This window comes from Amycolatopsis sp. NPDC004625 (assembly GCF_040609695.1).
Lineage (GTDB): Bacteria > Actinomycetota > Actinomycetes > Mycobacteriales > Pseudonocardiaceae > Amycolatopsis.
The window spans coordinates 1-54,396 of sequence record NZ_JBEXKX010000053.1; the positions used below are offsets into that span (position 1 = coordinate 1).

Genomic DNA, 54,396 nt, shown 5'->3' on the forward strand with positions numbered 1-54,396 from the left:
TCGGGGGGGATGACGCGGACGTGGGTGCCGGTGGTGGTGAAGGTGACGCGGCCGTCGCCGACGGCGTAGGAGAGGCGGCGGTTGACGCGGTAGGCCCCGCCGGAGACTTCGACCCAGGGGAGGAGTTTGAGGAGCCAGCGGGTGGAGATGCCCTGCATTTGGGGGAGGGATTTGGTGGTGGTGGCCAGGGTCCGGGCGGCGGCCCGGCTGAGGCTGGAGGGGGTCTGTTCGTCGGTGTCGACGGCGTCCACCGGGTCGGTGACAGTCACAGCGAAACCTCACTCACTGATAGCGCGGATTGGTGGCGTGCCAGGTGAACCCGCCGCCCATCCAGGACCGGACGCCCACCAGGAACCGCTGCAGCTCCGGCGACGGCACCGCCATGAGGTCCCGGTGGCCGTCCTCGAACTCGTGGACGATCTTGTTGTGCAGCTCGACGGTGGCCTCGACCGCCTCCTCGACCGGGCAGCCGCGGTCGGCGGCGATCTGCAGGACCATGTTGCAGACCGGTTTTTCGTCGGCCGCGTCCTTGGCCACCGAATGGAGGTCGTTGACCAGCACCGAGGCCGTCCCGGCCCGCATCATCGCCTCGCGCACGCGGGGGTCGTAGTAGAACGGCGCGGCCAGTTCGTAGCCGCCGACGGCGTCGACCAGGGTCATCGACGTGTAGAAGCTGTCGTGCTGGCGGGCCGCCAGGTACTCCCACGCCGGCGGGTACCGGCCGGTGTGGCGCCACGCCGCGTAGGCGTCCCAGCTGACGAACATCGAGAACGTCGCGTAGCAGACTCGCTGCACGAGCACCGGTGAGCCGTGCCGGCCCAGGTGGTCGATCGCCGAGTGCAGCCCGACGAGGATCGGGTCGGACCGCAGGGCCTCGTCGAGGGGCGCCGAGAACTCCCCGGCCGGCGCGACCGGGTCCATGGCCGCCATGACGAGCGCCAGGCGCGGCGGCAGTTCGGTCGGCGCCGCGCCCAGCGTGCTGTCGTCGGCGTAGTAGTCGTCGGCCGCCCACCAGACCGCGTTGAGCTGGGCCGCGACGAGCAGCCGGTCCGGGTCGTCGCAGTCGGCGTGGGCGAGCATCGCCAGCCGGCCGAAGCCGGCCCCGGCGATCTGCTCCAGGCCCTTGCCGGTGAACCCGCAGCCGGCCGCCCACGCGACCAGCCGCCGGTCCACCTCCGCGGCCAGGCCGTCGTCGACGCGGCCCACGACCGGGCAGTAGAGCGGCGGCGCGCTGCCGTCACCCCACGGCAGGAAGGCGTACGCCGGGTCCGCTCCGGGCGACGGCGCGAACTGCGTCGCGATCCGCGCCGCCGATGTCCCGAGGCCGAACGGCCCGGCCGGCAGGCCGGTGTCACCCGTCCACTGTGGACACGCGGTCATGGTGGTCTCCTCCGGCACTCCGCGCCGCCCTCAGATGCGGTCGGCGGCGATGAGCAGGTAGTGGAAGCTGCCTTCGCGGTAGGCGGTCAGGAACGGGTCCTCGATCCCGGTGGCCACCGACGACCGAGCCCGCAGCTCCCAGTACGGGATGGTCGCCGCGGTCAGGTCGACGACGTTGATCGGCACGAACCCGTTGGCGGACAACGCCTTGAAGTAGTCGCCGCGGGCGTGGATGTTGCAGATGTAGTGCTGGTCGATCTGGCTCACCGCCCGCGACCGGCCGCCGGTGACGTCGTTGTAGCAGCCGGTGATCGTCACGTACCGGCCGCCCGGCTTGAGCTGCCGCGCGTGCTCGGCGAACAGGTCGTGCAGGTCGACGTACATCGTGCTCTCGTTGTTCCAGATGCCCTGGAACGTCCCGGACTCGAAGCCGGTGTCGAGCATGTTGCGCAGGTGGTAGCGCACCGAGCCGTCGATCCCGCGCTGCCGCACGTGCTCGTTGGCGAACCCGACCTGCTGCTCCGAAATGGAGATGCCGTCGACCTGGCAGCCGAACCGCAGGTGGGCCATGACGCTCGTGCCGCCGCGGCCGCAGCCGGCGTCCAGCAGCCGGTCCGACGCCGTGATCGGGCCCAGGTGGTCGAGCAGGACCTCCGCCTGCGCGGTCTCGAGCCGGTGCATCTCCGCGATGATCGCCTCGTCGCGGGTGGCCGCCGGGGTTTCGAGCACCGCCGGGTCGTAGTCGCCGAGGCCGTAGTGGTGGTGGTACAGACCGTCGACGTCACCCAGCCGGAGGTTCACCGGATCCTTTTCGGCGTTCCAGTAGGCGGCCACCGACTGCTGGTACGCGGTGCGGGCCACGGGCTGGCCGAGAGCGGTCATCAAGCAACTCCTCGCTGACGTTTTCCTTGTCAGGCAACGAAAGCCGGCCACCGGTCAGGGCGGTCCGGCTTTCGTCCCCTCCCCGTCGACGCTAGTGCCGGGAGTTTCGCGGGGACAAGGAGCTTCACTCGCACTGCCCGAGCGTGGCCCGTCCGGCCCAGCGGGCCCCGCCCCGTGGTGGGCAACGGGGTGGGCGCAAGGTCCCCGTTCGGGACCGGGGACACCTCGTCCGGCTGACGGTTCGCCACCGTCCGTGTCAGGTGCGCCGGCGGCACGGTCGTGATGACGCTGCCGGCCGGCACGATCTCCCGCCGCTGCTCGGCAGCGTGTACACCCGTGCGGCGCGCGGTCCGAACCACCGGTTCAGTGCGGGTCGGTGACCCAGGGGTTGGGGCGGCAGACCGCACCGTCGGGCCGGACGTTCGTGGCGGCCCCGGGGTCGGCGCGGTTGAGGTTGGCGAGGTAGCTGTTGGAGAGCCCGAAGGTCTGCTGCATCATCACCGGCGCGGGCGCACCGGGGGCGGGACAGCCGACGTGGCCGAGGCCGAGGGCGTGGCCCATCTCGTGGTTGACGGCGTAGGCGCGGTAGCCCGCGAGGTCGCCGTCGTAGGAGTGGGCGCCGCGGAGCCAGCGGGCGAGGTTGAGGACGATCCGGTGGTCGCGGGTGAGCCGGCACGAGGAGTCGAAGGGGATGGTGAAGCCGCAGAGATCGGGCCGCCGGGCGGTGCCGGGACTGGTGAGGCTGATCCGGACGGCGGGCTCGGCCCCGGGATCCCCGAGCCGCCGGAAGGTGACTTCGCCGAGCCCGGTCCAGCCGCGGGGATCGGCGAGGATCGCGTCGACGTCGTGGCCGAAGCCGGGGACGTCGACGCCGTCTTCGACTTCGACGGTGTAGGTGAGGACGCGGTCACCGTCGCCGATGTCGCGGCCCGGCCCGGGAACGACGTGCCAGGTACCGGCCCCGGATTCGGTGACGGGAACACCGTCCGGCAGCGCGGCCGGCTCGGGTGCGGGAGCGGGGCGGGTTCCGGGGACCGGGGTGACGGTCCGGGCGGAGGCGACCCCGGACACCCGCCGCGGTTCGGCGGCCCGGGGGGTGAGGAGCAGGGCGAGGGCGAGGGCCACGGCGAACACGAGAACGGCGGGCGGCCACCAGGGGGACGGCGGCGGAGCGGGCGGGGGAGGGGGTGTGCGGACGACGAGGGGCGCGGGGGCGGCGGGCCGCGGCACGCGCGGAGCGGGCGGCCCGACGGAGAGGGCGGGGGCGAGGAGCGCGGTTTGTGGTGCGGTACGGGCGGTTTCCGGGGCTTCGGGCGCGGCGAGGTCGGGTGAGATGCGCGGGGCGGCCGCGGATGCCGGGGTAGGCGGTGCTGCGGCGAGATCCGCGGGGCCGGGCCAAGCCGGGGTGGCCGGCTCCGGAGCGGTGGGTGCGGGCGTCGCCGTGACCTCTTGCACCGGAGCCGGTGAAGCGGATGTTTCGGGATCGGCCGCAGTGGTTCCGGCCGGAGCGGCCGCCTGAGGCGCGGAGGTCGGGGCTGTTGGTGCTGGGGCAGTCGTGCGCACGATCGGTGCTTCGGCAGCTGCTTGTGCCGGGGCAGTTGTGTGCGCGACCGGGGTTTCGGTGGTGGCGGGAGCTGCTTGTGCCGGAGCGGCCGTGTGCGCCGCCGGTGCCTTGGCAGCGAGAGTCCCTTGCGCCGCACCCGAACCACCCTGCCGCGTGGCCGGGATCCGCGGTGACCGTGGTGCCGCCGTCGTCCCACCGGCGCCCTCGCTGCGGCGGCGGGGCTGCGGCAGCCAGTCCACCCGCGCGGCCGGGATCGGGTCAGTAGGCAAGGCCCACGCTCGCACACGCCGGCGCCACCGCGCCCTCGGACCGGGGGTACGACACCGTCGACGGGTCTCCGTCCGAGGTGTACCGGTGGCCGCCCGGGGTGGCCAGCTCGTCGAGCCAGTGCGTCGAGCCGTACTCCGCTTCGCGGCCTTCGGACTGGGATCGGATCCGGGGAATCGAGCTCGCGTCGAACGACGCGGAACACGGTGACGGGGCCGGCCCGGCACCCACCAGCAGCACTCCGGCGTACGAATAGCCGGGCCCGCGCTGCGCCAGCTCTTCGTGGCGCGGGTGGATCCCGAACGGCAGCGCCAGCGTCGTCGGCCGGTAGCCCGGGATCGCCTGGCGGATCAGCGCGTCGCCCTCGGTGATGGCCGCGGTCGCTTCGGCCTCCGTCGCCTTGCGCAGGTTCGTGTGCTTGCGCGTGTGGTTGCCGATCTCGAACCCGTGCTCCGCCAGCCACCTCAGCGTCCGGCCGTCGCCCGGGTCGGCGAACGGGTGCTCGTTGACGTACAGGCTCGCCACCGGGCGGAACCGCGGGTGCGCCGCCGCGACGTCCAGCAGGATGCGGATCGCCGTGCCCGGGGCCGGCTGACCCTGCGGGGTCAGGCCGAACACGCTCGGGTCGCCGTCGTCGAAGGTCAGGACCACCGGGTGCGCGCCGGCCGGGAGGTCCAGCCGGCGGGCGGTCAGGTCGGCCGTCGTGACCGGCACGTAGTCCTCGGCCGCGAGCCGCTCGAGCTCCGCCGTGAAGCCGGCGGGCGTGCGGTCGTACACCGAACGCGGCTGCGCGGCGAGGCGGTGGTACATCAGGACCGGCACCCGGCCGAGCTCGTCGGCCCCGACCTGCCGGGCCACCGCCGGCGTGACACGGACCGCGGCCGGCGCCGGCCGCGGCGGGGCGGGCGCCGGGGCCACGGGCGCCGGACCGCCACAGGCCGCCAACGCGAGGAGTGCGGTGAACCCGGTACCGAACCGGAAAAGGCAACGCATGCCGGAAGTGTGCGGCCGGCCCCGGACGGGTGCGGGCCGGGCCACCGGGTCGGGTGAGCGCGGAATGGCCCGGCACAGCCCCGAAATCCACGTTTCCGCAGGCCGGGACGCCGGGTGCGGAACCGGCGCGGGCACGATGCGGTGATCGGCGCGAACCGGGTTTGGCCAAGATCGTGATCGGGTATTTCCCCGCGATGGTCCCGAAAAAGGCGGTCGCCGCCGAACGAACCTTCGATCGACGTCTGGTCCTCACCGCCGCCCTCGCGGGCTTGGCCACGAGCGCGTGCGGCGCGCTGGCGCGGGGACACTCGCTCGCCGTGCCGGCGCCCGCGGCCGCCGCGGCCGCCGCGGAACCACCGCCACCACCGCCGAACCCGCTCGAAACCAGCCTCCTCGTCGGTTTCTGCGGAGCACCGGGCGCCAAGGCCCTCGGCCGCATGACCGGCGACCTCGCGGAAGCGAGCCGCGCGCTGCGCCGGCAGATCGAGGCGTTCCCCGCGGGCCGCCCGATCACCCCGGTCGTCGAGCTGATCGCGACCACCGTGCACCGCTCGCCCGGCGCGGACGGCCTGTACCGCAGCCGTTGCGACGACGGGACGGTGCGCGACTACCTCGACGCCGCGCGGGCGGTGAAAGGCTTGCTGCTGCTGAACATCCAGCCCGGCCGCGCCGACTTCCTGCCGGAGGTCCAGGCCTACGAGCGCTGGCTGACCGAGCCCGACGTCGGGGTCGCGCTCGACCCCGAGTGGGCCGTGGAGCCGGGGGTGGTACCGGGGAAGAAGTTCGGCCGCACGACCGGCGACGAGCTCGACGGCGTCGCCCGCTACCTCGGGACCCTGGCCGACGCGCACCGGCTGCCCGCCAAGGTGATGGTCTACCACCAGGTGGCGGCGTCCGTGGTGCGCGACGAGCAGCTGCTGCACGCCCACCACGGGGTTTCGGTGGTCAAGGTGGTCGACGGCATCGGGTCGGCCGCCGCCAAGAAGGCGACGTGGAAGACGCTGATGACGACCATGCCGGACCACGTGCGGCCGGGCTTCAAGCTGTTCTTCGACGAAGACACCCGCCACGGCGCGGCCCTGATGAGCCCGGCCGAGGTCATGGCGCTGAACCCGGCTCCTGCCTACGTCGTCTACGAATAGCCCCGGCACATCGAAGCCCGGTGCGGTCCGCCGCACCGGGCTTTCTGGTGTTCCGCCGGGGTTTCGCCGGGTTTCGCCGGCCGGCGACGACGAAAGCCCGGCGCGGGAGGGGAACCGCGCCGGGCCGTCGCCGGTTTGTCCGTCCGGGGGGCCGGCCGGCTCAGCCGACCGGGACGGGCAGCCCGCCGAGAAGGTCGTTCACCAGCGCGGAAAGGCTGATCAGCACCCGCTGCAACAGCGCGTTGAGCAGAGCCGACACCGGCGGCAGCGACTGGCGGGACTGCAGCTGGGCGGCGAGGTCGTCGACGCCCTTGCGTGCCTTGGTGGTTTCCTGCTGCGCCGTGGCCGCGCTGTCCTTGGCCGCGGCCTGGACGGTGTACCGCTTGCCCTGGGCCAGATCGGACAGCAGCGGATCCAGCCGGGCGAGGGTCGCCTGCGTGCCGGGCACGTCCCCGCGGTCCGCCCGTGCGGCGAGCTGGTCGCGCAGGCCCTGGACCTCGGCCGCCGCGCTCGTGGTGCTCGACGACCCGCTGCCGCCGGGCCCGCCCGCGGTCGCCACGCCCACCCCCGCCAGGGTCACCGCGGCCGCGGTGACGAACACCGTGAGCGCTCGGGTCAGTGCACTTTTCATGTCGTACTCCTCCGGATTGTGCGATGCCGACTGCGCTCATCGTGAGCGCCGATCCGCGATAGCGCGAGCGGATGTCGGGGGGCCGTTGATGGTGCTCGATTTCGCACGGTGTACGGCCACGAGCCGGCACCGGAACAAACATCAAGTTCGCGTGAAGCGCATCGGAAGTGTTTTTGCGGTTCGGCTACGGTGCGTAATACCATCACTCGTGCGTGGCGGCCGATTGCGATATACGGCTGAATCGAGCCGCTTTTCTTCACCTCGGGTGCGCCTGGTGTCAGATCGGGTGACGTCGCACCCTTACTCGATCGTGAGGTTTAGGGAACGAAGGAATGGGTAATCATGCGGTTTTTCCCCGAGCTCGGAATGCCACCCTTAAGAAGGGTACGACGAAAAAACACTTCTTGCCCGCCGAGTAACTCGCTAATCTGGGCGGCGGTCGCGCGGCCGGTTTTCCGGTCGTCTTCGCGGCCTCCTCGGTGCCGAGACCTGACAACTGGGCGCCAATCGGAGAAGCAGGAAACGCAGAACGTCCCGACGCCGCCGGCGCCGGGACGTTCTGCGCGAAGAGAAGAGGGAAGGGGATCCGCGGTGCGGGGCACCAGAGTCACTCGGGCGGCCGGGGAAGGCCGGGCGCGGGGTACTGGTGGCGCTCAGGCGCTTGGTGGATACGGTGGGGGATCGCGGGCCGGTGCTCAAGTACCCGACAAGTTCCGCCGCAGCCCCGCGGGCGGCTGCCGGGCACAGGCTACAGCGCCCGGCCAACCCTCCCGCGCTCCCGCTCAAACACCCGGCGGGTTCCGCCGCGGGGCCGCCGGCGGGTACGTGTTCGCCGGGGGTTCCGCTTCGGCCACCGGGTATCCCGCCATCGCTCCCGGTTTGGGGCCGCGCCGGACCAGGCCCGCCAAGCCCAGCAGGCCGGCCAGACCCAGCAAGCCCCACAGCCCGTTGTCGTCGTTGTCGTCCGGTGCGGTGTCGCGGGCGTTGCCGTCGCCGGTCTGGGCGTGCCGGGCCGGGATGGCGGATTCCGGGGCCGCCGAGGCCGGCAGTGCGCCGGTCAGGGCGATGGCCGCGGCCGTGGCCGTTCCGCAGAGCAGTTTCCGTGCGGTGTAAGTCATCTCGGTTCTTCCTTCCGGTCGGAGGGCCTTTCCCCGGCCGCTTACCCCCGCGGCTCCCGTTCACTCCCGCAGTCACGGGAACGGGCGAAGAACCCCGCCTCCGGCGCCTTTCCCGGCGTTTGTAAGATGGCTCCCGGTTCAAGACAGAGCCGTGGAGGGATGCGTTGTGCGCGTACGTCCGCCGCCGGCCGTCCTTCCCCTTCTCAAGCGCAGCAGCGCATCCGAGCCGGGCCATTCCGTCCACTGCCGTGGACCGGGGGAGAAATGAACACTGATCTCGTCGTCGCGCCGCTCGGCGCGACGTTCACGCCACGCCTCATCTGCACCACCGGCGACCGCCTGATCCACCCGGCGGACGGCCGCAACGACCTCGCCAGGATCGTCGTACGCTGGGCCCGCGCCTGGGTTCCCGAAACCTGGCCCGCCCGCCAGTACTTCGCCGCGCTGGGGATCGGTGACGAGGAAAACCCTTGCTACGGCGACGAAGCCGTCGTCGGCTGGCATCTGCTGCGGCCGCAGCGGGACTCGCTCGCGTGGCGGGTGCGGTCGGGCGAAATCGACGTGACCACGGCGCTCACGGCCGAAGCCGAGGCCTGGCCCGGATAGTCCCGGCTTCGCCGAAGAGCCCGCGCCCCCACCGGAAGGGGCGCGGGCTCTTCGTCTTGCCCGTGATGGTGCTTGCCCGAAACGCGCTCCGGGGCGCATGATGGACCGGAAAGCGTGATCGGGTGAATTTCGGCGTAACCCGATCGGGCCACGCCAAGCGCGGTCAGAGGCTCGCGGTACGTACACGATGGTGTCACGAAGTGGCAACAGTCCGCGAAGGCCAGTAAGTTTTCCGGCATGCAGGACGGAGAACACACCTTCATTGCCGTCCTGATTCTCCGAAATCGTTCATCGAGGAGTAATCACATGCTGAAGAAGATTGGCTTCGTCGCGGTCGCCGCGGCGGCCGGTGCCTTCCTGGCCGGCGGCGTCGCCGCGGCCGGCACCCCGGACGGCCACGAGCACCACGGCCACCACTGGGGCGGCTACGACCAGATCGGTCAGGTCGGCCTGGTCAACCTGAACAACACCGACGTGCTGCACAACGTCAACGGCACGCTCGGCCTGTGCGGCAACGACGTCAACGTGCTCGGCGTCCAGGTGCCGATCCACGACTCGCTCAACGGCATCGGCGTGCCGATCCTGTCGCCGGGCTCGCACGACGCCGAGGGCGAATCGCCGTACAACTGCGCGTCGGGTGGCCTCGTCGACGGCGGCACGAGCCAGGGTCACTGACAGCTCTCCGTGCCGGGGCCGCCCGCTGTGTGTGCGGACGCCGGCTCCGGCACGGAGCCGGCGTCCGCGCCACTGTCGCGTCGCGGTCCCGGAATCCGGAACGAGCTGCACACTCCGGTTCCGCGTCCCAGGCTCGTCGCGACGCCGGACGGCGCCGGCCCGGGTGGGACCGGCCGCGACGCTGGAGAAGTGCGCCGGTCCCATCCGGCGCGTCCGCACCCCTACCGACTTCCCGGGCCCGGCTGACCGAAGCCGGGCCCGTTCCCTTCCCCGATCCCCTGCCGGACCGTCCGGTGGGTTTTCAGAAGGAGTTCCACCCCGTGATCAAGCAGTTCGGCTTCGTCGCCACCGCCCTCGCCGCCGGGATGGCGGTGCTCGGCGGATCCGCGTCCGCGACCAACGTCACCGTCGCGGGCCACCCGGTCGACTCCACCGACCAGTTCGGCCTCATCGGCAACGTGCAGAACCTCGACGCGGTGCACAACCTGAACGTCGTCGGCGGCGTCTGCAACAACGACATCAACGTGCTCGGCGTCCAGGTCCCGGTGCACGACTCGGCCGACGGCATCGGCGTCCCGGTGCTCTCCCCGGGCGAGCACTCGGCCGAGGGCGACAACCCGCAGAACTGCGCGGCCGGTGAGATCGCCGACGGCGGAACCGCCCAGGGCAACTGACCGATCCCGGTCCGGACCGCCGCGTGGGAACTCCCGCGCGGCGGTTTTTCGTCACGCCCGGTCAAGCCGGTGCACGGCGACTTTGCGCACGACGAGCAGCACCACGGCCGCAGCGCGTCGGAGGCGGCGAGGACGACCTCCACGACGGCGACCGTGACGACCATCCCGGCCGCCGCGAGCACTTCGGCCCTGGCCGACGGGCCCGGCGCGGTACGCCCCCCCGGCCGCTCGTTGCGTGCATGCGACGGCGGCTACCCCGTCCGGGCCCGTGGGAATCCCCTCGATCCGGGCGCGCGGGCAAATCCACGCTTCCCGGTGACGGCGGCCGCCTGCCGTTGCCGAAGTTCCGGTGTGCCAACAGAATCGCGTATGCGCCTCAAGGCTCTCCTGCTCGCCCTCGCCGTCACCGCCGCGTTCGCGGTGGCCCCGGAAGCCGCGGCGATCGGCGCGCCGCGGCTGCTGATCAACCAGGACTTTCCTGATCCGGACGTCCTCAAGACCGCCTGGGGCTACTTCGCGTTCTCGACGGGCACCAGCGCGACGCGGATTCCGTTCGCGACCGCGCCGGCGCCGGAAGGGCCGTGGCGGGTAACCGGCGACGCGCTCGGCGCGGTACCGGTGTGGGCGAAGCCGGACGGCGGGTTCTGGGCACCCGATGTCACGCAACTGGCGGACGGCACGTTCGTGCTGTACTTCGCGGCCGCGCAGAAGACCGGCGGCGGAATGTGCCTCGGCGCCGCGACGGCGACGAGGGTGGAAGGCCCGTACAGGCCGGCCGGCGACCGGCCGCTGGTGTGCGCGCCCGAGGACCACGGCGACATCGACCCGCAGACGTTCGTCGACGCGGACGGCTCGCGCCACCTGCTGTACAAGAGTGACGGTGCGCCGACCGGCCCGCCGGCGGCGATCTGGACGCAGCGGCTGCAGGCCGACGGCCGCACGCTCACCGGCCCGCGCACCGAACTGCTGCGGGCCGACCTCACGGCGGAGAAGGCGATCGTCGAGGCGCCTTCGGTGGTCCGGACGGCGTCCCGCTACCTGCTGTTCTACTCCGCGGACACGTTCCGGAGCACGGGCTACCACACGTGTTACGCGTCCGCGCCGGCGTTGACCGGCCCGTTCGTGAAGGCCGACGCCCAGTTCCTGTCGACCGACCTGCTCGGCGGCAAGGTGGACGCCCCGGGCGGCGCCGACGTGGTGGACGGCCACATCTTCTTCCACGGCTGGCTCGGTGGCGGCCGCACCGCGCGGGGGCTGTACGAGCTGCCGATCTCGTTCGCGGGCGACGTGCCGAAGCTCGGCTGAGCCGTCACCCACCCGGGTAACGCTCCGGTTGGCCGGCGCGGGGCCGGATATCCGGGGGGCGAGGGAACGGAGGAGCGCGATGACGGTGTGGTGGGGTTTGGCGGGCCTGCTCGGCCTGCTGGGGTGCTGCGGTCTCCTCCGCGGCCACCGGGCGAACGGCGCGGTCGACGACGACCCGCTGGCCCGCTACCCGGTGGCCCGCGAACCGGCGACCCCGAACGCGGACGCGGCTCACACCCCGCTGATGACCCCGGCGATCACGCCGGAGATGCTGGCGGCGCGGCCGGGGGCGGTGCCGGAGGCGGGACGGATGTCGGGCGAGATCCCGGCTCCTCGGCCGGAGGTTCCGGCGCGGCAGGAAGTTCCGGTGCGGCAGGGAGGCCCAGCGCGGCCGGAGGTTCCGGTGCGGCGGGAAGCCCCGGCGCGGCAGGAGGTCCCGGCGCCGCAGGGAGGCCCAGCGGCGGAGTCCGCTGTGCCGCACGGCGAATCGCCCCCGGCGGCGCCCACCACGGCAACTGCTCGTGCCGCGCAGGTTCCCGCGGTGCCGCAGGGGCCTTCCGAGGCAGCGGCGGTGGCGTCGCAGAGCTCGGGAACCGCCGATGCCGCGCAGGTTCCCGCAGCGCCGCAAGCACATCGGCCGCCCGCGGCGGCTCCGGCCTCCCAGGCGCAGCCCCGGCATGCTCTCCAAGCAACCGACATCCCCGAGATCCCGCAGGCGCGTCCCGAACCGAGCACAGCGCAAGCAACCCCGGCCCCCCGGAAAACCGAAGCACCACCGCCAGAACCCCGGAAGTCCTTCCTCCGCGGCCTCGCCAAGCGCCTCCTGCGGCGCTCCTGACCTCAGTCCGGCAGCGGTGCGGCTTCCTTCAGCCCGGCCAGCAGATCACCGTGGTCGTCGATGCGGTCGAGGACCTCGTCCGCCGTGAACGTCAGGTGCGTCACGTGCCGGCACGCGCGGACCTCGTCCCACGTCACCGGGGTCGAGGCCGTCGGGTGGTCGCGGCCGCGCAGGGAATACGGGGCCACCGTCGTCTTGGCCGGGTTGTTCTGGCTCCAGTCGATGAACACCCGGCCCGGCCGCTGCGCCTTCGCCATCACCGCCGTCACCGTCTCCGGTGTCTCGCGCGCCAAGCGCTGGGCGAGCCCCTTCGCGTACGTCGACGGCGCCGCCGGGTCGTCCGTGCGGATGCCGCAGTACAGCTGCATCCCCTTCGAGCCCGACGTTTTCGCGTACGGGGTCAGGCCGTCCGCCACCAGCACGTCGTGCAGGCGCTCGGCCACCCGGCAGCAGTCGACGATCGTCGTGCCCGGGCCCGGGTCGAGGTCGAACACCAGGCGGTCCGGGGTGCCGCGGGCACCCGACGCCACCGTCCACTGTGGCACGTGCAGCTCGAGCGCCGCCATGTTCGCCGCCCACACCAGGCCCGGCAGGTCGTCGAGGATCGGGTAGTCGATCGTGCCGCCGCGGCCGGCCAGCCGGACCGTGCGCAGCCAATCCGGGGCGCCCTTGGGCACGTTCTTCTCGAACCACTTCTGGCCGTCGACGCCGTTCGGGTAGCGGATGAACGTCACCGGCCGGCCCGCCAGGTGCGGCAGCAGCACCGCCGCGACGCGCGAGTAGTAGTTGATCACCTCGCCCTTGGTGAACCCGGCCGCCGGGTACAGCACCTTGTCCAAATTGGACAGTGTGAGCCGCCGGTTCCCTGCCTGGACGGTGATCCGCTGCCCCGAGGGCTCGGGCGGCGGCGCCGGGGCGGGCTCGGGCGCCACCGCGCGCGGCGCCAGGATCTCCGCGGGATCCTTGTCCTGGCGAAGGCCGCGCCAGGCGGTGTGGCGGACGCGGCCGCCGCGCGTGAACTGGCGGTAGACGATTTCGCCCACCAGCCGCGGTTCGACCCAGCGCGCGCGGACGGTGTCCTCCCGCGGTGGCGTCGTCGCGAACGGGTGCGTGCGCCGCTCCAGGGCCTGCAGCTGTGCCATCAGGTCGGCGCGGGTGGCCTGGCTGAACCCGGTGCCGACGTCGCCGATGTAGACGAGGTCGCCGGTGCCGGGGTCGTGGGCGCCGAGCAGCAGCCCGCCGAGGGTGCCGGTGAAGCTGCGCTGGCCCGGCCGCCAGCCGCAGACGATCACCTCCTGCGTCCGGATCAGCGGGTGCTTCAGCCACGAGTCCGGCCGCTGCCCGGGGGAGTAGGCCGACGAACGCAGTTTCGCGACGACGCCCTCGTACCCGGCGGCCGCGGCGTGCGCGAGGAAGTCGGCGGGCGTGCGGCGGTCGGCGGCGAGTTCGTCGAAGGTGACCGCGTGGACCACCGAAACGCGGTACGGATCCGGCATCGGCAGCTCCGCCAGCAGGCGGCGGCGCTCGTCGTACGGCGTGGCCAGCAGGCTCCGGTCGCCCAGCCGGAGCAGGTCGAAGGCCAGGAACCGGACCGGGACGTCGGTGAACTCGAGGCCCTTCGGCCCGCTTTGGTGCCGGACCCAGCGGCCGCGGCGCTCCTGCATCCGCTCGAAGTCGATCCGGCCGTCTTCGCCGTAGACGACGACCTCGCCGTCCAGGTAGGCGGCCTGCCCGTCGAGAGCCGGGCCGAGCACGCCGGCGAGTTCGGCGAACTCGGCGGTGAAGTCGATGTTGTTGCGGCTGGTCAGCACGGTGGTGCCGTCCGGGGCGATCCGCATGGCCGCGCGGTAGCCGTCCAGTTTGTACTCGTAGGCCCACTCCGGGCCGCTGCGCAGCCGTCCGCCGTCGGCCTTGGCGAGCATCGGCTCCCACCAGGCCGGGACCAGCGAAGCGTCGTCTGCCGCCATGAGGACCTCCGTCACCTTACGCGCTCAAGGTAACCCGAACGGCCTAGCTTTGCCGGGTTTTTGCAGGTGAACGCCGTCGGAACGCGTGTTCGGCGCGGTTTCAGGCCGGCAGGAGGTCGTCGACGGCCCGCTGCAGCGTCGCGCGCACCTTCCCGGGGTCGTCGAGTTCGCCGCCGTGGAGGGCGCCGTCGCGCAGGAGGACGAGCACGCGCGCCGCGTGGTCCGGTTCCGGGTGGCCCAGCGCCGCGGCCTGCTCGCGGAGCACGCCGAAGAACCACTGCCGGTGGTCCTCGATCACCTGGCGCACCCGGTGCCCGGGGTCCGGGAACTCGGCGGCGGCGTTGAGGAACTGGCAGCCGCGGAAGTCCTCGCCGCGGGTCGCGTCGCCGACCACCGCCATGGCGTCGACCAGGCCCTGGCGCGGCGGCTTGCCCGCGCGCGCCGCGTCGACGGCGGCGCGGATCTGCCGGCTGGTCTCGGCGAGGTAGGCCGCGACCAGGTCGTCCTTGGTGGGGTAGTGGCGGTAGAAGGTCGCCCGGGTCACGGCCGCCTCGGAAACCAGGCGTTCCACCCCGACGGCGTGGATGCCCTCGGCGTAGAACAGCCGGGCGGCGGTCGCGAGCAGCCGGTCCTTCGGGTGCGGCTCGGCAGTCGTCATCCCGCCAGCATAGAGAAAGACCGATCGTTCTGCCAGATCGTGTTCATCACATTGCCACGGCGATCCCGGCGCGCCAGAGTAGTCCGCAGAAAGACCGATCGTTCTCCCTGAAGGAGCCAGCCATGAGCAAGCCCACCATCGTCCTGGTCCACGGCGCGTTCGCCGACTCGTCGAGCTGGACCGGCGTCGTCGCGAAGCTGCAGGAGCAGGGCTATCCGGTCAAGGCGGTGGCGAACCCGCTGCGCGGCGTCGAGTCCGACGCGGCCTACGTGAAGGACGTCGTCGACGGCGTCGAGGGCCCGGTCGTCCTGGCCGGCCACTCCTACGGCGGCGCCCTGATCACCCGCGCGGCCACCGAGACGCCGAACGTCCGCGCCCTGGTCTACATCGCCGCGTTCCAGCCCGACGCGGGGGAGAGCGTGTTCGAGCTGTCCGGCCGCCACCCGGGCGCCAAGCTCGGCCCGGAGACCACCGACGTCCTGGTGCACGACGGCGAACCCGAGCTGTCGATCAAGCCGGCGGACTTCGCCGAGGTCTTCGCCGCCGACGTCCCCGCGGCCACCGCGGCGGTCCTGGCGGTGACCCAGCGGCCGGTCGCGCAGCAGGCCCTCGCCGCGCCGTTCGAGGGCACCCCGGCGTGGTCCAAGCTGCCGTCGTGGACCCTGATCGCCAACCAGGACAACGCGATCCCGGCCCAGGCTCAGGAGTTCATGGCCGAGCGCGCGTCCTCGACGGTCCGCCGGATCGACGCCTCGCACGCGGTCGCGGTGTCCCGGCCCGACGTCGTCGCCGAGGTCATCCTCGCCGCGGCCGCGCACGTCGGGTGAGTCAGCGGCTGAGCGCGGTCGTCCCGCCCAGGCGCGACAGCTTCTCCGGGTTGCGCACGGCGTAGAGGCCGGTGACGAGGCCGTCGTCGACGCGGACCGCCAGCACGGTGTCGATCTCGCCGCCGCGCCGCAGGATCAGCGCCGGGTAGCCGTTGACCTGGGCCGGTTCGAGGGTGCCGGCGGCGAGGTTGCCCAGACCGGCGGCCAGCAGGCGGGCCACGTCGGCGGCCCCGGCGACCGGCGACAGCGTCGCCTGCACGACCCCGCCGCCGTCCCCGAGGAACACGACGTCGGGCGCCAGGACGTCGAGCAGGTCCCGCAGGTCGCCCGTCTCGACGGCGTGCCGGAACGCGTCGAGCGCGTCCCGGGTCGTCGCCGCCGAGACGGTCCCGCGCGGCCGGCGCGCGGCGACGTGGGACCGGGCCCGGTGCGCGATCTGGCGCACCGCGGCCGGGCGCTTGCCGACGGCTTCGGCGATCTCGTCGTAGTCCAGCGCGAACACCTCGCGCAGCACGAACACCGCCCGCTCGGCCGGCCCGAGCGTCTCCAGCACCAGCAGCATCGCCATCGACACGCTGTCGGCCAGCTCGACGTCCTCGGCGACGTCGGGCGCGGTCAGCAGCGGCTCGGGCAGCCACGGCCCGACGTAGGACTCCTTGCGCCGGCCGAGCGCCCGCAGCCGCATCAGCGCCTGGCGGGTGGTGATCCGGACCAGGTAGGCGCGCTGGTCCCGCACCGCGTCGAGGTCCACGTCCGCCCACCGCAGCCACGTCTCCTGCAGGACGTCTTCGGCGTCGGCGGCCGAGCCGAGCAGCTGGTAGGCGACGGTGAACAGCAGGTTGCGGCAGCCGAGGAAGGCCTCGGTGGCGGGGTCGGCCATGGTGGCTCCTCTTCGTTCCCGGGTTCGCCCACCAGATGCCGGGCGCTGCGTCGGTGTGACAGTGATCGTGGTCACCCGCCGGGGCTGTCACGCGGCGAGGGGCCACCGGCATCTCGTGGTCGTCCGACCCGACCACGAAAGAGGACGAAACCATGGAACCCCGGTTCACCCTGACCGGCAACGAAATCGGCGCCAGGTTCGCGAAGCGGTTCGGCACCGCGAGCCTGGCCATCGTCCAGTCACCGCTGGCGAAGGTCACCCAGGAGCTGGTGTCGCTGCGCGTCAGCCAGATCAACGGCTGCGGCTGGTGCGTCGACATCCACACCAAGGAACTCGCGGCCGCCGGCGAGCCCGCCGTCCGGATCAACCTGGTCGCGGCCTGGCGCGAAGCCACGGTGTTCACCGAAGCCGAGCAGGCGGCCCTCGCGCTGGCCGAGGAGGGCACGCGGATCGCCGACGCGGCCCCGGGCGTCTCCGACGAGACGTGGGCCCGGGTCCGCGAGCACTACGACGACGACCGGGTCGCCGCCCTGGTCGCGCTGGTCGCGCAGATGAACTCGGCCAACCGGCTCGCGGTGATCGTCCACCAGAAGGGGGGTGGCTACGAGCCCGGCATGTTCGGCTGAGCCGTCGGTTCGTGCTTCGCTGGGGGCATGACGAAGGCGGAGCGGTGGCGTCGGTCCTGGGACCGCAAGTCCCCGGTCTACGACGAGGAGATGGGCGTCTGGGACCGCCGCCTCTTCGGCGACTCGCGCGAGTGGGCCTGCGGGCAGGCCGCGGGCGAGGTGCTGGAGGTGGCGGTCGGGACCGGGCTCAACCTGCCGTGCTACCCGGACGGTGTGCCGCTCACCGGCCTCGACCTCAGCGAAGGGATGCTCGCCATCGCCCGTGACCGCGCCCGCCGGCTCGGCCGCGAGGTGACCCTGCGCCAGGGCAACGCCGAGGAGCTGCCGTTCGCCGGCGATTCCTTCGACACCGTGTTGTGCACGTTCGGCCTCTGCGCGATCCCCGGCCACGCGGCGGCGGTCCGGGAGATGGTCCGGGTGCTGCGCCCGGGCGGCCGGCTGATCCTGGTCGACCACGTCGCTTCGACGTCCCGGGCGGTGCGGGCCGGGCAGTGGCTGGTGGAGCTGGGGAGCGTGCCGCTGGCGGGCGAGCACTTCCGGCGGCGGCCGTCGAAGCTGGTCGAGGCGCTGGGGTTGCCGGTGGAGCGGCGGGAGCGGTTCAAGCTCGGGCTGGTGGAGCGGCTGGTGGCGCGCAAGCTCAGCTGATCAGCACGCTGTCGTCCAGCCCGGCCAGCAACGCCGCGGCGTCGTCGTAGACCGCGACCGCGCCCGCGTCGGTCAGCTCGGCCGCGCCGACGCCGCCGGAAAGCACCGAGACCGTGCGGACGCCCGCCTTCGTCGCCGCGTGGACGTCCCAGACCGCGTCGCCGACGAAGATCGTGTCCGCCGGGGCCGTGCCGGCCTTCTCGAGGGCGGCGAACACCGGTTCCGGGTCCGGTTTGGTCGCGTCGACGTCGTCGCCGGAGACGATGCCGGTGACCACGTCGTCGACGTCGAGGACCCGGCGCAGCTCCTTCAGCTCGTCGGGTCCCGCCGACGTCGCCAGCACCACGCGCAGCCCGCGCCCGGCCAGCTCGCGGACGAGGTCCGGGGCGCGGTCGAACGGGCGCAGCAGGTCCGCCGTCTCCAGGTAGAAGCGGCTGTGCAGGTCCTTCGCGCGGTCGCCGACGCGGCCGGCGTCCTCGTCGCCCAGCAGGGTGCTCAGCAGCTTGCCCGAACCCTTGCCGATCGCGCGGTGCACGCGCCAGGAGTCGACGGTGCGGCCGAGCTCGTGGAACGCCCGCCGCCAGGCGTGGACGTGCAGGTAGTTGGAGTCGACGAGCGTGCCGTCGACGTCGAACAGGACCGCGGTGGCGATGGCCGGCTCCTCGGGTTCGGTGCGGTTTCTCCGTGCTCCGCGCGGATGTCGGGAGGAGGGACGGTTACCCCGGCCGGGAGGGAAGTACACATGGCGGGTCTCGTCTCGGGCGGCGGGCACTGAGCGTTGGTGCGTTGGTGCGACAGGCCGCCTGCCGTGTTTGACGGGTTCGGTGCGGGTTATCCGATCGGGTGATCCCCGAAGGAGGTGGTCGCCCGTGTCGGCTCGGCACAACTCGGTGTGGCTGGTGCCCCGGCCGGGTGCCCCGGCCCAGGCGGCAGTGGTCGGTGTGCTCGACCGGACGACGTACCGGCAGCTGCGGGACCGGCTTCTGGAGTTCGCGGTCGATGCCGAGGACGGCGTCCTCGTCGACATCGAACGCCTGGACCTGCGCGACCACGCCCTGACCCGGGTGTTCGCCCTGGTCGCCCTGCGGATCGCCGACTGGCCGGCGGTGCCGTTCGCCCTCGTCACCGGACGGCCGGAACAGCGGGCGGTGCTCGCCGCCCGCGCGGTGGACCGCCGCGTCCCGGTCTACGCCGACGTCGGCGCGGCGGAGGCGGCGCTGACCCGGCCGGCGCGCCGGCGGGCCGGCCGCGTGCTCGACCGCTCGACGGGTGCCTCGGCGCGGGCCCGGGCGTTCGTCCGGGGCACCTGCGCGGAGTGGATGGTGCCCGAGCTGGCCGAGGACGCCGAGCTCGTCGCCACCGAGTTCGTCGAGAACACGTTGCGGCACACCGATTCCGAGCCCCGGCTGCGGCTCGAGCTGCGCCGGGGGAAGCTGGCCGTCGAGGTGGCGGACACCAGTTCGCGGGCCGCGGTGCTGCGGGAGGGCCTCGACCTGGCGAGCGTGGGTTTGGGGCTGCGGATGGTCACCAAGGTCGCGAAGACCTGGGGCTGCAGCCGGAGGCGGTCCGGCGGGAAGACCGTGTGGGCCGTCCTGGCCCGGGCGTGACGCCCCGGACACCGCCCCGGACGCCACCGTGGCGTCCGGGGCGCCGCGGTCAGGAACCCGGGCCGGAGTAGATCTCCGCGGCCGGCGGCTCCGAGACGGTGGTCGGCTTGTTCCAGTCGCCGAACTCCATCGCGCCGCTCTTCGGGTCCTGCATGCGCAGCAGGTAGTGCGGTTCGGCGGCGGCCACCGTGGCGGTGCCGTCCGGGCTCGTGAAGTTCAGCGCCGGCGCGCCGGCGAGCGTGGTCGGCTCACCGCCGGTGAAGGTCGACTTCTCCAGCTCGCCGAGAGTGCCCTGGGTGAACGACTTGTAGTCCAGGAATACCTTGAAGGCGTCGGCGATGCCCGCGCCGACCTTGGCCGTCGACGCGACCCACTTGCCGGTGAGCTGCTTGGCGGCCGACGCCGGGATCCCGGCCTGCTTCACCAGCGAGTCGGTGAAGCGGAACCAGTACTTGTCGCCGATGCGCAGGACGGGGATCTCGAGGCCGTCCTTGACCACGGTGCCGCTCGCGCTGTCCGGGTTGAGCTGCAGGTCCAGGTTCACGTTGCTGCCGTCCTGGGCCATCGTGCCCTTGACGTGCACGGCCGAGGCCTGCTTGGCGGCGTCGGAGACGGCGGTGCCCACCTTGGCGGCGTCGAGGGCCGGGGCCGCCGGCGCGCTCGAGGACGGCGCCGCGGACGACGACGAGGCGGCGGCCGGCGCCGGCGTGCTCGGGCTGCCGGAGCAGCCGGAGACGAGGACGAGGGATCCGGCCGTGAGGAGCGCGGCCAGGCGGAGGCGAGGCATGGGTAGTCCGTTCGTGAAGGCCGGGGCGTCCCCGGGCACGAACGGGCTATCGTCCGAACGGGTGATTCGTTACAGAGGGCCGTCACCCGGGCGCCGGACGGCGGGGCCGGAAGTCCCGTTCGGTTTCGACCTCGCCCTGCGGGGTGTGCACGAAGTGCCCGACCCGGCGCTTCCGCGCGATCTGCCGTCCGGCCAGCACGGCGTCGATGCGGCGCAGGGAGGTGTTGGACGCCCGCCGGCCGCCTTCGACCCGGTTCTTCCAGAGCCCGTCTTCGAAGTAGGTGCGCACGTCACCCTCCGCCACGACGCCGCCTCCCCTCGTGAGTGCTGGAAGGCTGCGAATGCCCGGGGACGTAGCGGACAAACGTCGTCCGGCGGATCAGCTCAGCCCGAGTACCCCGATGGCGTTGTCCTTGAGGATCATCGGCCGCACCTCGTCCTTGATGTCCAGCTCGGCGAAGTCGGCGAGCCAGCGGTCGGGGGTGATCACCGGGAAGTCCGAGCCGAACAGGACTTTGCGCTTCAGCAGCGTGTTGGCCGCCCGCACCAGCTGCGGCGGGAAGTACTTCGGCGACCAGCCCGACAGGTCGATGTACACGTTCGCCTTGTGCGTGGCGACCGAGATCGCTTCGTCCTGCCACGGCACCGACGGGTGCGCCAGGATCACCGTCAGCTCCGGGAAGTCGGCGGCGACGTCGTCGAGCAGCATCGGGTTCGAGTAGCGCAGCTTGATGCCGTGCCCGCCCGGCAGGCCGGCGCCGATGCCGGTCTGGCCGGTGTGGAACAGCGCCGGCACGCCCAGCTCCGCGATCGCTTCGTAGAGCGGGTAGTACCGGACGTCGTTCGGCTCGAACGCCTGCAGGCTCGGGTGGAACTTGAACCCGCGCACGCCGTGCTCGCCCACCAGCCGCCGCGCCCGCGCCACCGCGGCCCTGCCGGCGTGCGGGTCGACCGAGCCGAACGGGATGAGCACGTCGGCGTGCCCGGCGGCCGCGTCGGCGATCTCCTCGCTCGACAGCGCCGGGTGCCCGGTCGCGGCCGGTGCCTCGACCGTGAACACGACGGCGGCCATCTTCCGCGCCCGGTAGTGCTCGGCGATCGCGCCCACCGTCGGCGTGCGGTCCTGGCCGGCGCGGAAGTACTTCTCCGAGGCGTCCAGGAGTTCCTGGTCGAGGGCGAAACAGCCGTGGCTGTCCTGTTCGACGTGGGTGTGCACGTCGATGGCGGTCAGCGAGGAAAGGTCCACGAGGAGCTCCAGGTCAGGGCAGGTCGGGCTGCGCGGCCTTGGCGGTCAGCAGCTGGTCGAGGACGGCGTCGCGGGCGGCGACGAGCCGGTCGTGGCCGGTGCCGGCCAGTTCGGCGTCGACGCCGGCGACGAGGGTTTCGGCGAGTTCCGGTGTCAGGTGCACGCGGCCGAGGTCGCGCCACCACTCTTCGGTGGGCGGCCCGAGGTGGCGCAGGACGTGCGCGAGCCCGCCCGCCCCGCCGGAGAGGTGCTGGTTGACGAACGGGCCGAGCACGGCCCAGCGCAGCCCGGGCCCGTTGGCGATCGCCGCGTCGATGTCGGCCACCGTCGCGACCCCGCGTTCGACGAGCGAGTACGCCTCCTGCCACAGCGCGGCCTGCAGCCGGTTGGCGACGTGGCCGGGCACCTCCCGCGCCAGCCGGATCGGCCGCTTCCCGAGCGAGGCGTAGAACGCGACGGCCCGGTCGACGACCTCGGGCGCGGTGTCGCGGCCCGGCACGACCTCGACGAGCGGGATCAGGTGTGGCGGGTTGAACGGGTGCCCGACGACGACCCGCTCGGGGTGGTGCGGGCAGCCGCGGGCGATGACGCTCGGCAGCAGCCCGGACGAGCTGCTCGCCAGGACCACGTCGGGCCGCGCGGCCTCGTCGAGGACGGCGAACAGCGCGTGCTTGACGTCCTCGCGCTCCGGCCCGTTCTCCTGGACGAAATCGGCTTCCGCCGCGGCCGAGCCGGCGTCGGCGACGAACCGCAGCCGGTCCACCGGCACGCCTTCGAGCGCAGTCCGCAGCCGCTCCTCCGCGCCGGGCGCCGGATCGGTGGCGACGACGTCGAGGCCGTGGCCGAGGAAGAGCGCGGCCCAGCTCGCGCCGATCACGCCGGTGCCGACGACCGCGACGGTGCTCATGCCGGCGCCCCGAAGGGGGCCAGCGCGGTGGGATCGGCCAGCACGTCCCGGCCGACGACGTCGTCGACGCGGGCGCCGAGCAGGAGTTTCTTCACCGGCAGCTCCAGTTTCTTCCCGGTGCGGTTGCGGGGGATCGCCGGCACGGCGGTGATCGCGTCCGGCACGTGCCGCGGCGACAGCGCCGTCCGCAACGCCGACGCGATCCTGCGGCGCAACGCGTCGTCGAGTTCGGCGCCGTCGTGCAGCGCCACGAACAGCCGGAGGTCGCCGTTGCCGCCCGCGGGGTCTTCGAGGTGCACGACGAGGGAGTCGGCGATTTCGGGGAGTTCTTCCACGACGGCGTAGAACTCGGCGGTGCCCAGCCGGACGCCGCCGCGGTTGAGGGTGGCGTCCGAGCGGCCGGCGATGACGCAGCTGCCCCCGGGGGCGAACCGGACCCAGTCGCCGTGCCGCCAGATCCCCGGGTACACCGAGAAGTACGTCTCGCGGTAGCGCTCCCCGGAGTCGCCCCAGAAGCCCACCGGCATCGACGGCATCGGCGCGGTGATCACCAGCTCGCCCAGCTCGCCGACCACCGGGTTGCCGTGCTCGTCGAACGCCTGCGCGTCGACGCCGAGGCAGGGCCCGGAGATCTCACCGGCCACGACCGGCTGCAGCGGGCCGCCCTGGACGATGCCGCTGCACACGTCGGTGCCGCCGCTGCCGACGTTGAGCAGCACGCCCGGCAGCTTCTCGTGCACCCAGCGGAAACCCTCGGCGGGCAGCGGGCTGCCGGCCGCGCCGAGCTGCCGCAACGCCGACAGGTCGTACTCGGCGGCCGGGTCGAGGCCCGCTTTCCGGCACGCCATCAGGAATCCCGGGCTCGCGCCCAGCAGCGTCGCCCGCGTTTCCGCGGCCAGGCGCCACTGCCAGGCCAGGTCCGGGTGCAGCGGATTGCCGTCGACGAGCACGATCGACGCACCGGTGAGCAGGCCGGACACCAGCGCGTTCCACATCATCCAGGCCGTGGTCGAGAACCACAGGATCCGGTCGCCGGGACGCAGGTCCCAGCTGAGGCCGTGGTTTTTCAGGTGCTCCAGCAGGATCCCGCCGTGGCCGTGCACGATCGCCTTCGGCTTGCCCGTGGTGCCCGAGGAGAACAGCACGCACAGGGGGTGTGCGAAGCCGACGGGCTCGAAGCCGGGCGCGCTCTCGGTGAGCAGGTCGTCCCAGGCGAGCGTGCCGGGGAGGTCGTGGCCGCCGTAGGGGACGTGGACGACGTGCTCGACGCCCGGCAGCCCGGCCCGGATCGCGGCGACCTCGTCGCGGCGGTCGACGTCCTTGGCGCCGTAGCGGTAGCCGGACACGGTCAGCAGCACCCGCGGTTCGATCTGGCCGAACCGGTCGACCACCGACCGGGCGCCGAACTCCGGCGCGCAGGAGGCCCAGATCGCGCCCAGGCTCGCGGTCGCGAGGTAGGCGACCACCGCTTCGGGGATGTTCGGCAGGTAGGCGACCACGCGGTCGCCGCGCCCGACGCCGAGCCGGGCCAGTCCCGCGCGGGCGCGGGCGACCTGGTCGCGCAGCTGCCCCCAGGTCAGCTCGGTGCGCTCCCGCGTCTGGGAGTGGGCGATGACCGCGGTCGCGTCGTCCGGGCCGTGGCCGAGGGCGTGTTCGGCGTAGTTGAGGGCCGCGCCGGGGAACCAGTCCGTGCCCGGCATGGTCCGGTCGGGGACCACCGCGGTGGCCGGGGCGTGGAAGCGGACGCCGAAGAAGTCCTTGACCGAGGCCCAGAAGCCGTCGAGGTCGGTCACCGACCACCGGTGCAGGGCCGCGTAGTCGTCGAAGAAGTGCCCGCGGTCTTCCAGCCACCGCAGGTACCGGCCGATCTCGGTGGTCTCGCGCACGTCGGGTGCGACCGGGCGGAGGATCACGGGACGACCTTCCCGGCGCGCTTGTCGAGGAACGCCTGCATCCGCTCCTTCGCCTCGGCGCTACCCCCCGCGACGGCGGCCATCAGCGCCTCCATCAGGTACCCCTCGGCCGGGTTGGCCTCGGCGATGCGGGGGAGGGCCTGCAGCACGGCGAAGTTGGTGATCGGCGAGTTCGAGGCGATCTTGCGGGCCAGGCCGAGCGCGTGCTCCAGGCCGTTTTCCACGCGGTAGTGCGACAACCCGGCGGCGTGGCCCTCGTCGGCGTCGAGCACGCGGCCGGTGAGCATCATGTCGGCCATCCGGTGCGCGCCGATCAGCCGCGGCACCCGCACCGACGCGCCGCCGCCGACGAACAGCCCGCGCTGGCCCTCCGGCAGCGCGTAGAACGCCGAGGACTCCGCGACGCGGATGTGCGCGGCGGCTGCCAGTTCCAGGCCGCCGCCGACGACCGCGCCCTTGAGCACGGCGACCACCGGCACCCGCCCGCGTTCGAGCCGCTCGAAGGCGCGGTGCCACATCATCGAGTGCTCCAGCCCCTCGAACGCGTCGCGTTCGGTGAGCTCGGTGAGGTCGAGCCCGGCGGAGAAGTGGTCGCCGACGGCGTCGAGCACGACGGCCTTGACCCCCGCCGGCGGGCTGCCGAAGAACGACTCGAGGCCGAGCACGGTCGCGTCGTCGAGCGCGTTGCGCTTCTCGGGACGCGCCAGCCGCAGCACGGCGATGTCGTCCCGCAGCTCCAGGCGCAGCGTGGGGGGCAGGAGGGGGGTGGTCATGTGGATCCGTTCGTGAAGGTTTCGGCGGCGCGGGCGCGCAGTTCGACGCGGCGGATCTTGCCCGTCGCGTTCCGGGGCAGGGAATCGGTGAACTGCACGTGTTTCGGGATCTTGTAGCGCGCCAGGTGCCGCTCGAGGTGGGCGCGGAACCGCGGTTCGTCCAGCTCGGCACCGGGCCGCACGACGACGAAGGCGGCGCCGGCCTCGCCCCAGCGCTCGTCGGGCACGCCCACCACGGCGCAGGCGTCGACCGCGTCGAGCCGGACGGCGACCGCCTCGATCTCGGCCGGGTACACGTTTTCCCCGCCCGAGATGATCAGGTCCTTGACCCGGTCGACGACGTGCGCCCAGCCGTCGTCGTCGACGCGGACGACGTCCCCGGTGCGGAACCAGTCGCCGTCGACGAAACTCGCGGCCGATTCCTCGGGCCGGTTCCAGTAGCCGCCGAAGACGTGCGGGCCGCGCACGAGCAGCTCGGCCGGCGTCCCGCTCACCGCTTGCGGCGTGAGATCGGGGCCGAGGGCCGCGACGTCGGTGAAGAAGTGCGGCACCCCGGCGGCGACCGGGTGCGCGAGGGTGCCCGCGTGGGTGGCCATCGAGACGCCCGGCGCGGCCTCCGTCATGCCGTAGCCCTGCAGGAGTTTGACGCCGCGGTCGAGCCACGCGCGGGCGACGCGCTCGGCCACCGGCGATCCGCCGTAGAGCACGCAGGTCAGCGAGCTCAGGTCGGTGCGGTCCCAGAGTTCGTGCCGGCACATCATCTCCAGCATCGTGGGGACCGCCGAGAAGCTGGTGATCCCGGCCTCGCCGATCCGGGCGAGGATGGTGCCCGGGTCGAACCTGGCCACCGGTTCGACGCTGCCGCCCTTGAACAGCGTCGGCAGCGTGATCTGGCCCAGCCCGACGCAGTGGAACAGCGGCGCGATGCACAACGCCTTGTCGGTGCCCAGGACGTCGAGGTGGGCCAGCTGGTTGACGGTGTTCCAGGTGAGGTTGCCGTGGGTGAGGACGGCCGCCTTCGGCCGTCCGGTGGTGCCGGAGGTGTAGAGCAGCAGGCACGGGTCTTCCAGCCGCACCGCGGTGTCCGGCGCCGGCCCGCCCTCGGAGATCTCCGCCTCGAAGCCCCCGGCCGTCGCGAGGACGACGCCGTCCGGCAGCCCACCGGCCGCGGCCACCAGGTCCGCGGTGTCCGCGCTGTGCACGAGGACCGAAGCGCCGCTGTCGTCGAGCATGTACCGGATCTCGGTGGGGGAGAGGCGGTAGTTGAGCGGGACGAACAGCGCGCCGCAGCGGGCGGTGGCGAACAGCGTCTCGAACACCGTGATGGCGTTGACACCCAGGTAGGCCACGCGGTCGCCCGGCCGCACCCCGCGCCGGTGCAGCGCCCCGGCGAGACGGCCGACGCGGTCGGCGAGCCCGGCGTAGGTGAGCGACCGGCCGGGTTCCACCAGCGCGGTGCGGTCCGGGTCGATCCGCGCCCGCCGCGCGGGCCAGCTGCCCAGGCCGAAGTCGGGGAGGTTCACCACTGCCTCCTTCACAGGCGGAGCACCGGTTTGATCGTCGTGCCGGCGAGCATGTCGTCGACGGCCTGTTGAATCTGCCCGAACTCGTAGTGCGTGACCAGCCTTTCGAGCGGGAACCGGCCGGCGGCGACGAGGCCGGCCAGCACCGGCACCAGCGCCTGCGTGTCGGCGTCGCCCATGGTGAGGCCGGTGACGTGCCGTCCGGGCAGCAGGAAGTTGACGTCCACGCCCACCTCGGTGCCGAACGCGGGCGCACCGACGACGACCGCGGTGCCGCGCGCGGCGAGCGTCCCGATCGCCGCGCCCAGGACGCCCGCGTTGCCGGTGGTCTCGACGACGCCGTCGACCCCGCGGCCGCCGGTCAGCTTGCCGACCGCCTCGGCGAGGTCTTCGCCGCCGGTGTCGATCGTGTCGGTGGCGCCGAGTTCGCGGGCCAGCGCCAGCCGGGGCCCCACGCGGTCGACGGCGATGATCCGGGTCGCCGGCGTCAGGCGGGCGGCCATCACCGCCGAGAGGCCGACCGCCCCGGCCCCGGTGACCAGGAGCGTGGCGCCCGGGCGCGGGGCCAGGACGTGCCACACCGCGCCGGCGCCGGTCATGATGCCGCAGCCGAGCGGGGCCAGCAGGTCCAGCGGCGCGTCGGCGGCGACCTTGACGACGCTGCGCTCGTCGGCGACGGCGTGCCCGGCGAAGCTGGACTGGCCGAAGAAGTGGCCGCCGATCGGGGTGCCGTCGCGGGAGATCGGGGTCGTGCCGTCCGGGCGCTGCCCGCCGAGGAGGTTCGCGGGCAGCCAGGTTTCGCAGTAGGCGGGGTGGCCGTCGCGGCAGTTCGCGCAGCCGCCGCAGGAGGTGTAGCTGAGCAGGACGCGGTCGCCGGGCCGCACGCGCGTGACCGCGGCGCCGGTTTCCTCGACGATCCCGGCGCCTTCGTGGCCGAGCACGCCGGGCAGCGGGAACGGCAGGGCGCCGGCGGCGACGCCCAGATCGGTGTGGCACACGCCGGCGGCGACGATCCGGACCCGGACCTCGTCCGGCCGGAGCTCGTCGAGGGCCACTTCGCCGAGGGTGAAGCCGGCGCCGGCGGACTCCACGACGGCCGCGGTGGTTCTCGTGGGGGACATGCAACTCCTCTTGGGCAGGCCCCGCTCGTGAGTGGTAAGTCGGGTTCTAACCCGACTTACCACTCACGAGCGTCAGGCGAGGGAGATGACGACGGACTTCGTGCGCGTGTACGCGTCGAGGGATTCGGGGCCGTATTCGCGGCCGAAGCCGGAGTCCTTGACGCCGCCGAAGGGGATCGCCGGGTCGAGCATCGCCCAGTCGTTGACCCAGACGATCCCGGCCTGCAGCTTCGCGGCGACGCGGTGCGCGCGGGCGAGGTTCGTCGTCTGCAGCCCGGCCGCGAGGCCGTAGGGCGTGCTGTTGGCCAGCGCGACCGCTTCGTCCTCGGTCGTGAAGCGCTGGACGGTCAGCACGGGACCGAAGATCTCCTCCCGGATCACGCGGGAGTCCGCCGGCAGGTCGGCGATCACCGTCGGCGGGAAGAAGAACCCGCCCTCGATGTCCGGCCGCCCGCCGCCGGCGACGATCCGGCCGCCGTCCGCGCGGGCCTGCTCGACGTACTCCTCGACCTTCGCCCGGTGCCGCTCGCCGGCCATCGGGCCGACCACCGTCGCGGGGTCGAACGGGTCGCCGACCGGCACGTGCGGCACGGCTTCGGCGAGCGCGTCCAGAACCGTGTCGTAGAGCGCATCGGCGACGAGCAGGCGGGGCCCGCCCATGCAGAACTGGCCGGTGTTGAAGACGAACGCCTTGATCACCGCGGCGACCGCCGGCTCGACGTCGGCGTCCTCGAACACGATGTGCGCCGCGTTGCCGCCGAGTTCCAGCGTGACCGGCTTCAGGTGCTCGCCGGCCACGCTCGCCGCGTGCCGGCCGACCGCGGTCGAGCCGGTGAACGCGATCTTGTCGACCCCGGGGTGGGTCAGCAGGGCGTCCCCGATTTCCGGGCCGAACCCGGTCACGACGTTGAGCACGCCGTCCGGCACCCCGGCTTCGGCGAGCAGCCCGGCCATCAGCAGCGCGCTGAGGGAGGTGTCTTCGGCCGGCTTGTGCACGACCGCGTTCCCAGCGGCCAGCGCGGGCGCGATCTTCGAGGTGGACAGGATCAGCGGGAAGTTGAACGGCGTGATCGCGGCGACCACGCCGAGCGGTTCCCGGCGCGTGTAGGCGTGCGACGGGATCGGGATCGCCCGCGTGGCGCCGTCCACACCCTGCGCCAGGGCCGAGAAGTACTCGTACTGCTCGGCGACGGTCTCGACGTCGACGGCCCGGCACAGCGAAATCGGCTTCCCGACGTCGGCGCTTTCGACGGCGGCGAGCTCGTCCGCGCGGGCCCGCACCAGGTCCGCGACCCGGTGCAGCACCCGGGCCCGTTCCCGGCCCGGCGTCGCGGCCCAGCCCTCGAACGCCTGCCGGGCCGCGGCCACCGCGGCGGCCACGTCGGCGGGCGTCGCGCGGGCGACGGTCGTGAGGGTCTTCCCGGTGGCCGGGTCCACGGCATCGAACCGGCCGGCGGTCTCCGTCCACCGGCCGCCGATGAACAGCCGGCCCGGTTCGACGTCCGGGCGAGGCCGGATGCCCGGCCGCTCCTGCACTGCGGTCATCGGCCCGACTCCTCACTGAGCGACGGATATATCAGGAACCCTGAGATACATCAGGATGCGCGGGCCGGGGCGCCGCTGTCAAGGGCGCTGCCTCCGCGGCTACTTCCTCGGCGGCTACTCCGGGCTCACCGCAACGGGATCGACATTCGCCGGCTCCTCCGGGGCGGCCCGCCCGCTCGCCACACCGTTTCCGCCGCGCTTCACCCGGATGGGTGGTTTGGGAAACGCGCGTGCGGGTCGCGTGCGGAGGCGCCGGGTTCGGCCGTTGGCGGGGTTGCGCCGTTCGGATCAAGGACTACGCTGCGAAGTGCGGTTCAGCAGTTACCAGCCGCCGTCCCCCGAACTTGCCAGCGACCGAACGGGCAGGCGCCAGCAGCAGGCCCGTTCGTCACGTCATCTGCGAATGAGGCGTGGAGAAATGTTAGTCGTCCAGCCCCCAGCGACGGCGATCCCCGTAGCGCCGTCGGCGCGCGAACAGCGCAGTGCGTTCGACATCCAGGTGATCCGCCCGTACTTCGGCGCGGTGATGGTCCGGATCCGCGGTGCCCTCGACGCGGACAGCGCCCCCCAGGTCCGCTCGGCGCTGGACACGTGGGCCCACCGCCGGTTCCCGGTCCTGGTCCTCGACCTGTCGGAGGTCGACTTCCTCGACGGCGCGGGCCTGGCCGCCCTCGGCGGCATCCAGGCCCGCACGGTCCGCGAGAACGCGACCCTCCGCATCGTCGCGGGAGACAACCGGGTGGTGCGCCGCGCGTTGTCGGCCAGCGGCCTCGACCACGCCCTGAACGTCAGCCGGCTCCCCTCCGGCTGGGAACGGGCCACGGCGATCCCCAGCCAAAGCTGACCCCCGCCCCTTGAACTCCACGGCCCCCGGCCGTGGAGTCCGACCTGTGCACTTTCTCGGCTCGGCGAACAGCCGCACCCGCGTGCGGCCCACGATCACCCCGCGCACCACCGCCTCGGCGCGGACGTCGTCACCACGATCGCCGGTTCGCCGCGGCCGATCGCGTTCACCCGTCGCGGACTCAGACGCGGAAGTACGCCCGGATCGTCGTGCCGTGGTCGTCGCCCGTGTGCAGCCGGACCAGGTCGGCCAGGAGGTTGACCAGCAGGAGCCCGCGGCCGCGGGGCTGGTCGGGCGTTGCCGGGTGGCGGCCGGCCAAGGGGTCGGTGAGGTGGCCGTCGTCGTGGACCTCGCACACGAACTCGCCGCCGGCGGCCCAGCAGCGGACCGTGCCCGTGCCGCTGCCGTGCTCGACGCTGTTGGACAGCAGCTCGGTGACCACCACCTCGACGTCGGCGACCTGGTCGGCGCTCAACCCCGCCGCGGCCGCGCGGACGTGGGTCAGGGCGCGGGCCGCCGCGAGGTCCGTGGTGCCCTTCAGCTCGAAGGCGCCGTCCGGTACCGGCAGGGGCTCGTTGTACCGGGCGAGCACGCCGTCCGGGTCGTACGCGGTGCTCGTGCGCTGTCCGGCGCCGTCGACCAGCACCGGGTGCGTCGCCTCGGCGTCGGCGAGGACGTCCGGGGTCAGCGCGGCGGCGTCGTACGGGCAGAGGATCGTCACGTCCCGGCCGGTGAAGGCGTGGTTGATCAGGGCCTCGTGCTGGACGCACGCCGGGTACTCGACCGCCGACCGCGCCGCCCAGACCGGCTCGCCGATGATCCGCGCCGGCCGCCCGGGGTGCGTGTCGGCGAACGCGCGCAGCACGCCGGGGATGATCCGGCCGGGGTTGCGCCCGGCCTCCGTCATGTCCAGCAGGCGGACGCGGGCGGCGTCCCCGCCGAGCTCGCGCCGCAGCAGGGCGAGGTTCTCCCCGGGCACCGCGACCGCCACCGGCTCGCCGGCGGCGAGCCCGCCCCACACGAACGGCACGGTGCCCGCCAGGTACTCGGCGGCACCGCGGTAGAACAACGCGGGGTGCGCGAAGGGGTCCACGGGTGCGCGCAAGCCGTCACTCCTTCCGCCGGGACCTCCCCAGTATGCGTGACCCCGACCGGGCGACACACGCCGCTACAGTGATCACCCCGACCTGGGGGGACAGCTTGCCGGAGACGACCACGCGCCGGATCACGGTGACCGACGGTGCCGCGCTGCTCGGCGGCCTCGTGTCCGGCGCGATCGGGGCGTACGCCTACTACAGTCCTTCGCTGCGCCCGCTCGCGCACGCCTTCACGCTCTGGATCGCGCTGCTGGCCGCGGTGGTGCCCGGCGCCCGCGACGCGCGCGCGATCGCCCGTGCCGTGGTCGCGCTGGCCACCGCCGTCGTCGCGTTCTACTGCGGCAAGGACGTCATGTACGGCATCAAGTACCCCGGGATGCCGTACTCGGTGAACGCGGGCAGCTCGCGTTGTGGTGCGTGCTGGCGGCGGTGGCGGGCGTGGCCGCCGGCCTGGTTTTCGGGCCCGTCGGCCGCGACGACCGGCGCGGCACGCTGAGCACGCCCTCGCGGCGGGCCTGCTGATCGGCGAGGTCGTCCGGCGCTCCGGCCGCGCCGACGGGCTCGTCTTCACCGCGGCGACGGTGCCGGCGCTCGCTCTGGTGCTGGCCCGCGGCATCCGTTCGCGCGCGCAGGCGGGCCGGGTGCTGCTGTGGACGGTGCCGATGGCGGTCGCCGGGCTGCTGCTCGTCTCCGCGCCGGACGTCCTGGAGCAGGTCCTGCTCTAGGACCTGGCCCGGCGCCACAGGGCCAGCGCCGTCGCGGCGAGTGCGCTGCCGCCGGCGGCGAGGAGGCCGTGGTGGTGGCTCGCCCACAGCTGGAGGCTGCGCGGGGCCGCCTGGCCGTCGAACTCGCCGTGGGCGCCGAAGTCGCGTCCGCGGTCGGCCGGCTTCCACAGGTTCTCCGGCTGGTCCGCGGGTTTGGCGTCGCCGGTCTGCTGGGACCGGTAGCCGGTGCGGGCGAGGTAGCGGTCGAGGATCCCGGGTGCGACGGCGTTCGCGACGAGCGTGCCGACGGTGCTGCCGCCGACCCAGTATTCGCGCCGCTGCGGGTGCTCCGCGGCGTGCACGACCGCCCGCGCGGCGACCTCCGGCTGGTAGATCGGCGGCACCGGCTGCGCGTGCCGCGGCAGCTTGGAGCGGACCCAGGAGAACTGCGGCGTGTTGACGGCGGGCATCTGCACCATTGTGGTGCGGACGTGGCTGCCGTCGTGCAGGAGCTCGCAGCGCAGGGCCTCGTTGAAGCCCTGGATGGCGTGCTTGGCGCCGCAGTAGGCGCTCTGCAGCGGGATCCCGCGGTAGGCGAGGGCCGACCCGACCTGCACGATCGTGCCGTGGTCGCGCGCCTTCATCCGCCGCAGGGCGGCGGTGGTGCCGTGGACGTAGCCGAGGTAGCTGACTTCGGTGACGCGCCGGAACTCGTCCGGTTCGATCTCGTCGAAGGGCGCGAAAACGGAGGTGAAGGCGACGTTCACCCACACGTCGATCGGCCCGAGCTCCTTTTCGGCCCGCTCGGCGGCGGCGTCGACCTGCCCGAAGTCGGCGACGTCGGTGGGGATGGCGAGGGCCGTGCCCCCGGCCGCGGTGACGTCTTCGGCGGCGGCCGCGAGGCCGGCTTCACCGCGGGCGAGCAGGGCGACGCGGGCTTGGCGGGCCCCGAAGGCCCGCGCGACGGCCCGGCCGATGCCGCCGCTCGCCCCGGTGACGACGACGACCTGGTGCGGGGTTGGGCTGGTCATGGACCCTCCGATCGAAAGCCGTTGACTGAGGACGAACGCGATCCGGTCCGGCCGGGCGGCAGGGTTGCGGCGGTGCGGCGCTGCCGGCCGCGGGGCCGGGCCGCCCGGGCCCAGCCCGCCGCCACCACCGCGTTCGCCAGGGCCGGCGCCCGCCAGCGGCGGGACACCGCCGCCAGGCCGAGCATGCTCAGGCTGTGCGTCACGTCGATCGTCCAGCCCCAGCGCGCCACCACCCCCTCCGGGCGCCGCAGGACCGCCGCCGCCTGGGCCAGGTGACGCGCGCCCAGCGCCAGCCCCACCTTCCGCGGCACCGGCAGGTACCGCGAAACGACCAGCACGCCGCCGCCCCACACCGCACGGGCCGCGGCCACCCCGCGCGTCACCGGAGGCTCCGGCGGACCGCGATCCCCGCGGCCGCCACCGCACCCGCGCCGAGCGCGGCCGCCACCGCCGTCCGCCCGCGCCGGGGCGGCGGATCCGAAGGCGGCGGCCCGAGCCCGCTCGCCAGCAGCTCGGCCAGGTGCATCCCGTCCCGCCCGCCGCTGTCGAGCTCGTGCAGCTGGGTCCGGCAGCTGAACCCGTCGGCGAGCACCGCCGTCTCCGGCGAAGCGTCCCGGACGCGCGGAAGCAGGATCCGCTCGGCACACGCCTTCGACACCTCCAGGTGGCCCTTCTCGAACCCGAAGTTGCCCGCCAGCCCGCAGCACCCCGAGTCGAGGTGCTCCGCGTCCACGCCCGCGGCTTCGAGGAGCTTCCGGTCCGCGTCCCAGCCCATGACCGCGTGCTGGTGGCAGTGCACCTGCGCGATCGCCTTCGCGGCCGGCCGGGGCGGGCGGTAGCCGGGGGAGTGCTCGGTGAGCAGCTCGGCGAGGGTGACCGTCCGGTCGCGCAGCCGCCGGACGTCCTGGTCGCCCGGGAACAGCTCGGCCGCGTCCGCGCGGAACACCGCCGTGCAGCTGGGTTCCAGGCCGAGGACGAGCCCGCCGTCGTGCAGGTGCGGGGCCAGCGAGCGGACCGTGCGGGCCAGGACGTGCTTCGCGACGCCCAGCTGCCCGGTCGAGATCCACGTCAGCCCGCAGCACAGCGCCGCGGACGGCATCGTCACCCGCCAGCCCGCGTCCTCCACCAGCCGCACCGCGGCCCGGCCGGCCTGCGGGTGGAACGCGTTGGTGAACGTGTCCGGCCACAGCAGCACCGTCCCGCGGGCGCCGGGGCCCGACGGCCCGCGCCGGGCGAACCACTGCTGCAGCGTTTCCCCGGCGAACATCGGGACTTCGCGGTCCTCGACGCCCGCGGCCAGGGTCGCCAGCCGGGACAACCCGGGCGCGTGCGTCAGGGCGTTGACCACGCGGCCCGCCCGGAGGCGGCCCACGACCCGCGCGAACGCCGGCAGCCAGCCCATCGTGAAGTCCGAGCGCGGCCGCCGCCACGGCCGGCCCTCGTAGTGGTGGGCGAGGAACTCCGCCTTGTACGTCGCCATGTCCACATTGGCCGGACAGTCGGTCTTGCACCCCTTGCACGCCAGGCAAAGGTCGAGGGCGTCCCGCACGTCCTTCGAACGCCAGCCGTCGCCGACCGGGCTGTCGCCGTGACCGTTCAGCATCTCGAACAGCAGCCGCGCCCGGCCGCGCGTGGAGTGCTCCTCCTCGCCGGTCACCTGGTAGGACGGGCACATGACCTGCCCGCCGCTCGTCGTGTGCTGCCGGCAGCGGCCGACGCCGACGCAGCGGTTGGCGGCCTGGGCGAACGAGCCGCCGTCGTCGGGGAAGCGGAAGTACAGGTCCTGCGGGTCGGCGGGCGCCCAGTTCGCGCCGAGGCGCAGGTTTTCGTCGAGCCGGTAGGGGGCGACGACCTTGCCGGGGTTCATCCGGTTGTCCGGGTCGAAGATCGCCTTCAGCCTGCCGAACGCGAGGACCAGCTCGTCGCCGAACATCTTCGGCAGCAGCTCGCCGCGCGACTGGCCGTCGCCGTGCTCGCCGGAGAAGGACCCGCCCATCGAGGCGACGAGGTCGGCGGCCCGTTCCATGAACCGCCGGTAGGTGGCGACGCCGTCGGCGGAGTAGAGGTCGAACGGGATCCGCGTGTGCACGCAGCCCTGGCCGAAATGGCCGTACAGGCTCGGGCCCGTCTCACCCGCGTACCCGAATTCCTCGTACAGCGCGGTCAGTTTCCGCAGGTATTCGCCGAGCCGCTCCGGCGCGACGGCGGAGTCCTCCCAGCCTTCGAAGGTGTCGGCCCGGCCCGGCAGGTGCGCGGTCGCGCCGAGCCCGGCTTCGCGGACCTGCCAGAGCTCCTGTTCGCGGGCGGGGTCGTCGAGGAACGCGACGTCGGCCTCGTGCTCGGTGTCGTGCAGGGCGTCGAGCAGCTTGTGCGCCTGCTGCTCGGCTTCCTCGTGCGTGCCGGCGGCGAACTGCACCATCAGGAACGCGCGCCCTTCCGGCAGTTCGCCGAGCGCCTCCGGGTTCATGTCCTTGATCTGCTGGTCCCGGATCAGCTTGTGGTCGACGCCTTCGAGGGCGACCGGCTCGTGCGGGAGGACGGCGGGCACGGCGTCCGCGGCGGTGGCGATGTCCCGGTAGCCGAGCACGACGAGCGTCCGCTCCGGCAGCACCGGGACGAGCTCCAGCTCCGCCCGCAGCACGGTGACCAAAGTGGACTCGCTGCCGACGAGCAGCCCGGCGACGTCGAAGTGGTGCTCCGGCAGCAGGGAATCCAGGTTGTAGCCGGAGACGCGCCGCGGGATGTCCGGGTACCGGCGGCGGATCTCCTCGGCGTACTCGTCGCGCAGCCGCCGCAGCTGCCGGTGGATCGCCGCCCGCGGATCGCCGTGCCGCTCGATCGCCGCGTACTCCTCGTCGGTCGTTTCCCCGCACCAGAACCGGGTTCCGTCGTAGGTGACGACTTCGAGGCGGGCGATGTTGTCGACCACCTTGCCGGTCCGCTGGGCCGTGGCGCCGCAGGAGTTGTTCCCGATCATCCCGCCGAGCGTGCAGTTCATGTGCGTCGCCGGTTCCGGCCCGAACCGCAGGCCGGTGTCCGCGAGCTGCCGGTTCAGCTCGTCGAGCACGATGCCCGGCTGCACCACGCAGGTCCGGGCGTCCGCGTCGACCGACTCCAGCCGGTGGCAGTACTTCGAAAAGTCGAGCACGACGGCGGTGTTGGTGCACTGGCCGGCGAGGCTGGTGCCGCCGCCGCGCGACAGCACCGGCGCCCGGAACTCCCGCGCCACCGCCAGCGCCGCCACCGCGTCCTCCGGCGTCCGGGGCAGCACGACGCCCAGGGGGACCTGCCGGAAGTTGGACGCGTCGGTCGAGTACGCCGCGCGCGAGCCGCGGTCGAACCGCACTTCGCCGTCGACGCGCTCGCGCAGCGCCGCGGCGAGCGCGCCGGTGTCGACCTCCTCGTGCTCCGCGTGGCGCACCACCGGATCGGGGAGCTGAACGGGTCCCATCGCGGATCCTCCTTCAGAGTGCGTACTCGGCCGCGGCCTCGGGCCGTAACGTGAGCCCGTGCCCGGGCGCGGCCATCGCCGGAGCCACGGTTCCGCCGTCCGGGTCGAGGCAGCCGGCGAAGAAGAGCCGCTCGATCCGGTCGTGGTCGGCGAACCACTCGATGTGCCGGAAGTTCTGGGTGGCCGCGGCGGCGTGCGCGGAGAGGTTCGGCGCGCAGTGCGCCGAGACGTCCCGGCCGGCCGCCGCGGCGAGGGCGGTGGCCCGCCGCCATTCGGTGAACCCGCCGCAGCGGGTGACGTCGACCTGCAGGCAGTCGACCACCGGCAGCAGGCGCGCGAAACAGGGCAGGTCGTAGCCGTACTCCCCGGCGGCGATGTCCGGGCCGCCGGGGAAGCGCGTCGCCGCCAGCCCGGGCAGGTCGTCGCTCGAAACCGGTTCTTCGAACCACGTGACGCCGTACTCCGTCAGCCGCTCGGCGACGCGGCGCGCCCGGCCGGGGGAGTAGGCACCGTTGGCGTCGACGTACAGCGCCGTGTCGTCGCCGATCGCGTTGCGGGCCAGCGCGACCCGGGCGAGATCGCGGTCCGGCGACTCGCCGATCTTGATCTTCACGCGCGGAATGCGCTGCTGCCGGACCCAGTGGTCCAGCTGCGCGGCCAGCTCGTCGTCGGAGAGCGTGGTGAAGCCGCCGCTGCCGTACACCGCGACCTCGTCGTGCACCCGGCCGAGCAGCCGGCTCACCGGCAGCCCGAGCGACCGGGCCGCGGCGTCCCACAACGCGATGTCGACGGCCGACATCGCGCACGAGACCAGGCCCGGCCGGCCGAGGTTGCGGATCGCGTGCTGCATCGCGGCCCAGCAGGCGGGCACGTCGAGCACCGGCCGGCCGCGGACGGCGTCCGCGAGCACGCCTTCGACGAGCGGCACGCAGGCCGCGTCGGCGTAGGTCCAGCCCAGCCCGCGGATCCCGCCGGCTTCGGCGTGCACGACGACGATCGTGGTGGCGTCCCAGGCCAGCGTGCCGTCGGCCTCGGGCGCCGGGGTCGGCACCCGGTAGGCCCGGGCGCCGACCCGTTCGATCGTCGTCATCGGTTCTTCCCGGGCAGGAACTCCTGCAGCTTCGTCTTGACGCCCTGGGCGACGAGGTGGAACGCGTCGGGGTCGCCCTTGAGGACGGCCTGGGCGGCCGACTTCACCTGTTCGAAGGTGGCGTGCGGCGGGATCGGCGGCACGTCCGGGTCGCAGCGGACGTCCAGCACGGCCGGCTTGCCCGCGGTGAGCACGGTGTCCCAGGCCGAGGCCAGCTGGTCCGGCTTGTCCACCGTGACGGCCGCGAGCCCCAGTGACAGCGCGAACCCGGCGTAGTCGACGTCCGGCAGGCTCTGGGACTCCTCGAACTTCGGCGCCCCGCCCATCGCGCGCAGCTCCCACGTGACCTGGTTGAGGTCGTTGTTGTGGAAGACGCAGATCACGCAGCGCGGGTCGCTCCAGAGGTGCTGGTAACGGGCGACGGTGATCAGCTCGGCGAGGCCGTTCATCTGCATGGCGCCGTCGCCGACCAGGGCGATCACCGGCCGGTCGGGGTGCGCGAACTTGGCCCCGATGGCGTACGGCACGCCCGGGCCCATCGTGGCCAGCGTGCCCGAGAGCGACCCGCGGATGTCGCCGCGGATGCGCAGGTTGCGCGCGTACCAGTTGGTGGAGGAGCCGGAGTCCGCGGTGACGATCGCGTTCTCCGGGATCCGCTTCGACAGCTCGGACACGACCGCCATCGGGTTCACCGGCTGCGCGTCGACGGCGGCTTCCTTCTCGACGGTGTCCCACCAGGACCCGACGTTCTTCTCGATCGTCTCGCGCCACGACCGGTCCGGCTTGCTCTTCAGCCGCGGCAGCAGGGCGCGCAGGGTGCCCGCGCTGTCCCCGACGAGGTTGACCTCGGTCGGGTAGCGCATCCCGATGAACCGGCCGTCCAGGTCGATCTGCACCGCGCGCGCCTGCCCGAAGTCCGGCAGGAACTGGCTGTACGGGAAGTTCGAGCCGACGATCAGCAGCGTGTCGCAGTCGCGCATCATCTCGTAGCTCGGCCGGGTGCCGAGCAGCCCGATCGAGCCGGTCACCCACGGCAGGTCGTCGGGCAGGACGTCCTTGCCCAGCAACGCCTTCGCCACGCCCGCGCCGGTGATCTCGGCGACTTCGCGGACCTCCTCGGCCGCGCCGCGCGCACCCTGGCCGATCAGGACGGCCACCTTTTCACCCGCGTTCAGCACCTCGGCCGCCGCCTCGATGTCCGCCTCCGCGGGGACCGCCCGGGACCACGCCGTGCCCGGCGGGCTGGACGGCACCTGCTTGAACGCGTGCTGCGGCGGGGAGTACGGCTCCTCCTGCAGGTCGGCGGGGATGATCAGGGCGGTCGGGCAGCGGGACGACTCGGCCGTCCGGATGGCCCGGTCGAGCGCGTTCGGCAGCTGCTCGGCGACGTTGACCTCGACGAGGTATTCGCTGGCGACGTCCTTGTAGAGCGCCTGCAGGTCGACCTCCTGCTGGTAGCTGCCGCCCATCGCGCTGCGGGCGGTCTGCCCGACGATCGCGACCACCGGGACGTGGTCGAGCTTGGCGTCGTAGAGGCCGTTGAGCAGGTGGATCGCGCCCGGGCCCGAGGTGGCCAGGCACACGCCGACCTTGCCGCTGAACTTCGCGTAGCCGACGGCCGAGAAGGCGGCCATCTCCTCGTGCCGGGCCTGCACGAACCGCGGCTGGTTGTCCGCCTTGCCGAACGAGGCGACGATCCCGTTGATGCCGTCACCCGGGTAGGCGAAGACCTGCTCGACGCCCCACTCGCGCAGGCGCTGGAGCAGGTAGTCACCGACTGTCTGGCTCATGAGTACTCCCTTTGGCGTGCGATGCCGCTTCGGTGAGCGCCTCGTGCACCCGGCGGGCCACCACGGCGGGCCGCGGCCGCACCGGCTCGGGCCACCGGGCCAGGACGGCCGGCTCTTCCGCGCCGTCCGGTTCCACGGCCAGGCACCACCCGCCACGGTCGGTCCACTGCAGCATCAGGAACCGGCCCGCGTGCCGGGCGGCCAGGGCGATGTAGGCGGTCGACGGGCTGCCGTGTTCGCTCCACGACGCAGCCGGTTCGACACGCAGCAGCTCGGCGACGGTCTCGACGTAGTCGCGCAGGGCCGTGGCCTCGACGTGCCCGGGATCCGGTTTCACCGGCGCGGACGCCTCCTTTCGTGGGTCGCCGTCGGCGCTCACGAATCGCTGTACCCGCTTTCGCCGTCTATCATACTTGCGTGACGCAAACGTGGCGGGAGCAAGACGGCACCGACGCGGCGCTGGCGGTGTTGCGGGCGATGGTGATGATCGCCGACGTCACCGTCGAGCGGAACACCGAGCGGCTGACCCTGACCCAGTTCCGCGCGCTGCGGGTGGTGGTCGACCGGACCCCGGTCACCATGGGCCGGGTGGCGCGCGAACTGGCGCTCAATCCGTCCTCGGTCACCCGGGCGTGTGATCGGCTGGTCGCGCTGAACCTGCTGGAAAAGGCCCCCAACCCGCTCAACCGGCGGGAGACGCTGCTGGCTCCGGCCGCGGCCGGGCGGCAGCTGGTGGACCGGGTCGACCGCGACCGCCGCCGGGTGCTGGCGGACGTCCTCGGCCGTCTCGACCCGGCCGCACGCGCCGCCGCGATTGCCGCTTTCGAGGGGTTTGCCGGGGCGCTCGAAGCGGACGAAAGGGATTCGCGTTCATCGTTGCGTCGCGCAAACTAAGGTCGGCGGAAAAAAGTTTGGCCGTGGGTCGATCGGGTATCCCGGCGCCAGTTTCCCTACGGTCCGACGGGGGCGGCATCCCGCCGAGGAGTACCGGCGGGCCAACCCCCGAGCGGTCACCGCGCCGATGCGTTGCGGTTGCGCAGGAACGCCAACGGGTTGTCCCCGAGCCGCTCGATCGCCCGGCGGCGCACCACCGTGCTGACCGCCGTCATGCCGACGCCCCACACCGCGACCACCACGACCACCGCCGGGGTCGGCAGGATCCGGGCGAGGTGGGCCAGGTTGACCGTGACCACCAGTGACGCGATCCGCGCCGCCCGCTGGTACCAGCGGCCGGGGTCGGCCGCGAAGACGCGGGTGCCGGCGATGTACACCGTCAGGCCCGCCGTCAGCAGCCAGACCGCCGCGGCCGGCGGGGAATCGTGCAGGGACAGGTTCAGCCCCGCCGCGACGAGCAGCAGTGCGAACGCCGGTGTCAGGTGGCCGCCCGCGTACAGCGAATAGGCGAGCGCGGGGTTGCCGCCGGAGAGCCCGAGCATCTTCTCCGACAGCTCCGCGGCCGAGGTGAAGTACAGCCACCACAGCGCGCCGGCGAGGACCAGGCCGCCGGCCATGGCCGCCCAGTAGGCGAAGTCGTCGGCCGGGCGCTCGAGCGCGGCCGTGCCGACGGTGATCACCAGCTCGCCGAGCAGCAGGATCATGAACAGCCCGAAGCGTTCGGCGAGGTGGCCGGAGTCGACGGCCAGGTTCGGGTCGCGGGGCCCGTCGAACATCGCCCGCCGCCGCTCCTGGGCGCTCGGCCGCTCCCCGCGCGCGCCCCGGCGCCGGCCGCCGAGGAGCAGGAACCCGGCCTCCTGGAGCAGGGCGACCGTCCAGAGCCCCCAGCCGTGGGGCACCACCGCCGAGACCGCGAACAGCACCGCGGAAATCGCGTACCCCGTGCTGATCCGGCGCTGGTCCAGGCCGGGCCGCACGGGCCACCGGTGGGCCGCCGCCAGGATCACGCGGACGCCGGCCATGGCCGCCACGAAGACCGTGGGGTGTCCCTCGAAGACGTGGTGCACCTGGGTGGCGGCGATCGCGCACGGAAGGGTGCCGGCCAGCACGAACAGCCGGTCGGCCACGCGGCTGTCGTCCCCGCGGCGGTTGTAGAGCACGGCGAAGCCGATCCACGTCCACCACAGCGTGGCGAACAGCCCCAGCGCGCCGGCGATGCGCCCCCAGTGCGGGTCCGCGACGATGCTGTGCGCCACCTGGCCCACCGCGAACACGAAGACCAGGTCGAAGTACAGCTCCACCCAGCCGACGCGCTTGCCGTGCGCGGCGCCGGTGTCCAGGTCCACATCGGTCACGGCCGGGATTCTGCCGCACCCCGTGCCCGTGACCCCACCCGGGCGCGGCGAGAATTAATAACACACCATTCGAACAATGGCCGAATTCGCCCCGGCGACTGCCGTGGGTAATTCTGCCGCCAGCGGTGAGCCGGGCTTGGTTTACCGCCCAGTACGCCCGGGAGCTGGGCCAACGTGGTTGAACGGTGTGCAAGCAGCGACCACGGGAACACAATCCGTGAACCGCGGAAACAATTCGATCCGCGCGTTCCGAAACGCCGCCGCGCAGGGTTGACAAGGACGCCGGACGTGATGTCTTCTGCTGGTCGGCCTGATCAACGCCACGTCTTCCCTGGGGATCCGCGTCCTGTCCGAGTTCGACGTCAGCCGTGCGCGCGGCTGGGAAATCGAGCGATTCCGCCATGCACGAAAGCAGAGCCACGCCCCGCCGCCCGGCGGACGCCGCGTGGTGGCCGGCGCACTGGAGCGTCCGCACCAAGATCAGCGTCGTCCTGCTGCTGCCGGTCCTGGTCGCGGTGGCGCTCGCGGACCTGCGGATCCAGGGCGAACTCGACCGGGCGACCGCGCTCAGCGCGGCCCGCGACCGGCTGCCGGTGCTGCGCGACACGATCGACCTGACCGCGTCGCTGGGCGAGGAGATGGTCGCCGCGGTCGCGGTCCCGGCGGGCGCGCCGGACACGCTGACCGCGGCGGTCGACGCGAAGGTGGCCGCGGTCCAGCGCGACACCGGCTTCGCGCCGCTGGCCGCGGACACCGGCCGGGCGCTCAACACCGCGCTGGGCAAGCTCGCCGGGATCCGCGCGGCCGGCGCCGGTGGTGGCGACGTCCGCACGAAGGCCGCCGGCTACAACGACATCATCTCCACCCTGGGCGACCTCGTGCCCGCGTTCGTCCCGTCCGACGCCGCCGGCGCGGAGACCACCCGGCTGCTGGTGCACCTGCGTGGTGAACTGGCCACCGAAGAGACCTACCGGCGGGCCGCGCAGACCAGCCCCGACGACGCTTCCCTGCGCCCGGCCGTCATCCAGACCGCCGCCGAGCAGGAGGTCCTCGCCGAACAGGCGGAGCACCAGCTGACCGGCGCCCAGCTGGCGAAGTTCGCCGCGGCGACCGGCGCCGCCGACAGCCGGCTCGACGCCCTGCAGGAACCGGGCGGCGGCCGCCCGCTCGCGTCGCTGCTGCCCTCGATCACCGCCGAAGCCGCGGGCGTCACCGCCGTGCTGAACGACGTCGCGGGGCAGCTGGCGGCGAACGTGTCGGCGGCCGCCGACGACGCGAGGTCGGACTCCCTGCGGGACACCGCCCTGGTCCTGGGCGCGCTGCTCGGCGCGCTCGCGATCGCGCTGCTGGTGGTGCGGTCGCTGGTCACACCCGTGCGCCGGCTGCGCGCGGCCGCCCTGCGCGCGGCGAACGAGCAGCTGCCGGAGACCGTCCGGCAGGTCCGGGAGGGCCACGACGTCGACTGGCGGCAGGTGCCCGACTCCGGCGTCCGGACGGAGGAGGAGATCGGGCAGCTGGCGCGGGCGTTCGACGACATGCACCGGCAGGCGGTCCGGCTCGCCGTCGAGCAGGCCGAGCTGCGCAAGCAGGTCAGCGAGATGTTCATGACGCTGTCGCGGCGCAGCCAGTCGCTGGTCGAGCAGCAGCTGTCGATCATCGAGGACCTCGAGGCGGGCGAGCAGAACCCGCGGCGGCTCGACGAGCTGTTCCGCATCGACCACATCGCGACCCGCCTGCGCCGCAACGGCGAGAACCTGCACGTCCTGGCGGGCGGCCGCCCGGTCCGCCACGGCCGCGAGCCGGTGCCGGCGCGCGACCTGCTGCGCGCGGCGACCTCGGAGGTCAAGGACTACCGCCGGGTGGCCATGGGCAACGCGCCCCGCGGCGCGGTCCAGCCGGAGGCGGCGGCGGACGTGGTGCACATCCTCGCGGAGCTGCTGGAGAACGCGACGCGGTTTTCCCCGCCGGAGCACAAGGTGGCCCTCACGGCCGACCGCGGCGCCGTCGGCGGGCTGCTGATCGAGGTCGTCGACCAGGGCCTGGGCATGACCCCGGCGGAACTGGCGGCGGTGAACGACCGCCTGGCGGCGGCCGGCACGGTGGGCCCGGAGACGACCCGCCGGATGGGGTTGTTCGTGGTGGGCAGGCTGGCGGCCCTGCACGGGGTGACGGTCCGGCTGCGCGCCACGGGAACGGCGGCCCGCCACGCGGGCGTGACGGCGAGCGTCCACGTCCCGGGCGCGCTGGTGCTGGCGGACCTGGCCCGCCCGATCGGCGCGGGCCGCCTGCCGTCCCGCAACGGTCACCCGCGTTCCCCGGAGGCCCCGGAGGTCCCGGCGCAGGCATCGACGCCGATCTTCGAGCAGGTGGTGACGAGCTGGTTCACCGAGCCGGCGGTCAAGCCGGTGGTCCGGCGCAACGGCGTGACGCCACCGGTGGAACGGCCGGTCACAGCCGAACCGCCCGCGGCCGATCGGGCCACGCCGGGGGAAATCCCGCCCGTTCGGTGGCCGTCGGCCGCCGAGACCGGCGCGGTCCCGGCCGATCAGGTCACGCCGGCCGAGCCGGCGAGCGAAACCTCCGGAGCCCACCGGGCGATTCCGGCGGACCCAGCCGAAGAAACATCGGCTCCGGCGGACCGCATCCCCCTCGCGGAGCCGCCGGCGGCACCCGCCCTCGCCGAAACCCCGCCGCAGCACCGCGCCGCCGGGCTCCCGGAGCCGGCCGGAACCGCCGCCGTAGTCGGCAGCTGGGACACCCCCGCCGACCGCATGCGGCAGGCCGCCGAAAGCGCTCTCCAGCCCGCCGCCGCGCAGCGGCTCACCGATGCCGGGCTGCCCACCCGGCGGCCGGGGGCGCAGCTCGCTCCCGGGGCGGTCGTCCCGCGCGTGCGGGAACCGTCCGGAGGGGCGCCGTTCCGCGACGCCGCCGCCGTGCGCAGCAGTCTCTCCCGGCACTACCAGGGCATGCGCGCGGCGCGGCAGGAGACTGCGGCCCGCGCCGATCAACCCGGAAAGGACGAAGTGGATCCGCGATGACGGAACTGCACGCTCGACACCCCGCACCGCCGTCCCGGTCCCTCAGCGGGACGCTGCCCGGTCCCGCCGTCGCGCCCGAACGGACGGCGACGCTGAACTGGCTGGTCAACGGGTTCGTCCAGGACGTGTCGGGGATCGCGCACGCCGTGCTGGTCTCCGCCGACGGCCTGCTGGTGGCCGCCGACGACGCGCTGCCCCGCGAGCGCGCCGACCAGCTCGCGGCCATCGCGGCCGGGCTGTCCAGCCTGTCGCTCGGCACCGCCGAGCTGTTCACCGCCGGGCGGGTGGTGCAGTCGGTGATCGAGATGGAGCAGGGGTTCCTGCTGCTGATGAGCGTCGGCGACGGCTCGAACCTGGTCGTGCTCGCCTCGACCGGCTGCGACATCGGGCTGGTCGGCTACGAGATGACGATGCTGGTCGAGCGGGTGGGGCAGAAGGTCGACGTGCCCGCGCGCGAGATACCGGTGGCCCAGGACCACCGGTGATCGACGACCCGCCGGGGGACGAGCCGCGCCGCAGCGCGGCACTGGCCCGCCCCTACGCGTGGACCGAAGGCCGGACGGCACCGGCGGTCGAGATCGCCGTCGAAGCGCTGGTCGAGACCACCGGGGACGGCCGGGCGGAGGCCGCTTACCTGACGTCGAGCGCGCAGGCGGAGGTCCTCGAACTGTGCATCCGGCCGCGGTCGCTGATGGAGATCGCCGCGCTGCTGGCGCTGCCGCTCGGCGTGGTCCGCGTGCTCGTGTCGGACCTGATGCAGGACAGCCTGGTGATCGTCCGGGACACGCTGTCGGACACCGCCACCTGGGACGAGCGCCACGACCTGATGGAACGCGTGCTGCACGGGCTGCGCGACCTGTAGAGAGGACATCGCGATGGAGCATTTCGCGCTGGGGCACTGGCTGCTGGTGCTGGCGTACCTGACGTCGGTGGTCGGCTGCGCGCTCGGGCTGGCGTGCGCGGTGCAGGCCCGCTACGCGGCCGATCCCCGCCACCGCCTGCGGTGGCTGGTGCTGGCGGCGGTCTCGATCGGCGGCGTCGGCATCTGGCTGATGCACTTCGTCGCGATGCTCGGCTTCAGCACCCCGGGCATGCCGGTCCGCTACGACATCTTCCGCACGGTGCTGTCGGCGGTCCTTTCGGTGACGGCGGTGTTCGCCGGCCTGCTGGTGGTGGGCGGCCGCGCGAAGTTCGGCTGGTGGCGCCTGGCCCTCGGCGGCGTGGTCACCGGCCTGGCGGTGAACGTCATGCACTACACGGGAATGTCGGCGCTGCGGGTGAAGGGCGACTTCGGCTACGACGGCGGCCTGGTGGCGCTGTCGGTGGTGATCGCGGTGGTGGCGGCCACGGCGGCGCTGTGGTTCGCGGTGTTCCTGGACCGGCTTTCGCTGCGCCTGCTGGCGGGGTTCGTGATGGGCGCGGCGGTGACGGGCATGCACTACACGGGCATGGCGGCGGTCCGGATGAACATGGACATGACCGCCCCGGACCCGGCGGGGGTGGAGGTGTTCTCGTTCCTGTTCCCGGTGTTCGTGGTGGCGGCGATCGCGATGGCGGTCCCGCTGTGCGCGGTGCTGCTGGCCCCGGCGGTGGGCCCGAAGCCGGCGGAGACGGTCGCGGAAGACGCCGTCGCGGTGTGACGACGGCCCGCGGGGAGTGCCCCCGCGGGCCGTCACTTCACCTCCCTACAGGCTGCACAGCAGCGAACACGCCTTCGCCGACGACCAGTCCGTTGTGGACGGTGGCGTCCCCGGCGGGACGTTCACCGGCACGTAGCTCACCTTCGCCTTGTTCGTGATCGGGAACAGGCTCAGCAACGCGTACGTCGCGCAGTACACCTGCTTCGTCTCACCCGCCTGCAGACTGAACGGACCCGTCTGGCACGACGGCTCCACCGTGTCCAGCACCTGGGCCGACGTGATCCCCACCGGACCCTGGTTCGTCACCGTGATCCGCCAGTACGCCGAGGCCGCGAGCACCCCGAGCAGGCCCACCGGGGCCTGTTTCGCCCACGGACCCGCGCCGCCCGGGCCGCACTGGGCCGGGTGGATCGCCGTGCAGATCTCCTTCTCCACCGTCACCTTCGGCGTGCACGTCGCGCCCGGTGCCACCGGGAGCGTCACCGTGTTGGACGTGAACGAACCCGTCGAGTCCGTGCCCGTCGCCGTGTTCGCCACCGAGGTCACCGTGCAGTCCGCCGAGATCTTCGTGTGGAAGCACAGCTGCGGTGCGTCGCCCGTGAAGTCGACCACCAGCGATCCGCTGAAGCCGGCCGCGCTGTGCAGGACCAGCGTGGTCGTCACGGTGATCTGCGGGTGCGCCGTCACCGACACCCCGGTCAGGTCGACCGAGCCGTCCGGGGCGAAGCCCGCGGTCGGCACCACGGCGCCGTCCTGGTCGACCACGGTCACGCGTGAGGCCGCGAAGTCGACGTTCGCCAGGTCGACGCCCGTCAGCCGCGCCGAGGTGTAGCCCTGGACGTGGCTTCCGCCGTCGCAGTAGAAGTCACCCGGGCGCAGGGTCACCTGCCCGCCGGAGCGGACGCACGGCGTCGAGCCGGTGGCCGGGTCCATGGAGAACAGGACACCCGCGTCGCCCAAGCCGATCAGGCAGCCCGACGGTGGGTCGTACGCGTAGCCGTAGTCCCGGGTGGCGCCGCCGTTCACCGTCGGGTGGGTGATCAGCGCCGGCAATCCCGCGCACGCCGCCCCCGTCGTCCAGTCGTGGCACACGGTGGCCCCCGCGATCCCGCCGTTCCAGACGGGGAGGTAGCTGCGCAGGTGACCGCCCGGGTCGGTGACGACCTCGGGGTCGAAGACGTACGTCCCGTTCGGCAGCGCGGCCGCGCCCGGCGGGGCGGGCAGCGCCGAACCGTCGAGGGCGTAGCACGTCGTGACGTTGGTGCCGCCGGTCGTCGACGCGCACGCGCCCACCGGGGCCCCGGTCGTGCTGAACGCCGTGTAGGCGTTGTAGTTGAAATTGCCCGCCGGTCCCGTCGGCCGCGAAGCGGCCCAGCCGGCACAGGCACCGGCCGTCGCCGGGTCGAAGCAGCCCAGCGCCGGCTGCTGCCCGGTGCCCGGGTTCGACGTCGACGCGAACACCTTGCCCGCCACCGGGGTCAGCGCGCCGTAGACGTACGGCTGGTTGGCGGCCGGCGTGATCGGCGCGTACGGCTGGCCGCCGCAGGCGCTCTGCGTCGCGATGGTCCAGCAGGTCACCGCGCCGCTGCTGATCAGGCCGTAGAGGTTGCCCCCGGTCTCCACGAACCCGGTGATGCTGTTCACCGGCGGTGACCCGCCGAGGGTGGCCAGCGGCCAGTACCCGCAGTTGGCCGCGGCAGCCATGTCGAGGCAGGCCACGCCGACGGACGACGCGGTGACGGCGGGGTAGTAGACCTTCGCGGGTGCCGCGGGGTCGCGGACGTACTGCTCGACCATGGTGCTGGCGATGTCCCCGGCCCCCAGGGTGCCGAGCGGGCCGGGTGCGGTGTTGAGCACCTTCGGCCACGGGCCGCCCGGGCAGCGCGCCCCGGAGGCGAGATCGGTGCAGACCACCTTCGGCGAGGTGGCCCCCAGGTGGTGGTAGATGTTCCACGCCTGCAGCGCGCCGCCCGCGGTGCGGTACAGGATCGGGGAGAAGCCGTCGCCGCCGGTGGCGGTGGTGACCGCCTGCACGGGCGGGGTGAGGGCGCCGGACAGCTGGGTCGCGTCGGGGCCGGCGGCGGGGTTCGTCGCGCGGACCGCGGTGACGCCGGACGCCGGTTCGGTGCCGGTGAACGTGCTGCCGTCGGTGGACCACTGCGGCGTCCAGCCGGGCGGCGCGTGCAGCGAACCGGACTGGTAGGCCTGGCCCGCCCCGACGGCGTCGGTGATGGTGGCGGCACCGGTCGTGGTGGCGTGGTCGTCGTAGCCGATCACCCAGTTCGCGGTCGCGCCGTGGTCGGCGGGGGAACCGGTGCCCTGCACGGACTTCGTCAGCGCGGAGACCGGGGCGGGGTCGGCGGCCGCGGGCAGCGGGACGGCGGTGGCCGCGGCGAGCACCAGGGGCAAGGCGGCCCCCAGCATGCGTCTTCGCATGGTTGGTCCTCGATTCTCGGAATGCGGCGGGAAACGATTTCCCGGCCGAAGGAAAATCCTATGCCGCGTCGGCAACGTGGTTGAAGTGTTCTCACCCGGGCGCCGAAAAGGTGAAGCGAACAGCGCAATTCGATGGTGTTTCACCGGGGTGGGTACGTGCTGTGACGAGGGGGTTTCCCTGTGGACGTCACCCGGATGCCGGTCACGTTTCACTCTTTCGAGTAACGAGGGCAGGCTAAGAACGCGCGTTTCCGGCCGTCGGTGAAGATTTATTTACCGGAAGCTAACCGGATTCGGCGTCGAAGCGGAGTTTCGAGGTGATGCGGTAGCGGTCGCCGCGGTAGACCGACCGGGTCAGTTCGACGATCCGGCCCGTGGTGTCCCGGGTGAGCCGTTCGATGTGCAGGATCGGGGCGTACACGGCGATTTCGAGGAGCTCGGCCTGGTCCGGGTTGGTGACCGCCGGTTCGATCGTCTGCACCGCGTCCTGCACGGCGATCCCGAAGCGTTCCCGCAGCAGCCGGTAGAAGTTGCCCGTCTCGAGGTCCGCCGGGTGCAGACCGGGGACGAGGGAGGCGGGCAGCGCCAGGTTTTCGATCGCGATCGGCTCGTCGTCGACGTCCCGGACCCGGGTGACGCGCAGTACCGGGGTGTCCGGTTCGAGGTCCAGCTCGGCGGCCAGCGACCGGGGGGCCGGCGAAACCGCGAACGCGACCACCCGGCTGGTCCAGTGGCCTTCCGCGGGCGGCACCGCCAGCCCGGTCGCGAGTTCCTGGGTCACCTTGTGCGGGCTGGTGAACGTGCCGCGGCCGCGCTGGCGCACGAGCAGCCCGGTGCGGGTCAGCTCGTCGATGGCGGCCCGGACGGTCGGCCGGGAGACGCCCAGCTCGGCGGCCAGGTCGCGTTCGGAGGCCAGGCCGGTGCCGGGGCCGGCGTTTTCGATCACCTTCAGCAGGTGCCGCCGGACGCGGTCGCGCTTGACGGTGGGCGTGGCGGAGCCCCCGGCTCGGGGCGAAGGCCCGGGTGACACTGCTGCTTCTCGGGGGGTCCGGGTGGCGGAGCCCGCGGCTCGGGGCGAAGCCCCGGGTGACACTGCTGCTTCTCGGGGGGTCCGGGTGGCGGAGCCCGCGGCTCGGGGCGAAGCGCCGGATGTCACCGCTTCTTCTCGGGGGCTCGTGGAGCTCCCGGCCTGGGGTGAAGCCCCCGAGGAGGGCGCAGCGGTCAAGGCATCGTCTTTCCGGGTACTCCGAGCGCGCCGGCGAACCGGACGCGCTCCTTCGGCAGGGCTCCCAGCGCGCGCAGCCGGCCGAGGTGGCCGGTCAGGCGCCGGTGGAAGTCAGCATAACCGCGGCCCGGTGGCGACCACGCCCGCTCGGCCAGCGCGCACAGCCGCGGGAAGGCCAGGTGCCGCACGTGGTCGGGGGTCGGCGCGTGCTCGGTCCACAGCTGGGCCTGGGTGCCGAGGATGCCCGGCCCGGTCTCGCCGGCGACCGGGAGCCCGCCCGCCAGGGGATCGAAGCGGTAGACGTCCTCCAGCGTCGTCACGGGCTCGCGCGGGGGCTCGCCGGGGTCCTCGCTCTGCCGGTAGTCGAAGTACGTCGCCGTGTGCGGGGCCATGACGACCCGGTGGCCGCGGGCGACGGCGAGCGCGCCGTGGGCGGCGTCGCGCCACGCCGTGACGACCAGGTCCGCGGGCAGGCGGCCCGCGCTGTGGCCGGTTTCGTCCCAGCACACCGCCTGCCGGCCCAGGCCCGCGACGATGTCGTGCAGCCGGCCGAGGAACCACGGGTGCAGTTCGGCGGGGGGCACCCCGAGCCGGGCGGCGGTGGCCTGCGCGTCCGGGCTGGTTTCCCACTGCGTGGTCGGGCATTCGTCGCCGCCGATGTGCAGGTACGGCGCCGGGAAGACGTCCGCGACCTGGGTGAGCACGTCCCGGCAGAAGGCGAACACGCCCTCGTGGACGCCGAGGATGTCCGGGCTGATGCCCCATTCCGTCCACACCGGCAGCGTCACCGACGGCCGGTTGCCCAGCGACGGGTAGGCGGCCAGGGCCGCGCGCACGTGGCCGGGCAGGTCGATCTCCGGCACGATCCGCACGCCGCGTCCGGCGGCGAAGGCGACCAGCTCGCGCAGGTCCCGCCGGGTGTAGAACCCGCCGTGGGGCACGCCGTCGAAGACGTCGCTGCCCGCGGGCCCGACCATCGATTCGGCCCGCCAGGCGCCGATCCCGGTGAGCCGCGGCCAGCCGTCGATCTCGATCCGCCAGCCCTGGTCGTCGGTGAGGTGCAGGTGGAGCACGTTGTACTTGTGCAGGGCCAGCAGGTCGACGAACTCGCGCAGGAACTCCAGCGGCATGAAGTGGCGGGCGACGTCGAGCAGCACCCCGCGCCAGGGCAGCCGGGGCGCGTCGCGGATCGTCAGGCACGGCAGCCGCGGGGACAGCTGGCGGATCGTCTGCACCCCGGCGAGCAGGCCCGCCTCCGTGGACGCGGCGAGCAGCGCGTGCTCGGGGGTGACGTCCAAAGTGTACTCTTCCGGCCCGAGCCCCGGCCTCAGCGCGAGCCGGATGACCGGTCCGTTGTGGACAAGCGGCAGGCCGGTGTACGCGGCGAGCAGCCGGGCCGGGCCCCGGGTGCCGGGGCCGGCCAGGATTCCGGTGGGCACGCAGGAACCGGCGCGGCGGGTCAGCCGCGCGGGGAAGGGGATGAGCATCAGCCCTTCACCGCGCCCGCGGTCATGCCTTCGACCAGGTGGCGCTGCACGAGCGCGAAGAAGACGACGACGGGCAGCGCGAACAGCGTCGACGCGGCGATGAGCCCGCCGTAGTCGGTGCCCGTGCTGGTGCTGAACGAGACCAGCCAGACCGGCAGCGTGTAGCCCGAGCTGTCCTTCATGATCACGTAGGCGAACAGGAAGTCGTTCCACGCGGTGATGAAGGCGAACACGCTGGTCGCGATCAGCCCGGGCAGGACCAGGGGCAGCAGGACCGAGCGCAGCACGCGCCCCCGCGTCGCGCCGTCGACCATCGCCGCCTCCTCCAGTTCGACCGGGATGCCGTGCAGGAACCCGCGCAACGTCCAGATCGTGAACGGCAGCACGAGCGCCACGTACGTCAGGATCAGCCCGGCGAGCGTGTCCAGCAGGTGCGCGCTCTTCAGGCCGAGGAACAGCGGGATGACCAGGGCGGGCACCGGCACCATCTGCAGCACCAGCACGCCGATCAGGAAGCTGCGGCGCCCGAAGAACCGGAAGCGCGTCAACGCCGTCGCGGCCAGGAAAGCGACCACGATGGACAGTGCGACGACGGCGACGACCACCACCACGCTGTTGAGCAGGTCCTGGACGAACCCGGGCTTGGCGAGCGCGCCGGCGAAGTTGTCCAGGGTGACGTCGACGGGCAGGAACTCCGGTGTGGGCCGGAGGATCCGGCCGGCGGGCTTGAACGCCGTGAGCACCATCCAGTAGACCGGGAAGATCCACACGAGACAGAAGACGGTGGCGGCCGCGTTGCGGCCGATCCGCCGGATCACAGGTCCTCCCCGGACCGGACGAGCCGGCGCACGTACACCGCGGTCAGGCCGACCAGCAGCGCGACCGAGACGACGGCGATCGCCGCGCCCTGGCCGAAGTCGTTGCGGCTGAAGGCGCGGGTGAACGTCCAGATGCCCAGCGTCGTCGTCCCGCCGCCGGGGCCGCCCTGGGTGAGGATCCAGATCTGGTTGAACACGGTGAAGTCCCAGATGACCGAGAGGATGGTGACCAGGCCGAGGATCGGCTGCAGGAAGGGGAAGGTGATCGTGCGGTGCACCCGCCACGGCCCGGCGCCGTCGAGCGCCGCGGCTTCGTAGTAGGACCGCGGGATCTGCGTCAGGCCGGCGTGCAGGGTGAGCGCGACGAACGGGACCGACTGCCACACGACGAGCAGCCAGACGAGGGTGAACGCCGACGCCGGGGTGGTCGTCCAGTCGTGCTGGGTGAGGTCCCCGAAGCCGAGGCGGGTCAGCAGCCAGTTCACCACGCCGTAGCCCGGCTGGAAGAGCCACTGCCAGACCAGAGTGGACGCCACGTTCGGCAGCGCCCACGCCGCGATCAGGCACAGCGTCACCGCCGTGCGCATCCCGCGGCCCAGGCGCTGCAGCAAGAGGGCGACGGCGAACCCGATCACCAGCGTCCCGGTCACCAGCGCGGCGCAGAACCCGACGCTGCGTGCGAGGACCGGGAGCAGCTGGGGGTCGGCGAGCACGGCGGTGTAGTTGTCCAGGCCGGCGAAGCCCGTCTTGCCGGTGAACAGGGACCGCAGGCCGAACTCCTGCAGCGAAATGACCACCAGCCGGACGAGCGGGTAGCCGAGCACGAGCCCGAGCAGCACGGTGGCGGGCAGGAGCAGGCCGTACGGGAGCAGGGCCGGGCGTCGCGTTCTTTCCCGGGTGCGTGCCTTTTCGAGCAGCACAGGGGGTCTCCTTCGCGGGACAGGGGCGGGGTGGCCCGGCGGGGACGGCGGTCGGCCGGGCCACCCCGCCGGTCAGCGGGCGCCCAGGGCCTCGGTCAGGTGGGCGTCGAACTCCCGGGCCGCGTCGGCGACCGGCCGGCGCCCGGTGGCGATGTCGGCGAAGAACGTGTTGATCGACTTGTCGCTCTCGATGGTCGCCCAGCCGGGGGCGGCGGGGGTGGCCACGCTGGTCTTCGCCGCGGTCGCGAAAGCCGCGTTGAGCGGCGGCAGGGCGGGGGTGATCCGGTCGATCAGCTCGGTGGAGACCGGCGTCCAGCCGTCGATGCCGGAGACGGCGTCCCGTTGCACGGCGGGGTCGGCCGCCGCTTTCAGGTAGGCCAGCGCGAGGTCCTGGTTGCGGCTCTTGGCGGCGACGGCGAGGTCGGAGCCGCCGAGGAACACCGGCTGCGTCTTCCCGGGGCTGGCGCTCGGGAACGGGAAGGTGCCGAGCCGGTCCTTCAGCTCGGGCTTGTTCTTGAGCACGGTGTTGACGCTCGTGTCGAGGATCGCCGCCGCGCCGCCGGAGGAGAAGATGGCGGCCTGGTCGGGGGACTTGGTGTCGACGTTGCGGGACGCGGGGGAGGAGTAGGCGTTCTGGAAGTCCTTCCACGCCTGCAGGCCCTTGAGCGCCTCCGGGCTTTCGAGGGCGCCGGTCCACTTCCCGTCCTTCTGGGTGGCGATCTGCCCGCCGGCGTCCCAGACGAACTGCAGCGCGCCGAACCAGTACCGGCCGGGGAAGTGGAAGGCCGAGTAGTCGGGCGCGGGGTGCTTGGCCTTGATCTTGTCCAGGTCGGCGGTGAGCTCGGCGAAGGTCTTCGGCGGGGCGGTGACGCCGGCGTCGGCCCAGACCTGCTTGTCGTAGATCACCGCCCGGTTCCCGGCGAACAGCGGCGCGGCGTACAGGTGTCCGTCCACAGTGGCCGGTCCGGCCAGGCCGGGCAGCCAGCTCTGGCCCGCGGCGAGTTCGTCGCGGTGCGGGTTGAGGTCGGTCAGCGCGCCGTTGGCGGCGAACAGCGGGACGTCGGTGTTGCCGATCTCGATGACGTCCGGCGTGGTGTCCTGGGCCAGTGCGGTGCTGATCTTCGTGTTGATGTTGTCCCATTCCTGGATCTGCACGGTGACCTTGGCACCGGTGGCCTTTTCGAAGGCGGCGTTGATCGCCGCGGTGGCCTTGTCGCTGAGGTCACCGTTCATCAGCCAGACGGTGAGCGTGTCACCGCGGGCGGCAGGAGCGGGGGTGTCGGTACCGCAGGCCGCGGCGCTCACGGCGGCGACGGCCAAGGCGGCGGCGAGGATGCGTCTGTGCATGGGGATTCCCGGAAGGCGTGAGGTGGGAGCGGCGCCGGGGTGGGGGGGGGTGGGGGGGGTGGGGCGTAGGGTCTCAGCTGAGAACCCCGCCGGCGACCCCGGCGGGGGCGGGGCGGGGCGCGGGGGCCC

General features: G+C 73.2%; 50 protein-coding genes and 1 pseudogene. 17 read left to right on the forward strand and 34 right to left on the reverse strand.

The annotated features are described in order from the left end of the window. The 5 genes and pseudogenes from ABZW17_RS39220 to ABZW17_RS39240 form a co-directional block, all read right to left on the reverse strand. Positions 1 to 269, reverse strand: a pseudogene (locus ABZW17_RS39220) (Crp/Fnr family transcriptional regulator); the annotation flags it as partial. A 13-nt stretch (positions 270 to 282) separates the two neighbouring features. Beyond that, positions 283 to 1,380 carry a family 2 encapsulin nanocompartment cargo protein terpene cyclase gene (locus ABZW17_RS39225; RefSeq protein WP_354825708.1) on the reverse strand — a complete coding sequence of 366 codons (1,098 nt, stop codon included), beginning with the start codon at positions 1,378 to 1,380 and terminating at the stop codon, positions 283 to 285. 30 nt (positions 1,381 to 1,410) lie between these two features. Further along, positions 1,411 to 2,262 (reverse strand): geranyl diphosphate 2-C-methyltransferase, encoded by an 852-nt coding sequence (locus ABZW17_RS39230; protein ID WP_354825711.1) that lies wholly within the window; start codon positions 2,260 to 2,262, stop codon positions 1,411 to 1,413. A gap of 363 nt (positions 2,263 to 2,625) precedes the next feature. Then, positions 2,626 to 3,387 (reverse strand): DUF3152 domain-containing protein, encoded by a 762-nt coding sequence (locus tag ABZW17_RS39235; RefSeq protein ID WP_354825714.1) that lies wholly within the window; start codon positions 3,385 to 3,387, stop codon positions 2,626 to 2,628. Positions 3,388 to 4,084: 697 nt separating this feature from the next. Beyond that, a complete protein-coding gene (locus ABZW17_RS39240) occupies positions 4,085 to 5,086 on the reverse strand; it encodes a polysaccharide deacetylase family protein (RefSeq protein ID WP_354825717.1) in 1,002 nt (333 codons plus the stop codon). A 194-nt stretch (positions 5,087 to 5,280) separates the two neighbouring features. On the opposite strand from ABZW17_RS39240, the gene ABZW17_RS39245 reads away from it, so the two are divergent. Further along, positions 5,281 to 6,228 (forward strand): hypothetical protein, encoded by a 948-nt coding sequence (locus tag ABZW17_RS39245; protein WP_354825720.1) that lies wholly within the window; start codon positions 5,281 to 5,283, stop codon positions 6,226 to 6,228. Positions 6,229 to 6,388: 160 nt separating this feature from the next. Here the strand turns inward: ABZW17_RS39245 and ABZW17_RS39250 are convergent, their stop codons facing one another. Together ABZW17_RS39250 and ABZW17_RS39255 are read right to left on the reverse strand one after the other, a co-directional pair. Continuing rightward, entirely contained in the window at positions 6,389 to 6,859 is a 471-nt protein-coding gene (locus ABZW17_RS39250) for a hypothetical protein (protein ID WP_354825723.1), read from the reverse strand. A 782-nt stretch (positions 6,860 to 7,641) separates the two neighbouring features. Beyond that, positions 7,642 to 7,977, reverse strand: a complete 336-nt coding sequence (locus ABZW17_RS39255; protein WP_354825725.1) for a WGxxGxxG family protein — start codon at positions 7,975 to 7,977, stop codon at positions 7,642 to 7,644. 264 nt (positions 7,978 to 8,241) lie between these two features. On the opposite strand from ABZW17_RS39255, the gene ABZW17_RS39260 reads away from it, so the two are divergent. From ABZW17_RS39260 to ABZW17_RS39275, 4 genes are all read left to right on the forward strand, one after another. Continuing rightward, complete coding sequence (locus ABZW17_RS39260) at positions 8,242 to 8,583, forward strand: hypothetical protein (RefSeq protein WP_354825728.1); 342 nt, start codon at positions 8,242 to 8,244, stop codon at positions 8,581 to 8,583. Between the two features lie 306 nt (positions 8,584 to 8,889). Then, complete coding sequence (locus ABZW17_RS39265; protein WP_354825730.1) at positions 8,890 to 9,258, forward strand: hypothetical protein; 369 nt, start codon at positions 8,890 to 8,892, stop codon at positions 9,256 to 9,258. A 320-nt stretch (positions 9,259 to 9,578) separates the two neighbouring features. Next, positions 9,579 to 9,932 (forward strand): hypothetical protein, encoded by a 354-nt coding sequence (locus ABZW17_RS39270; protein WP_354825732.1) that lies wholly within the window; start codon positions 9,579 to 9,581, stop codon positions 9,930 to 9,932. 369 nt (positions 9,933 to 10,301) lie between these two features. Further along, on the forward strand, positions 10,302 to 11,237 hold the full coding sequence (locus ABZW17_RS39275) for a glycoside hydrolase family 43 protein (RefSeq protein WP_354825735.1): 936 nt from the start codon (positions 10,302 to 10,304) through the stop codon (positions 11,235 to 11,237). Between the two features lie 840 nt (positions 11,238 to 12,077). On the opposite strand, the gene ligD is transcribed toward ABZW17_RS39275, so the two are convergent. Both ligD and ABZW17_RS39285 read right to left on the reverse strand, forming a co-directional pair. After that, on the reverse strand, positions 12,078 to 14,042 hold the full coding sequence (gene ligD, locus ABZW17_RS39280; RefSeq protein WP_354825738.1) for a DNA ligase D: 1,965 nt from the start codon (positions 14,040 to 14,042) through the stop codon (positions 12,078 to 12,080). A gap of 100 nt (positions 14,043 to 14,142) precedes the next feature. Next, on the reverse strand, positions 14,143 to 14,700 hold the full coding sequence (locus ABZW17_RS39285; protein WP_354825741.1) for a helix-turn-helix domain-containing protein: 558 nt from the start codon (positions 14,698 to 14,700) through the stop codon (positions 14,143 to 14,145). Between the two features lie 122 nt (positions 14,701 to 14,822). Between ABZW17_RS39285 and ABZW17_RS39290 the strand changes: the two genes are divergently transcribed. Beyond that, complete coding sequence (locus tag ABZW17_RS39290) at positions 14,823 to 15,527, forward strand: alpha/beta hydrolase (protein ID WP_354825744.1); 705 nt, start codon at positions 14,823 to 14,825, stop codon at positions 15,525 to 15,527. Position 15,528: 1 nt separating this feature from the next. On the opposite strand, the gene ABZW17_RS39295 is transcribed toward ABZW17_RS39290, so the two are convergent. After that, a complete protein-coding gene (locus tag ABZW17_RS39295; RefSeq protein WP_354825747.1) occupies positions 15,529 to 16,407 on the reverse strand; it encodes an RNA polymerase sigma-70 factor in 879 nt (292 codons plus the stop codon). 152 nt (positions 16,408 to 16,559) lie between these two features. Here ABZW17_RS39295 and ABZW17_RS39300 point away from each other — a divergent pair, with 152 nt between their 5' ends. Both ABZW17_RS39300 and ABZW17_RS39305 read left to right on the forward strand, forming a co-directional pair. Further along, the gene (locus ABZW17_RS39300; RefSeq protein WP_354825750.1) at positions 16,560 to 17,033 is read left to right on the forward strand and encodes a carboxymuconolactone decarboxylase family protein; all 474 of its coding nucleotides are present in this window, start codon (positions 16,560 to 16,562) and stop codon (positions 17,031 to 17,033) included. A 27-nt stretch (positions 17,034 to 17,060) separates the two neighbouring features. Beyond that, a complete protein-coding gene (locus ABZW17_RS39305) occupies positions 17,061 to 17,678 on the forward strand; it encodes a class I SAM-dependent methyltransferase (RefSeq protein ID WP_354825754.1) in 618 nt (205 codons plus the stop codon). On the opposite strand, the gene ABZW17_RS39310 is transcribed toward ABZW17_RS39305, so the two are convergent. Continuing rightward, positions 17,671 to 18,450 (reverse strand): HAD family hydrolase, encoded by a 780-nt coding sequence (locus tag ABZW17_RS39310; protein WP_354825757.1) that lies wholly within the window; start codon positions 18,448 to 18,450, stop codon positions 17,671 to 17,673. The genes ABZW17_RS39305 and ABZW17_RS39310 overlap by 8 nt on opposite strands. Before the next feature lie 97 nt (positions 18,451 to 18,547). Here ABZW17_RS39310 and ABZW17_RS39315 point away from each other — a divergent pair, with 97 nt between their 5' ends. Then, positions 18,548 to 19,285, forward strand: coding sequence for an ATP-binding protein (locus tag ABZW17_RS39315; protein ID WP_354825760.1), 738 nt, complete (start codon positions 18,548 to 18,550; stop codon positions 19,283 to 19,285). Between the two features lie 49 nt (positions 19,286 to 19,334). Here ABZW17_RS39315 and ABZW17_RS39320 read toward each other — a convergent pair whose 3' ends face one another. The 9 genes from ABZW17_RS39320 to ABZW17_RS39360 all read right to left on the reverse strand — a co-directional run bounded on the left by ABZW17_RS39320 (position 19,335) and on the right by ABZW17_RS39360 (position 29,100). Beyond that, entirely contained in the window at positions 19,335 to 20,072 is a 738-nt protein-coding gene (locus ABZW17_RS39320; protein WP_354825762.1) for a hypothetical protein, read from the reverse strand. Between the two features lie 82 nt (positions 20,073 to 20,154). Then, positions 20,155 to 20,376, reverse strand: a complete 222-nt coding sequence (locus ABZW17_RS39325; protein WP_354825764.1) for a DUF2188 domain-containing protein — start codon at positions 20,374 to 20,376, stop codon at positions 20,155 to 20,157. Between the two features lie 75 nt (positions 20,377 to 20,451). Continuing rightward, on the reverse strand, positions 20,452 to 21,318 hold the full coding sequence (gene couO / locus ABZW17_RS39330) for a 4-hydroxyphenyl-beta-ketoacyl-CoA hydrolase (RefSeq protein ID WP_354825766.1): 867 nt from the start codon (positions 21,316 to 21,318) through the stop codon (positions 20,452 to 20,454). A gap of 13 nt (positions 21,319 to 21,331) precedes the next feature. Then, the gene (locus ABZW17_RS39335) at positions 21,332 to 22,225 is read right to left on the reverse strand and encodes a 3-hydroxyacyl-CoA dehydrogenase NAD-binding domain-containing protein (RefSeq protein ID WP_354825769.1); all 894 of its coding nucleotides are present in this window, start codon (positions 22,223 to 22,225) and stop codon (positions 21,332 to 21,334) included. Beyond that, positions 22,222 to 24,138 (reverse strand): acetoacetate--CoA ligase, encoded by a 1,917-nt coding sequence (locus ABZW17_RS39340; RefSeq protein ID WP_354825772.1) that lies wholly within the window; start codon positions 24,136 to 24,138, stop codon positions 22,222 to 22,224. The genes ABZW17_RS39335 and ABZW17_RS39340 overlap by 4 nt, the downstream gene beginning before the upstream one ends. Further along, the gene (locus ABZW17_RS39345) at positions 24,135 to 24,911 is read right to left on the reverse strand and encodes a crotonase/enoyl-CoA hydratase family protein (protein ID WP_354825775.1); all 777 of its coding nucleotides are present in this window, start codon (positions 24,909 to 24,911) and stop codon (positions 24,135 to 24,137) included. Before ABZW17_RS39345 ends, ABZW17_RS39340 begins: the two co-directional genes overlap by 4 nt. After that, positions 24,908 to 26,434, reverse strand: a complete 1,527-nt coding sequence (locus tag ABZW17_RS39350) for a long-chain fatty acid--CoA ligase (protein ID WP_354825777.1) — start codon at positions 26,432 to 26,434, stop codon at positions 24,908 to 24,910. Before ABZW17_RS39350 ends, ABZW17_RS39345 begins: the two co-directional genes overlap by 4 nt. 11 nt (positions 26,435 to 26,445) lie before the next feature. Then, positions 26,446 to 27,555 carry an NAD(P)-dependent alcohol dehydrogenase gene (locus tag ABZW17_RS39355; protein WP_354825779.1) on the reverse strand — a complete coding sequence of 370 codons (1,110 nt, stop codon included), beginning with the start codon at positions 27,553 to 27,555 and terminating at the stop codon, positions 26,446 to 26,448. Between the two features lie 72 nt (positions 27,556 to 27,627). Continuing rightward, on the reverse strand, positions 27,628 to 29,100 hold the full coding sequence (locus ABZW17_RS39360) for an aldehyde dehydrogenase family protein (protein WP_354825782.1): 1,473 nt from the start codon (positions 29,098 to 29,100) through the stop codon (positions 27,628 to 27,630). Positions 29,101 to 29,518: 418 nt separating this feature from the next. Between ABZW17_RS39360 and ABZW17_RS39365 the strand changes: the two genes are divergently transcribed. Then, positions 29,519 to 29,944, forward strand: a complete 426-nt coding sequence (locus ABZW17_RS39365) for an STAS domain-containing protein (RefSeq protein WP_354825785.1) — start codon at positions 29,519 to 29,521, stop codon at positions 29,942 to 29,944. A 181-nt stretch (positions 29,945 to 30,125) separates the two neighbouring features. Here ABZW17_RS39365 and ABZW17_RS39370 read toward each other — a convergent pair whose 3' ends face one another. Further along, positions 30,126 to 31,049, reverse strand: coding sequence for a sensor histidine kinase (locus ABZW17_RS39370; RefSeq protein ID WP_354825787.1), 924 nt, complete (start codon positions 31,047 to 31,049; stop codon positions 30,126 to 30,128). Positions 31,050 to 31,144: 95 nt separating this feature from the next. Between ABZW17_RS39370 and ABZW17_RS39375 the strand changes: the two genes are divergently transcribed. Continuing rightward, the gene (locus ABZW17_RS39375) at positions 31,145 to 31,537 is read left to right on the forward strand and encodes a hypothetical protein (protein WP_354825790.1); all 393 of its coding nucleotides are present in this window, start codon (positions 31,145 to 31,147) and stop codon (positions 31,535 to 31,537) included. A gap of 85 nt (positions 31,538 to 31,622) precedes the next feature. Beyond that, the gene (locus tag ABZW17_RS39380) at positions 31,623 to 31,766 is read left to right on the forward strand and encodes a hypothetical protein (protein WP_354825793.1); all 144 of its coding nucleotides are present in this window, start codon (positions 31,623 to 31,625) and stop codon (positions 31,764 to 31,766) included. Here ABZW17_RS39380 and ABZW17_RS39385 read toward each other — a convergent pair. The 6 genes from ABZW17_RS39385 to ABZW17_RS39410 are packed head-to-tail and all read right to left on the reverse strand — an operon-like array spanning position 31,763 to position 39,444. Further along, on the reverse strand, positions 31,763 to 32,776 hold the full coding sequence (locus ABZW17_RS39385) for an SDR family oxidoreductase (RefSeq protein WP_354825796.1): 1,014 nt from the start codon (positions 32,774 to 32,776) through the stop codon (positions 31,763 to 31,765). The genes ABZW17_RS39380 and ABZW17_RS39385 overlap by 4 nt on opposite strands. Then, the gene (locus ABZW17_RS39390) at positions 32,773 to 33,159 is read right to left on the reverse strand and encodes a hypothetical protein (protein WP_354825799.1); all 387 of its coding nucleotides are present in this window, start codon (positions 33,157 to 33,159) and stop codon (positions 32,773 to 32,775) included. Before ABZW17_RS39390 ends, ABZW17_RS39385 begins: the two co-directional genes overlap by 4 nt. Then, positions 33,156 to 36,227 carry an FAD-binding and (Fe-S)-binding domain-containing protein gene (locus ABZW17_RS39395; RefSeq protein WP_354825801.1) on the reverse strand — a complete coding sequence of 1,024 codons (3,072 nt, stop codon included), beginning with the start codon at positions 36,225 to 36,227 and terminating at the stop codon, positions 33,156 to 33,158. The genes ABZW17_RS39390 and ABZW17_RS39395 overlap by 4 nt, the downstream gene beginning before the upstream one ends. A 13-nt stretch (positions 36,228 to 36,240) precedes the next feature. Then, the gene (locus tag ABZW17_RS39400; RefSeq protein WP_354825804.1) at positions 36,241 to 37,317 is read right to left on the reverse strand and encodes an enolase C-terminal domain-like protein; all 1,077 of its coding nucleotides are present in this window, start codon (positions 37,315 to 37,317) and stop codon (positions 36,241 to 36,243) included. Next, the gene (locus tag ABZW17_RS39405; RefSeq protein WP_354825807.1) at positions 37,314 to 39,107 is read right to left on the reverse strand and encodes a thiamine pyrophosphate-requiring protein; all 1,794 of its coding nucleotides are present in this window, start codon (positions 39,105 to 39,107) and stop codon (positions 37,314 to 37,316) included. The genes ABZW17_RS39400 and ABZW17_RS39405 overlap by 4 nt, the downstream gene beginning before the upstream one ends. Beyond that, a complete protein-coding gene (locus tag ABZW17_RS39410; protein ID WP_354825809.1) occupies positions 39,088 to 39,444 on the reverse strand; it encodes a DUF6292 family protein in 357 nt (118 codons plus the stop codon). Before ABZW17_RS39410 ends, ABZW17_RS39405 begins: the two co-directional genes overlap by 20 nt. 80 nt (positions 39,445 to 39,524) lie before the next feature. Between ABZW17_RS39410 and ABZW17_RS39415 the strand changes: the two genes are divergently transcribed. Beyond that, positions 39,525 to 40,001, forward strand: a complete 477-nt coding sequence (locus ABZW17_RS39415; protein WP_354825812.1) for a MarR family transcriptional regulator — start codon at positions 39,525 to 39,527, stop codon at positions 39,999 to 40,001. 116 nt (positions 40,002 to 40,117) lie between these two features. Here the strand turns inward: ABZW17_RS39415 and ABZW17_RS39420 are convergent, their stop codons facing one another. Continuing rightward, on the reverse strand, positions 40,118 to 41,356 hold the full coding sequence (locus ABZW17_RS39420; RefSeq protein ID WP_354825814.1) for a low temperature requirement protein A: 1,239 nt from the start codon (positions 41,354 to 41,356) through the stop codon (positions 40,118 to 40,120). A 401-nt stretch (positions 41,357 to 41,757) separates the two neighbouring features. On the opposite strand from ABZW17_RS39420, the gene ABZW17_RS39425 reads away from it, so the two are divergent. From ABZW17_RS39425 to ABZW17_RS39440, 4 genes are read left to right on the forward strand one after another with little or no spacing between them, the layout of a single operon-like run. After that, entirely contained in the window at positions 41,758 to 44,394 is a 2,637-nt protein-coding gene (locus tag ABZW17_RS39425; protein ID WP_354825817.1) for an ATP-binding protein, read from the forward strand. After that, complete coding sequence (locus tag ABZW17_RS39430) at positions 44,391 to 44,879, forward strand: roadblock/LC7 domain-containing protein (RefSeq protein WP_354825820.1); 489 nt, start codon at positions 44,391 to 44,393, stop codon at positions 44,877 to 44,879. Before ABZW17_RS39425 ends, ABZW17_RS39430 begins: the two co-directional genes overlap by 4 nt. Further along, positions 44,876 to 45,256 (forward strand): DUF742 domain-containing protein, encoded by a 381-nt coding sequence (locus ABZW17_RS39435; RefSeq protein ID WP_354825823.1) that lies wholly within the window; start codon positions 44,876 to 44,878, stop codon positions 45,254 to 45,256. Before ABZW17_RS39430 ends, ABZW17_RS39435 begins: the two co-directional genes overlap by 4 nt. A gap of 13 nt (positions 45,257 to 45,269) precedes the next feature. Then, on the forward strand, positions 45,270 to 46,034 hold the full coding sequence (locus ABZW17_RS39440) for an MHYT domain-containing protein (RefSeq protein ID WP_354825826.1): 765 nt from the start codon (positions 45,270 to 45,272) through the stop codon (positions 46,032 to 46,034). A 45-nt stretch (positions 46,035 to 46,079) separates the two neighbouring features. Here the strand turns inward: ABZW17_RS39440 and ABZW17_RS39445 are convergent, their stop codons facing one another. The 6 genes from ABZW17_RS39445 to ABZW17_RS39470 form a co-directional block, all read right to left on the reverse strand. Beyond that, positions 46,080 to 48,470 carry a hypothetical protein gene (locus ABZW17_RS39445; RefSeq protein ID WP_354825829.1) on the reverse strand — a complete coding sequence of 797 codons (2,391 nt, stop codon included), beginning with the start codon at positions 48,468 to 48,470 and terminating at the stop codon, positions 46,080 to 46,082. Positions 48,471 to 48,753: 283 nt separating this feature from the next. After that, entirely contained in the window at positions 48,754 to 49,500 is a 747-nt protein-coding gene (locus ABZW17_RS39450) for a GntR family transcriptional regulator (protein ID WP_354825832.1), read from the reverse strand. Between the two features lie 191 nt (positions 49,501 to 49,691). Then, positions 49,692 to 51,182 carry a beta-N-acetylhexosaminidase gene (locus ABZW17_RS39455; RefSeq protein WP_354825835.1) on the reverse strand — a complete coding sequence of 497 codons (1,491 nt, stop codon included), beginning with the start codon at positions 51,180 to 51,182 and terminating at the stop codon, positions 49,692 to 49,694. Then, positions 51,182 to 52,000 carry a carbohydrate ABC transporter permease gene (locus ABZW17_RS39460; RefSeq protein WP_354825838.1) on the reverse strand — a complete coding sequence of 273 codons (819 nt, stop codon included), beginning with the start codon at positions 51,998 to 52,000 and terminating at the stop codon, positions 51,182 to 51,184. The genes ABZW17_RS39455 and ABZW17_RS39460 overlap by 1 nt, the downstream gene beginning before the upstream one ends. Beyond that, on the reverse strand, positions 51,997 to 52,920 hold the full coding sequence (locus tag ABZW17_RS39465) for a sugar ABC transporter permease (protein ID WP_354825841.1): 924 nt from the start codon (positions 52,918 to 52,920) through the stop codon (positions 51,997 to 51,999). The genes ABZW17_RS39460 and ABZW17_RS39465 overlap by 4 nt, the downstream gene beginning before the upstream one ends. 72 nt (positions 52,921 to 52,992) lie before the next feature. Next, positions 52,993 to 54,267, reverse strand: a complete 1,275-nt coding sequence (locus tag ABZW17_RS39470) for an extracellular solute-binding protein (protein WP_354825843.1) — start codon at positions 54,265 to 54,267, stop codon at positions 52,993 to 52,995. Between the last annotated feature and the right edge of the window lie 129 nt (positions 54,268 to 54,396).

Coding starts and splice junctions, on each gene's coding strand:
- ABZW17_RS39225 (WP_354825708.1), bottom strand. CDS start 1,380: ATGACCGCGTGTCCACAGTGGACGGGTGACACCGGCCTGCCGGCCGGG.
- ABZW17_RS39230 (WP_354825711.1), bottom strand. CDS start 2,262: ATGACCGCTCTCGGCCAGCCCGTGGCCCGCACCGCGTACCAGCAGTCG.
- ABZW17_RS39240 (WP_354825717.1), bottom strand. CDS start 5,086: ATGCGTTGCCTTTTCCGGTTCGGTACCGGGTTCACCGCACTCCTCGCG.
- ABZW17_RS39245 (WP_354825720.1), top strand. CDS start 5,281: ATGGTCCCGAAAAAGGCGGTCGCCGCCGAACGAACCTTCGATCGACGT.
- ABZW17_RS39250 (WP_354825723.1), bottom strand. CDS start 6,859: ATGAAAAGTGCACTGACCCGAGCGCTCACGGTGTTCGTCACCGCGGCC.
- ABZW17_RS39255 (WP_354825725.1), bottom strand. CDS start 7,977: ATGACTTACACCGCACGGAAACTGCTCTGCGGAACGGCCACGGCCGCG.
- ABZW17_RS39260 (WP_354825728.1), top strand. CDS start 8,242: ATGAACACTGATCTCGTCGTCGCGCCGCTCGGCGCGACGTTCACGCCA.
- ABZW17_RS39265 (WP_354825730.1), top strand. CDS start 8,890: ATGCTGAAGAAGATTGGCTTCGTCGCGGTCGCCGCGGCGGCCGGTGCC.
- ABZW17_RS39275 (WP_354825735.1), top strand. CDS start 10,302: ATGCGCCTCAAGGCTCTCCTGCTCGCCCTCGCCGTCACCGCCGCGTTC.
- ligD (WP_354825738.1), bottom strand. CDS start 14,042: ATGGCGGCAGACGACGCTTCGCTGGTCCCGGCCTGGTGGGAGCCGATG.
- ABZW17_RS39285 (WP_354825741.1), bottom strand. CDS start 14,700: ATGACGACTGCCGAGCCGCACCCGAAGGACCGGCTGCTCGCGACCGCC.
- ABZW17_RS39290 (WP_354825744.1), top strand. CDS start 14,823: ATGAGCAAGCCCACCATCGTCCTGGTCCACGGCGCGTTCGCCGACTCG.
- ABZW17_RS39295 (WP_354825747.1), bottom strand. CDS start 16,407: ATGGCCGACCCCGCCACCGAGGCCTTCCTCGGCTGCCGCAACCTGCTG.
- ABZW17_RS39300 (WP_354825750.1), top strand. CDS start 16,560: ATGGAACCCCGGTTCACCCTGACCGGCAACGAAATCGGCGCCAGGTTC.
- ABZW17_RS39305 (WP_354825754.1), top strand. CDS start 17,061: ATGACGAAGGCGGAGCGGTGGCGTCGGTCCTGGGACCGCAAGTCCCCG.
- ABZW17_RS39320 (WP_354825762.1), bottom strand. CDS start 20,072: ATGCCTCGCCTCCGCCTGGCCGCGCTCCTCACGGCCGGATCCCTCGTC.
- ABZW17_RS39335 (WP_354825769.1), bottom strand. CDS start 22,225: ATGAGCACCGTCGCGGTCGTCGGCACCGGCGTGATCGGCGCGAGCTGG.
- ABZW17_RS39345 (WP_354825775.1), bottom strand. CDS start 24,911: ATGACCACCCCCCTCCTGCCCCCCACGCTGCGCCTGGAGCTGCGGGAC.
- ABZW17_RS39355 (WP_354825779.1), bottom strand. CDS start 27,555: ATGTCCCCCACGAGAACCACCGCGGCCGTCGTGGAGTCCGCCGGCGCC.
- ABZW17_RS39360 (WP_354825782.1), bottom strand. CDS start 29,100: ATGACCGCAGTGCAGGAGCGGCCGGGCATCCGGCCTCGCCCGGACGTC.
- ABZW17_RS39365 (WP_354825785.1), top strand. CDS start 29,519: ATGTTAGTCGTCCAGCCCCCAGCGACGGCGATCCCCGTAGCGCCGTCG.
- ABZW17_RS39385 (WP_354825796.1), bottom strand. CDS start 32,776: ATGACCAGCCCAACCCCGCACCAGGTCGTCGTCGTCACCGGGGCGAGC.
- ABZW17_RS39395 (WP_354825801.1), bottom strand. CDS start 36,227: ATGGGACCCGTTCAGCTCCCCGATCCGGTGGTGCGCCACGCGGAGCAC.
- ABZW17_RS39400 (WP_354825804.1), bottom strand. CDS start 37,317: ATGACGACGATCGAACGGGTCGGCGCCCGGGCCTACCGGGTGCCGACC.
- ABZW17_RS39405 (WP_354825807.1), bottom strand. CDS start 39,107: ATGAGCCAGACAGTCGGTGACTACCTGCTCCAGCGCCTGCGCGAGTGG.
- ABZW17_RS39425 (WP_354825817.1), top strand. CDS start 41,758: ATGCACGAAAGCAGAGCCACGCCCCGCCGCCCGGCGGACGCCGCGTGG.
- ABZW17_RS39430 (WP_354825820.1), top strand. CDS start 44,391: ATGACGGAACTGCACGCTCGACACCCCGCACCGCCGTCCCGGTCCCTC.
- ABZW17_RS39440 (WP_354825826.1), top strand. CDS start 45,270: ATGGAGCATTTCGCGCTGGGGCACTGGCTGCTGGTGCTGGCGTACCTG.
- ABZW17_RS39445 (WP_354825829.1), bottom strand. CDS start 48,470: ATGCGAAGACGCATGCTGGGGGCCGCCTTGCCCCTGGTGCTCGCCGCG.
- ABZW17_RS39455 (WP_354825835.1), bottom strand. CDS start 51,182: ATGCTCATCCCCTTCCCCGCGCGGCTGACCCGCCGCGCCGGTTCCTGC.
- ABZW17_RS39470 (WP_354825843.1), bottom strand. CDS start 54,267: ATGCACAGACGCATCCTCGCCGCCGCCTTGGCCGTCGCCGCCGTGAGC.